At 65.7% G+C, this 56,094-nt stretch carries 56 protein-coding genes and 1 pseudogene (2 of these 57 running past the window's edge); 22 read left to right on the top strand and 35 right to left on the bottom strand.

The features are described from left to right. Window positions 1–543: the 5' portion of a 23S rRNA (uridine(2552)-2'-O)-methyltransferase RlmE gene (gene rlmE, locus ACCQ00_RS08905; protein ID WP_005915021.1), read on the bottom strand. It extends 90 nt beyond the left edge of the window; the window shows 543 of its 633 coding nt (coding positions 1–543); the start codon lies at window positions 541–543; its stop codon lies beyond the left edge, outside the window. Between the two features lie 65 nt (window positions 544–608). Between rlmE and yhbY the strand changes: the two genes are divergently transcribed. Together yhbY and ACCQ00_RS08895 are read left to right on the top strand one after the other, a co-directional pair. Continuing rightward, on the top strand, window positions 609–914 hold the full coding sequence (gene yhbY / locus ACCQ00_RS08900; protein ID WP_005915020.1) for a ribosome assembly RNA-binding protein YhbY: 306 nt from the start codon (window positions 609–611) through the stop codon (window positions 912–914). A gap of 15 nt (window positions 915–929) precedes the next feature. Then, the gene (locus tag ACCQ00_RS08895) at window positions 930–1,304 is read left to right on the top strand and encodes an Mth938-like domain-containing protein (RefSeq protein ID WP_017155106.1); all 375 of its coding nucleotides are present in this window, start codon (window positions 930–932) and stop codon (window positions 1,302–1,304) included. 198 nt (window positions 1,305–1,502) lie between these two features. On the opposite strand, the gene ACCQ00_RS08890 is transcribed toward ACCQ00_RS08895, so the two are convergent. From ACCQ00_RS08890 to surE, 4 genes are read right to left on the bottom strand one after another with little or no spacing between them, the layout of a single operon-like run. Beyond that, window positions 1,503–2,282 (bottom strand): peptidoglycan DD-metalloendopeptidase family protein, encoded by a 780-nt coding sequence (locus ACCQ00_RS08890; RefSeq protein WP_039570097.1) that lies wholly within the window; start codon window positions 2,280–2,282, stop codon window positions 1,503–1,505. After that, complete coding sequence (locus ACCQ00_RS08885; RefSeq protein WP_039437768.1) at window positions 2,279–2,893, bottom strand: YqaA family protein; 615 nt, start codon at window positions 2,891–2,893, stop codon at window positions 2,279–2,281. Before ACCQ00_RS08885 ends, ACCQ00_RS08890 begins: the two co-directional genes overlap by 4 nt. Before the next feature lie 18 nt (window positions 2,894–2,911). Beyond that, on the bottom strand, window positions 2,912–3,589 hold the full coding sequence (locus tag ACCQ00_RS08880; protein WP_017155103.1) for a protein-L-isoaspartate(D-aspartate) O-methyltransferase: 678 nt from the start codon (window positions 3,587–3,589) through the stop codon (window positions 2,912–2,914). After that, complete coding sequence (surE, locus tag ACCQ00_RS08875) at window positions 3,586–4,365, bottom strand: 5'/3'-nucleotidase SurE (RefSeq protein WP_017155102.1); 780 nt, start codon at window positions 4,363–4,365, stop codon at window positions 3,586–3,588. The genes ACCQ00_RS08880 and surE overlap by 4 nt, the downstream gene beginning before the upstream one ends. Before the next feature lie 99 nt (window positions 4,366–4,464). Between surE and ACCQ00_RS08870 the strand changes: the two genes are divergently transcribed. Continuing rightward, window positions 4,465–5,004 (top strand): Smr/MutS family protein, encoded by a 540-nt coding sequence (locus ACCQ00_RS08870; RefSeq protein WP_017155101.1) that lies wholly within the window; start codon window positions 4,465–4,467, stop codon window positions 5,002–5,004. A gap of 231 nt (window positions 5,005–5,235) precedes the next feature. On the opposite strand, the gene truD is transcribed toward ACCQ00_RS08870, so the two are convergent. The 9 genes from truD to ACCQ00_RS08825 all read right to left on the bottom strand — a co-directional run bounded on the left by truD (window position 5,236) and on the right by ACCQ00_RS08825 (window position 13,410). Then, window positions 5,236–6,345, bottom strand: a complete 1,110-nt coding sequence (gene truD, locus ACCQ00_RS08865) for a tRNA pseudouridine(13) synthase TruD (protein ID WP_039570094.1) — start codon at window positions 6,343–6,345, stop codon at window positions 5,236–5,238. A 121-nt stretch (window positions 6,346–6,466) separates the two neighbouring features. Next, window positions 6,467–6,958: a 2-C-methyl-D-erythritol 2,4-cyclodiphosphate synthase gene (gene ispF, locus ACCQ00_RS08860; RefSeq protein WP_017155098.1), complete on the bottom strand. Its 492-nt coding sequence runs from the start codon at window positions 6,956–6,958 to the stop codon at window positions 6,467–6,469. 149 nt (window positions 6,959–7,107) lie between these two features. After that, window positions 7,108–7,920: a 2-C-methyl-D-erythritol 4-phosphate cytidylyltransferase gene (ispD, locus tag ACCQ00_RS08855; protein WP_039570092.1), complete on the bottom strand. Its 813-nt coding sequence runs from the start codon at window positions 7,918–7,920 to the stop codon at window positions 7,108–7,110. Then, on the bottom strand, window positions 7,917–8,282 hold the full coding sequence (gene ftsB, locus ACCQ00_RS08850) for a cell division protein FtsB (RefSeq protein WP_017155096.1): 366 nt from the start codon (window positions 8,280–8,282) through the stop codon (window positions 7,917–7,919). The genes ispD and ftsB overlap by 4 nt, the downstream gene beginning before the upstream one ends. A 3-nt stretch (window positions 8,283–8,285) precedes the next feature. Next, window positions 8,286–9,578, bottom strand: a complete 1,293-nt coding sequence (gene eno, locus ACCQ00_RS08845) for a phosphopyruvate hydratase (RefSeq protein ID WP_039570090.1) — start codon at window positions 9,576–9,578, stop codon at window positions 8,286–8,288. Window positions 9,579–9,702: 124 nt separating this feature from the next. Beyond that, complete coding sequence (locus tag ACCQ00_RS08840) at window positions 9,703–9,945, bottom strand: hypothetical protein (protein WP_039570146.1); 243 nt, start codon at window positions 9,943–9,945, stop codon at window positions 9,703–9,705. Between the two features lie 116 nt (window positions 9,946–10,061). Continuing rightward, entirely contained in the window at window positions 10,062–10,892 is an 831-nt protein-coding gene (kdsA, locus tag ACCQ00_RS08835; RefSeq protein ID WP_039570088.1) for a 3-deoxy-8-phosphooctulonate synthase, read from the bottom strand. Between the two features lie 304 nt (window positions 10,893–11,196). Next, entirely contained in the window at window positions 11,197–12,861 is a 1,665-nt protein-coding gene (gene pyrG, locus ACCQ00_RS08830; RefSeq protein WP_039570086.1) for a CTP synthase, read from the bottom strand. Window positions 12,862–13,167: 306 nt separating this feature from the next. After that, window positions 13,168–13,410, bottom strand: a complete 243-nt coding sequence (locus ACCQ00_RS08825; protein WP_008571226.1) for a hypothetical protein — start codon at window positions 13,408–13,410, stop codon at window positions 13,168–13,170. A 164-nt stretch (window positions 13,411–13,574) separates the two neighbouring features. Between ACCQ00_RS08825 and parE the strand changes: the two genes are divergently transcribed. Both parE and ACCQ00_RS08815 read left to right on the top strand, forming a co-directional pair. Then, window positions 13,575–15,464 (top strand): DNA topoisomerase IV subunit B, encoded by a 1,890-nt coding sequence (gene parE / locus ACCQ00_RS08820; RefSeq protein ID WP_039570084.1) that lies wholly within the window; start codon window positions 13,575–13,577, stop codon window positions 15,462–15,464. Between the two features lie 445 nt (window positions 15,465–15,909). Continuing rightward, window positions 15,910–17,432: pseudogene (locus ACCQ00_RS08815) on the top strand (S10 family peptidase). Between the two features lie 191 nt (window positions 17,433–17,623). On the opposite strand, the gene ACCQ00_RS08810 reads toward ACCQ00_RS08815, so the two are convergent. From ACCQ00_RS08810 to ACCQ00_RS08800, 3 genes are all read right to left on the bottom strand, one after another. Continuing rightward, entirely contained in the window at window positions 17,624–18,385 is a 762-nt protein-coding gene (locus ACCQ00_RS08810) for a YdcF family protein (protein WP_039570082.1), read from the bottom strand. Window positions 18,386–18,491: 106 nt separating this feature from the next. Further along, window positions 18,492–19,619 (bottom strand): inorganic phosphate transporter, encoded by a 1,128-nt coding sequence (locus ACCQ00_RS08805; RefSeq protein WP_039570081.1) that lies wholly within the window; start codon window positions 19,617–19,619, stop codon window positions 18,492–18,494. 9 nt (window positions 19,620–19,628) lie between these two features. After that, on the bottom strand, window positions 19,629–20,255 hold the full coding sequence (locus ACCQ00_RS08800; RefSeq protein WP_017155088.1) for a DUF47 domain-containing protein: 627 nt from the start codon (window positions 20,253–20,255) through the stop codon (window positions 19,629–19,631). A 272-nt stretch (window positions 20,256–20,527) separates the two neighbouring features. Between ACCQ00_RS08800 and ACCQ00_RS08795 the strand changes: the two genes are divergently transcribed. Further along, the gene (locus ACCQ00_RS08795; RefSeq protein WP_017155087.1) at window positions 20,528–21,868 is read left to right on the top strand and encodes a hemolysin family protein; all 1,341 of its coding nucleotides are present in this window, start codon (window positions 20,528–20,530) and stop codon (window positions 21,866–21,868) included. Beyond that, window positions 21,852–22,520, top strand: coding sequence for an exopolysaccharide biosynthesis protein (locus ACCQ00_RS08790; RefSeq protein ID WP_039569354.1), 669 nt, complete (start codon window positions 21,852–21,854; stop codon window positions 22,518–22,520). Before ACCQ00_RS08795 ends, ACCQ00_RS08790 begins: the two co-directional genes overlap by 17 nt. A 34-nt stretch (window positions 22,521–22,554) precedes the next feature. Here the strand turns inward: ACCQ00_RS08790 and ACCQ00_RS08785 are convergent, their stop codons facing one another. After that, a complete protein-coding gene (locus ACCQ00_RS08785) occupies window positions 22,555–23,055 on the bottom strand; it encodes a pyridoxamine 5'-phosphate oxidase family protein (RefSeq protein WP_017155085.1) in 501 nt (166 codons plus the stop codon). A gap of 60 nt (window positions 23,056–23,115) precedes the next feature. After that, window positions 23,116–24,117, bottom strand: a complete 1,002-nt coding sequence (locus ACCQ00_RS08780) for an LLM class flavin-dependent oxidoreductase (protein ID WP_039569353.1) — start codon at window positions 24,115–24,117, stop codon at window positions 23,116–23,118. Window positions 24,118–24,539: 422 nt separating this feature from the next. Between ACCQ00_RS08780 and ACCQ00_RS08775 the strand changes: the two genes are divergently transcribed. Next, a complete protein-coding gene (locus tag ACCQ00_RS08775) occupies window positions 24,540–25,886 on the top strand; it encodes an MFS transporter (protein ID WP_236493365.1) in 1,347 nt (448 codons plus the stop codon). A 222-nt stretch (window positions 25,887–26,108) separates the two neighbouring features. Here ACCQ00_RS08775 and ACCQ00_RS08770 read toward each other — a convergent pair whose 3' ends face one another. Together ACCQ00_RS08770 and ACCQ00_RS08765 are read right to left on the bottom strand one after the other, a co-directional pair. Then, complete coding sequence (locus ACCQ00_RS08770; RefSeq protein WP_039569350.1) at window positions 26,109–27,827, bottom strand: ATP-binding cassette domain-containing protein; 1,719 nt, start codon at window positions 27,825–27,827, stop codon at window positions 26,109–26,111. 93 nt (window positions 27,828–27,920) lie between these two features. Then, on the bottom strand, window positions 27,921–28,979 hold the full coding sequence (locus ACCQ00_RS08765; protein WP_039569349.1) for a phosphoenolpyruvate carboxykinase (ATP): 1,059 nt from the start codon (window positions 28,977–28,979) through the stop codon (window positions 27,921–27,923). A gap of 131 nt (window positions 28,980–29,110) precedes the next feature. On the opposite strand from ACCQ00_RS08765, the gene ACCQ00_RS08760 reads away from it, so the two are divergent. Further along, entirely contained in the window at window positions 29,111–30,664 is a 1,554-nt protein-coding gene (locus tag ACCQ00_RS08760) for a B12-binding domain-containing radical SAM protein (RefSeq protein ID WP_039569347.1), read from the top strand. A 55-nt stretch (window positions 30,665–30,719) separates the two neighbouring features. Next, window positions 30,720–31,934, top strand: a complete 1,215-nt coding sequence (locus ACCQ00_RS08755; protein WP_039569346.1) for a nucleotidyltransferase family protein — start codon at window positions 30,720–30,722, stop codon at window positions 31,932–31,934. Between the two features lie 94 nt (window positions 31,935–32,028). Here the strand turns inward: ACCQ00_RS08755 and ACCQ00_RS08750 are convergent, their stop codons facing one another. From ACCQ00_RS08750 to ACCQ00_RS08685, 14 genes are all read right to left on the bottom strand, one after another. Next, window positions 32,029–33,150: a glycosyltransferase family 4 protein gene (locus ACCQ00_RS08750; protein WP_017155078.1), complete on the bottom strand. Its 1,122-nt coding sequence runs from the start codon at window positions 33,148–33,150 to the stop codon at window positions 32,029–32,031. Beyond that, a complete protein-coding gene (locus ACCQ00_RS08745; protein WP_039583822.1) occupies window positions 33,147–34,277 on the bottom strand; it encodes a glycosyltransferase family 4 protein in 1,131 nt (376 codons plus the stop codon). Before ACCQ00_RS08745 ends, ACCQ00_RS08750 begins: the two co-directional genes overlap by 4 nt. Before the next feature lie 124 nt (window positions 34,278–34,401). Next, window positions 34,402–35,100 carry a class I SAM-dependent methyltransferase gene (locus tag ACCQ00_RS08740; RefSeq protein WP_017155076.1) on the bottom strand — a complete coding sequence of 233 codons (699 nt, stop codon included), beginning with the start codon at window positions 35,098–35,100 and terminating at the stop codon, window positions 34,402–34,404. Further along, window positions 35,097–36,332, bottom strand: coding sequence for an amidohydrolase family protein (locus tag ACCQ00_RS08735; RefSeq protein WP_039569338.1), 1,236 nt, complete (start codon window positions 36,330–36,332; stop codon window positions 35,097–35,099). Before ACCQ00_RS08735 ends, ACCQ00_RS08740 begins: the two co-directional genes overlap by 4 nt. A 12-nt stretch (window positions 36,333–36,344) precedes the next feature. After that, a complete protein-coding gene (locus tag ACCQ00_RS08730) occupies window positions 36,345–37,187 on the bottom strand; it encodes a class I SAM-dependent methyltransferase (protein ID WP_039569334.1) in 843 nt (280 codons plus the stop codon). A 279-nt stretch (window positions 37,188–37,466) separates the two neighbouring features. Continuing rightward, window positions 37,467–38,318: a Wzz/FepE/Etk N-terminal domain-containing protein gene (locus ACCQ00_RS08725; protein ID WP_017155073.1), complete on the bottom strand. Its 852-nt coding sequence runs from the start codon at window positions 38,316–38,318 to the stop codon at window positions 37,467–37,469. A gap of 43 nt (window positions 38,319–38,361) precedes the next feature. Then, window positions 38,362–39,495, bottom strand: coding sequence for a hypothetical protein (locus ACCQ00_RS08720; protein ID WP_039569332.1), 1,134 nt, complete (start codon window positions 39,493–39,495; stop codon window positions 38,362–38,364). Further along, the gene (locus tag ACCQ00_RS08715) at window positions 39,492–40,442 is read right to left on the bottom strand and encodes a glycosyltransferase (RefSeq protein ID WP_039569329.1); all 951 of its coding nucleotides are present in this window, start codon (window positions 40,440–40,442) and stop codon (window positions 39,492–39,494) included. Before ACCQ00_RS08715 ends, ACCQ00_RS08720 begins: the two co-directional genes overlap by 4 nt. After that, window positions 40,439–41,692 carry an O-antigen translocase gene (locus tag ACCQ00_RS08710; protein WP_039569328.1) on the bottom strand — a complete coding sequence of 418 codons (1,254 nt, stop codon included), beginning with the start codon at window positions 41,690–41,692 and terminating at the stop codon, window positions 40,439–40,441. Before ACCQ00_RS08710 ends, ACCQ00_RS08715 begins: the two co-directional genes overlap by 4 nt. Beyond that, a complete protein-coding gene (locus ACCQ00_RS08705; RefSeq protein WP_080948791.1) occupies window positions 41,689–42,813 on the bottom strand; it encodes a DegT/DnrJ/EryC1/StrS family aminotransferase in 1,125 nt (374 codons plus the stop codon). The genes ACCQ00_RS08710 and ACCQ00_RS08705 overlap by 4 nt, the downstream gene beginning before the upstream one ends. Beyond that, entirely contained in the window at window positions 42,801–43,712 is a 912-nt protein-coding gene (locus ACCQ00_RS08700) for a GNAT family N-acetyltransferase (RefSeq protein WP_080948792.1), read from the bottom strand. The genes ACCQ00_RS08705 and ACCQ00_RS08700 overlap by 13 nt, the downstream gene beginning before the upstream one ends. Window positions 43,713–43,719: 7 nt before the next feature. Continuing rightward, the gene (locus ACCQ00_RS08695; RefSeq protein WP_039569319.1) at window positions 43,720–44,673 is read right to left on the bottom strand and encodes a glycoside hydrolase family protein; all 954 of its coding nucleotides are present in this window, start codon (window positions 44,671–44,673) and stop codon (window positions 43,720–43,722) included. Window positions 44,674–44,676: 3 nt separating this feature from the next. Beyond that, window positions 44,677–45,348: an acetyltransferase gene (locus ACCQ00_RS08690; protein WP_372354108.1), complete on the bottom strand. Its 672-nt coding sequence runs from the start codon at window positions 45,346–45,348 to the stop codon at window positions 44,677–44,679. After that, window positions 45,345–45,782 carry a sugar 3,4-ketoisomerase gene (locus ACCQ00_RS08685; RefSeq protein WP_039583821.1) on the bottom strand — a complete coding sequence of 146 codons (438 nt, stop codon included), beginning with the start codon at window positions 45,780–45,782 and terminating at the stop codon, window positions 45,345–45,347. Before ACCQ00_RS08685 ends, ACCQ00_RS08690 begins: the two co-directional genes overlap by 4 nt. Window positions 45,783–46,087: 305 nt before the next feature. Here ACCQ00_RS08685 and ACCQ00_RS08680 point away from each other — a divergent pair, with 305 nt between their 5' ends. The 12 genes from ACCQ00_RS08680 to ACCQ00_RS08625 all read left to right on the top strand — a co-directional run. Beyond that, entirely contained in the window at window positions 46,088–46,708 is a 621-nt protein-coding gene (locus ACCQ00_RS08680) for a cytochrome b (RefSeq protein ID WP_244668661.1), read from the top strand. A gap of 83 nt (window positions 46,709–46,791) precedes the next feature. Beyond that, a complete protein-coding gene (locus tag ACCQ00_RS08675; protein WP_017155064.1) occupies window positions 46,792–48,135 on the top strand; it encodes a hypothetical protein in 1,344 nt (447 codons plus the stop codon). A gap of 26 nt (window positions 48,136–48,161) precedes the next feature. Further along, window positions 48,162–48,554: a c-type cytochrome gene (locus tag ACCQ00_RS08670; protein ID WP_372354107.1), complete on the top strand. Its 393-nt coding sequence runs from the start codon at window positions 48,162–48,164 to the stop codon at window positions 48,552–48,554. A gap of 516 nt (window positions 48,555–49,070) precedes the next feature. Beyond that, the gene (locus ACCQ00_RS08665) at window positions 49,071–49,793 is read left to right on the top strand and encodes a TorF family putative porin (protein WP_039569309.1); all 723 of its coding nucleotides are present in this window, start codon (window positions 49,071–49,073) and stop codon (window positions 49,791–49,793) included. A 51-nt stretch (window positions 49,794–49,844) separates the two neighbouring features. After that, window positions 49,845–50,438, top strand: a complete 594-nt coding sequence (locus ACCQ00_RS08660) for a sigma-70 family RNA polymerase sigma factor (protein WP_007964109.1) — start codon at window positions 49,845–49,847, stop codon at window positions 50,436–50,438. After that, the gene (locus tag ACCQ00_RS08655; protein WP_007964107.1) at window positions 50,435–51,091 is read left to right on the top strand and encodes a zf-HC2 domain-containing protein; all 657 of its coding nucleotides are present in this window, start codon (window positions 50,435–50,437) and stop codon (window positions 51,089–51,091) included. The genes ACCQ00_RS08660 and ACCQ00_RS08655 overlap by 4 nt, the downstream gene beginning before the upstream one ends. After that, the gene (locus tag ACCQ00_RS08650; RefSeq protein WP_022559570.1) at window positions 51,088–52,413 is read left to right on the top strand and encodes a S8 family peptidase; all 1,326 of its coding nucleotides are present in this window, start codon (window positions 51,088–51,090) and stop codon (window positions 52,411–52,413) included. Before ACCQ00_RS08655 ends, ACCQ00_RS08650 begins: the two co-directional genes overlap by 4 nt. Window positions 52,414–52,423: 10 nt before the next feature. Then, window positions 52,424–53,182, top strand: a complete 759-nt coding sequence (locus ACCQ00_RS08645) for a heme ABC transporter permease (protein WP_039569303.1) — start codon at window positions 52,424–52,426, stop codon at window positions 53,180–53,182. After that, on the top strand, window positions 53,179–53,385 hold the full coding sequence (gene ccmD, locus ACCQ00_RS08640) for a heme exporter protein CcmD (RefSeq protein WP_039569300.1): 207 nt from the start codon (window positions 53,179–53,181) through the stop codon (window positions 53,383–53,385). Before ACCQ00_RS08645 ends, ccmD begins: the two co-directional genes overlap by 4 nt. Then, entirely contained in the window at window positions 53,382–53,852 is a 471-nt protein-coding gene (gene ccmE, locus ACCQ00_RS08635) for a cytochrome c maturation protein CcmE (RefSeq protein ID WP_039569290.1), read from the top strand. The genes ccmD and ccmE overlap by 4 nt, the downstream gene beginning before the upstream one ends. A gap of 63 nt (window positions 53,853–53,915) precedes the next feature. Next, on the top strand, window positions 53,916–55,904 hold the full coding sequence (locus ACCQ00_RS08630; RefSeq protein WP_039569288.1) for a heme lyase CcmF/NrfE family subunit: 1,989 nt from the start codon (window positions 53,916–53,918) through the stop codon (window positions 55,902–55,904). Beyond that, window positions 55,901–56,094: the start of a DsbE family thiol:disulfide interchange protein gene (locus ACCQ00_RS08625; protein ID WP_017155056.1), read on the top strand. 349 nt of this gene lie beyond the right edge of the window; 194 of the gene's 543 nt are visible here — the first part of the coding sequence; its start codon is at window positions 55,901–55,903; its stop codon lies beyond the right edge, outside the window. Before ACCQ00_RS08630 ends, ACCQ00_RS08625 begins: the two co-directional genes overlap by 4 nt.

The following is a 56,094-nucleotide window of genomic DNA, read 5'->3' as shown; positions in this document are numbered from 1 at the left end:
CTCATAGCGGCGGCGGAGCTCGCGAATGTAGTCGTCTGACCCGACACCCTGGAACAGCTTGATCAAAAATGCCCCGCCCGGCTTGAGATGGGTGTCGGCAAATTCCATGGCCAGCTCCGCCAGGTGCATCATCCGCGGTTGGTCGACCGCATCCATGCCACTCTTATTGGGGGCCATATCCGACAGCACAAGGTCCACCGGCACATCGCCCAGCATCGCTTCGAATTGGGATAGGACGGCCTGCTCCCTGAAGTCGCCGTGAAGGAATTCCACGCCCGCCAGGGCCGGCATGTCCAGGATATCCAGCGCCACCACCCGGCCGCTGTCGCCCATGGACTTGCGCACCTGTTGCGACCAGCCACCCGGCGCCGCGCCCAGATCGACCACCACCATGCCCGGCTTGAGCAGGCGGTCGCGCTGCAGCAATTCCTCCAGCTTGTAGGCCGCGCGCGAGCGCATGCCCTCGGCCTGGGCCTTCTTCACGTAAGGGTCGGCGAAGTGTTCCTTGAGCCAGCGCTGGCTGCTTTTACTGCGGGAAGGCATTGGCAAAGGGGTCCGAACGGGTCGCCATGATACCCTGAACACCCTTTGCTTCCCTTCGATCCTGCATGTCCATTGTTCTCACCTCCGCCCAGAACCGTTTCCTGCGCGGTCAGGCCCACGACCTCAAAGCCTTGCTGCAGACCGGCGGCAAAGGGGTTACGCCGGCATTTCTGGCAGAACTCGAGGAAGTGCTCGAGCGCCACGAATTGGTCAAGGTGAAGGTGGCATCGGAGGATCGCGAGACACGTGATGCGCTGATTGCCGAGCTGATCGAGCAGACCGGCAGTGCGCTGGTACAGCGCATCGGCCACGTCGCCATTCTGTACCGCCCCAGCAAGGAAAAGCGCCAGATCGTGCTGCCGCGCGGCTGAGCCAACGAGTTCGTCATGCCTTTAAGCCAGGAACATCCCGATTACACCTACGCGCTGCGTGCGGCCGATGGCCGCCATGCCAAGGTGAACGACCAGATCCTGCAGCAGAGCTTCATCCTGATGCCCGATGAGCTGGTGGCGCACTGGCCGGTCCAGACGCTGGAGCAGCTCCAGGCCAGCCACATGGAGGCGGTGCTGGCACTCAGCCCAGCCGTCATCCTGCTCGGCACCGGCGAACGCCAGTTATTTCCCAAGACCGACGTGCTGGCGGCCTGCCTGACCCGCGGCATCGGCCTGGAGGCGATGACCAATGCCGCCGCCGCACGCACCTACAACGTCCTGGCCAGCGAAGGCCGGCGAGTGGCGTTGGCGATGGTGCTGCCGGGCTGAATGGCTTGGGACGCGATTCGGGAATCGGGATTGGGGATTTGTAAGAGCGGGCTTCAGCAAGCTGCGCTTCAATCGCCAAACCAGACTAGAACGTCAATCGGTCACCAAGTGGTGAGTCCGAAGAACCCACTCTCTATCCGGATACGAACAGCCCAGGGCCGTTGCGAATCCCGAATACCGAATCCCGACTCCCCAATCTCACTTCTTCGGCAAATACAGCAGCGGATCGACCGGCTTGCCGTTGTAGCGGATCTCGAAGTGCAACATGTCGCGAGAGGCACCGCTGCGGCCCATTTCAGCAATTTGCTGCCCCGCCTTGACGCTCTGGCCTTCGTTGAGCAGGCGCTTGCGGTTGTGACCGTACGCGGACAGCCACTGGTCGTTGTGCTTGATGATGATCAGCTCGCCATAGCCGACCAGGCCGGCGCCGGAATACACCACCACGCCGTCGGCCGCGGCACGCACGGCCTGGCCGCTGGTGCCGGCGATGTCTACGCCCTGCTTGGTGGTTTCGCCAGTGACGAAGGTGCCCACCACGACGCCATCGGCCGGCCAACGCCAGGAAAATCCGCTGCTGACCGGTGCGGCGATCGGCGCAGCAGGGCGCGGCGGCGCCACGGTGCCGCCAGCCACCGGCGCGCTGCCACCCGGCTTGCTGGTACCGGACGGATACAACTTGAGCGTCTGGCCGGGATAGATGGTGTTCGGGGAAGACAGGCCATTCCAGGCGGCCAGATCCGCGGCGGTGATATTGGTCCGGCGCGAGATTGCGTACAGGGTATCGCCGCGCTGCACGGTGACCGTGGCACCCGGACGCGGCACCGAAGGGCGCGGCGCGGCGCTGGGGCGCGACGACGACCCGCCACCGCTTGCTCCGGGCGAACGCACCACGGTTGCGCTGCTACAGGCAGTCAGTCCGATGGCCACTGCGAGCATGACTGCTGTCTTGCGTGCCGAATTCATCTGCGTCTTGCTCATCCGTTCGTTGTCTTCCACACCAACCAGCCTGCGCCGACCGCCAAAACCGCCATTGCCACCCAGCCCAGCGGCTCGATCCAGCGGTGCAGCGCCGCTTCGGCCCGCGCCCCGCCCAGGCGGATCGCGCCGGCCACCAGATACACGCGCTTGCCGCGCCCGACCAACATGCTGGCGATGAATGGCAGGATCGGCACGCCGACCACGCCCGAGGCCCAGGTGAAGATCTTCAGCGGAATCGGGGTGAACCCGACCAGGACCAGCGCCCAGAACGCCTTCCACGGCGAATCGGCCACCAGTGTGCGCAGGGTTTCGATCTGCTGCTGGATCTTCGCGCTCCAGCCCAGCCATTCGATCAGCGGCTGCAGCGCGGCAAAAGCGAAATGGCCCAACAGATAACCGACCAGGGCGCCGCAGATCGAGCCGAGCAGGCTCAAGGTCGCAAACCAGAGCGAGCGCTTGGGCTCGGCCAGCGACATCGGTGCCAACATCACTTCCGGCGGCACCGGGAAGATGAAGCCCTCAACGAAGCTGAGACCGGTCAGCAGCGCAGGTGCGCGGCGATGGCGCGACCAACGGATGGCCACGTCGTACAACGGCCCGAAAATCTTCATCGAATAACTCTCATGGATTCAATCCAGCATGCCCGACAACAGCGGGACGAACGTGACCGGGGCCAGAACCTGTTGTTCGATCGCACCATCGGCCGCGCGGGTGAGTTGCACCAACGATTGCGAGGAAGCCCCCCCGACCGGCGCGACCAGGCGCCCGCCGACTGCCAGCTGATCGACCAGCGCATCGACCAACGCCGGTGCAGCAGCGGTCACCACGATGGCATCGTACGGGCCATGCTCGGGCCAGCCGATGCGGCCATCATCGTGCTTGCTGCGCACATTCATGCCCAGGTGCCGGAAGCGCTTGCGCGCCTGCCGCAGCAGGTCGCCGATGCGCTCGACCGTGTAGACCTCCAACCCCAGCGCCGCCAGGATCGCGCCCTGGTAGCCGGAGCCGGTGCCCACTTCGAGTACCTTGCTCGGGGTCACCTGCAGCACCGCTTCGGTCATGCGCGCCACTACCCAGGGCTGGGAAATGGTCTGGCCATGGCCGATCGGCAATGCAGTGTCTTCGTAGGCGCGCGAGGCCAGCGCTTCATCGATGAACAGATGCCGCGGCACGGTACGCATCGCGTTGAGCGTGGCTTCGTCCTGGATGCCGGCTTCGCGCAGGCGCTCGACCAGACGGTCACGCACGCGTTGCGAGGTCATGCCGATCCCCACCGATTCCGGTTGCAGGCGCAGCCTGGGCGTCATGCCGGGCCGTCCAGCGCGGCGGTCAGGCCGCCGACCCAGCCGGCCACGGTCTCCAGCGCCTGGTAACGGGTGAGATCGACATGGATCGGGGTGATCGAAATCCGCCCGGTGCGCACCGCGTGGAAGTCGGTACCGGCGCCGGCATCCTGCTCGGGACCGGCCGGGCCGATCCAGTACACGGTGCGGCCGCGCGGGTCGCGCTGCGGCACGCACGGCTCGGAGCGGTGGCGGTTGCCGAGCCGGGTGACCTCGAAACCGAGCACATCCGACCAGGGCAGATCCGGCACGTTGACGTTGAGGATGGTGTCGGCCGGCAACGGGTCGGCCTTCAACCGCGCAACGATTTCCACGGCTGCGCGTGCGGCGGTTTCGTAGTTGTGCGCTTGGTGATTCAGCGTGACCAGCGACACCGCCACTGCAGGCAAGCCCAGGAAGCGGCCCTCCATCGCGGCCGAAACGGTGCCGGAATAGATCACGTCATCGCCCAGATTGGCGGAGTTGTTGATGCCGGAGACCACGATATCCGGGTCGTAATCCAGCATGCCGGTCAGCGCCAGATGCACGCAGTCGGTGGGCGTGCCGGCCACCGCGCAGGTCTGCGCGTCGATGCGGCGGGTGCGGATCGGCACATCCAGCGTCAGCGAATTGCTGGCGCCGGAGCGGTCGCGGTCGGGCGCGACCACCATCACTTCATGACCGGCATGGCGTAGCGCCTCGGCCAAAATCTGGATGCCGGGGGCGTCGACACCGTCGTCGTTGCTAACCAGTACGCGCATGGGACTCCTCGGAAAACCGGGCCATGATACCGGATGCGTCCCGCGCCTTCGCGCTTGATCTTCGCGTGCGTCTGCGCTTGGACCAGGTACGCTGTGCAGATGTCGCATCCTGAAGACGAAGACGACGGCGCCTTGTTCCGCGCAGCGATCGGCGCGGTCAAGCCGATTCGTGAAGTCGCCCCACCGGCCAACGCCAAGCCGCGCCCCAAGCCGCGCGCGCGCATGGCCGAGCGCGACGACGCCGAAGCGCACACCGAATTTGCGCGCCTGCTGCGCGACAGCGCGCCGCTGGAAGCGGGCGATACCGCCAGCTATCGGCGCGAGAATCTTCCCACCCGCCTGTTTCAACGGCTCAAACGCGGGCAATTCTCGGTGCAGGACGAGTTGGATCTGCACGGCGCCACCGCAGCGCAGGCCGAATCGTTGCTGCGTCAGTTCCTGCTGGAAGCACACGCGCACGAACATGGTTGCGTGCGCATCATCCACGGCAAGGGCCTGCAATCGGACAACGGTGCGCCTGTGCTGAAGAACCTCATGGACCGGCTGCTGCGTCAACGCAACGATGTGCTGGCGTTCCATTCGGCGCCGCCGACGCAGGGCGGTACCGGGGCGCTGCTGGTATTGCTGGCGCGGCGATAGGCCGATGGTTGCGCGCGAGTGATGCCAAACGGCAGCGATTGCGCGTGGCGACGTGCTGCCTGGAAGGATTGTCGCGCATGGCTGGTCCGACGCGAGCTACTTCCTGTTGTGCGCCGTGTGCAGCTGGCTATCGTTTCGTGGGGCCGCGACCGGTCACTGTCGCCTCAGTGACCGCCGAGGCCGCTCCTGCGCACAGCTTGATTGGGGCGTCGTCCATGCTGCCGCGCGCGATCATGCGTCGGCGCGCACGCCGTCGTTGAAGCGACCGGCGTCGGTGATATCGCCCAATTCCCACAGCACTGCAGTGGCATAACAGCCAGGTGGCAGCGCGAACTCCAATTGCAGGGTCTGCAACTCCAGCCATCGATAATCCAGACCCTGCGGACGCAAGCGCAGCGCGCGGCGCTCCTGCTTCAATCCCGCAGCTTCCAGGCCCTGGCGCAGCGCCATGGAGAGCGGGTCGGACAACGCGCCCTGCTCCACCGCTGCGGCTTGATAGGCCGAGCGCAACTCGCCAGCGCCCCACAACGGCCCGCTGGGATGGATATCGAAACGCGCCAGTCGCTCTGCCAGGGCCTCGCTCCAAGGCTCCGGGCCGAACACGCTGCGCGAGCCGTCCAGCATCCACGCCTCGCCCTGCAGCGGGCTATCCCAACTGTCCTGCGCCACGCGTGCACCGAGCACGCGATTGAACAGGGCCGAACGCGCTGCCGACAGCAACATCGAGCGCTGATCGTTGCGCAGCCGCCGCCTGGATGCGGGCGCCGGCAGCAACGTTCCGTCGGCAGCCTGCACATGACCGAACATCGCCAGCGCGGCCGCCACATTTGCGCCATCGCGACCGAAGCGTTGTTCGCCGAACCAATTGGGGATGCCGCGCGCAGCAATCGCCTGCAGCCGTTGCTCGATCGCCTCGCGCTCGCCCTGCACCTGGCGCAGCGTCAGCACGAAGCGGTTCCCGTGCAGCGCACCGCGTTGCAGCTTGCGGTTGTGCCAGGTGCTGTGGACCACCTGCATCTGCGCGTCATCCAGCGCGGCGATATCCGGCGCGATGCGCTTGGGCAGATGCACGCTAAAGCGCTGGGTGGTCACTGCATGGCGATCCTTCAGGCCCGCATAGCTGACTCCCATCTCGGCGATGCCGGCCCAGTGCGCAAGCTTCTTGGCGATATAGGCCGTGTTCTGGCCACGCTTGCGCACGGTGAGCAGCAGATGCTCGCCTTCGCCGGAGGGCTCGAATGCCGGCAGCTCGTCGACCTGAAAATCGTCCGGGGTGCTGCGCATCGCTGCGCTGAGCACGGCGGCGCCATGCGCACGCGGCAGCAAAGAGGTCTCGCTCATGGTGGGGTTCGCCTTCGCGCCGGAGCTGGCGCGCTATGCGCCGAGTGGTTCGGCGCGGTGATTGCGTCTGGCAGCATCGGCGCCGGCTTCGGCGCCAAGCGCTGCATGTGCGGGACAAGAATTATGCAGCGATCCTGCCCAGCAACACCGTGGCCTGTGCGGCGATGCCTTCGCCGCGGCCGGTGAAACCCAATTGTTCGCTGGTGGTGGCCTTGACGCTGACCGCATCGAGTTCGATCGCCAACAGGCCGGCAATGCGCTCGCGCATGGCCAGCGCATGCGGGCCGACCTTGGGGCGCTCGCAGATCACGGTAATGTCGGCATTGCCCACTCGCCAGCCGCGTTCGCGCAGCAAGCCATCGCAATGCTGCAGGAACTGCGCGCTATCGGCGTCTTTCCAACGCGCATCGGAAGGCGGGAAATGCCGGCCGATATCGCCCAGCGCCAGCGCGCCCAGCATCGCATCGCACAGGGCGTGCAACACCACATCGCCATCGCTATGGGCAAGCACGCCATGGCTGTGCGCCACGCGCACGCCGCCCAGCATCACGTGGTCGCCAGGGCCGAACGCGTGCACGTCATAGCCTTGGCCGATTCGGAAATTGAAGGACATGCAGGGCCTGTGATGATTGAAGTGGAAAATAATACGTAGCGAGCGGTCGGCAGTCAGACACGGGCAGCGCGCATGGAGCGGCAGCGAACGCGTCGTAGATGCCGTGCCGCCACAGCTCTCGCGCCTTCCTGGCTGTGAACGCAGTGGCCTTATCCGCTCTCAGAGGCGTCGTTGCCGTTACCGACCGTAGCGGGCTGCGCTGCAGCTGCGCGCGGGTTGACCGATGCAGCGGCGACCTGCGCCGGCAGCGCATCGGCATCGACGGTCATGCCGCGGCGTGCCAATTCGAATTCGAAGCGCGCCAGATCCGCAGGGGTCGTCACCTTGAAGTTGTCTTCGGCGCCTTCCACCAGCAACGGGCGCAGCCCCATCCGCTCCATCGCCATCGCTTCATCGGTGACCTCGACACCGGCCGCCGCGGCTTCGGTGAGTCCACGGATCAGTTGATGGCGACGAAACAGCTGCGGGGTGAGTGCGCGCCATAGGCGTTCGCGCGGTTCGGTGCCGTCGATACCGCCATCGTCGCCAGCGCGCTTGAGCGTGTCGCGCACCGGTGCGGCCAGGATTGCGCCGACCGGATCGCCGCGACCGATTTCCAGCAGGCGGTCCAGATCGGCCAGGGCCAGGTTCGGCCGCGCGGCGTCATGCACCAGTACGAAATCGTCGGCACGCACGCTTTCGGGCAGGGCCAGCACGCCAGCCAGCACCGAGGCTGCGCGGGTTCCCCCGCCCAGGCAGGTCAGCACGGGCTTGGACTGTACCGCGGTCCAGCCGGGCCAATCGGCATCGCCAGGGGCAATTGCCACCATGATGCCGGCCAGCGCCGGATGCGCCGCCAGTGCCGCGAGCGTATACGCCATGAGCGGCTGACCGCCGGCCGGCAGATATTGCTTGGGAAGCGGCCCGCCAAAACGGGCGCCGCGCCCGGCGGCCGGCACGATGGCCCAGATGGACCCGGTCATGGGTGATCCACCGGATCGATCGGCTCAGGCGCTTGTTGTGCGGGGGGCGTCGCGTCGGGCGATGCAGGGGCCGGCAGCGGCGCATCCTCGACCACGCGATAGAACGTCTCGCCCGGCTTGATCATGCCCAGTTCGCTGCGCGCGCGTTCCTCGATTGCCGCCTCGCCGTCCTTCAAATCCTTCACCTCTGCTGCCAACGCCTGGTTGCGTTGGCGCAGACCTTCGTTGTCTTGTGTCTGATGCGCAACCTGGGCTTCCAGCATCATGACTTCACCGGAATTCCCAGGCCCGAACCAGAAGCGGTACTGCAGCCAAGCCAGCAGTACCGCCAGCACCAGCAGTAGCCAGCGCCAGTTGCGCACGGCTTATCGCTTGATCGAAACGAACGCGTCGCGGCCGGCGTAACGCGCGCCGGACCCCAGCGCCTGCTCGATGCGCAGCAGCTGGTTGTACTTGGCGACGCGGTCGCTGCGGCACAGCGAGCCGGTCTTGATCTGCGTGGCGGTGGTGGCCACGGCGATGTCGGCGATGGTGGTGTCTTCGGTCTCGCCCGAACGGTGCGACACGATCGAGGCGTAGTTGGCCGCGTGCGCCATCGCGATGGCTTCCAGCGTTTCGGTCAGCGTACCGATCTGGTTGACCTTGATCAGGATCGCGTTGGCGGTGCCCGAATCGATGCCCTGCTTGAAGATTTTCGGGTTGGTGACGAACAGGTCGTCACCCACCAGCTGCACCTTCTTGCCGACGCGCTCGGTCAGCAGCTTCCAGCCGGCCCAGTCGTCTTCGGCCAGGCCGTCTTCGATGCTGATGATCGGGTACTGCGCCACCCAGTCGGCCAGGAAATCGACGAACTGCTCGCTGGTCAGGCGCTTGTTCTCGCCGACCAGGTTGTACTTGCCGTTGTCGTAGAACTCGCTGGAGGCCACGTCCAGGCCCAGCATGATGTCTTCGCCGGCGGTGTAACCGGCCTTGCCAATCGCTTCGAGAATGGTGTCCAGCGCCTCGACGTTGCTGCGGAAGTCCGGCGCAAAGCCGCCTTCGTCGCCCACCGCCGTGCTCAGGCCATGGCCCTTGAGCACCGACTTGAGCGAATGGAAGATTTCGGTCCCTGCGCGCAGCGCTTCGGAGAACGAGCTGCAGCCGACCGGCAGCACCATGAACTCCTGGAAGTCGACGTTGTTGTCGGCATGCGCGCCGCCGTTGATGATGTTCATCATCGGCACCGGCAGCGCCACGTCGGATTCGGTAATGGTGGACAGGTACTGCCACAGCGGCTGCTTGCGCGAGGCGGCAACGGCATGCGCGGCAGCCAGCGACACACCCAGCAGCGCGTTGGCGCCCAGGCGGCCCTTGTTCTCGGTGCCATCCAGATCGATCAGGCGACGGTCCAGGCCCTGCTGGTCGGCCGCATCGAAGTTCTTCAGCGTCTCGGCGATGGTGCCGTTGACGTTGTCCACCGCGTGGCGCACGCCCTTGCCCAGGTAACGGGTCTTGTCGCCATCACGCAGCTCCACCGCTTCCTTGGTACCGGTCGAGGCACCCGACGGCACGGCCGCGCGGCCGAACGAACCGTCGTCCAGCGTGACTTCGGCCTCCAGCGTGGGATTGCCGCGAGAGTCGAGGATTTCGCGGGCGAGGATCTTGGCGATAGTGGTCATAGGTCCGTTCGGTTACCAGTAAGGGGGGAAGTACACCGGAAACAAGCTGCCGGATTATCGCTGCACACCGGTCCATTGCCAAATCGCATGTCGCCGCTACACGCAGCACGTCGCAGGCGGACCGCTACGCCATCAAGCCCAGCAGCGACACACCAGACAGCAGCAGCAAGATCAACAGCAAGATCAGCGCGGCGATCGCTGCGCCCGGCTGGCGACCCAACCGCAACGCAGCCGAGCCGGTGACCAGGCTCCCGACGGCGGCCGTCGTGGCCATGATCGCCGTGATGCGCAGCGGCAGCCGCGTGGCTTGCATGGCATGGTCGCCATCGCCCGGCATGCCGATGCTGGCGGTAAACAGAACGGCCACGACCGCCAGGCACGCCCACGCCGCGATCGACGTGGCCAGTGCCCACCAGCCCCACGGCCAGTGGCGCCACCGCCGATCCTGGCGGTGCGCTGCAACGGCTACGCGTCGATCAAAACTCACGCAAAGCGCGCAAACCCGTGCTTCTTGGTGACGGTGTCCAGCTCCATCAGGGTTTCGAGCAATTCTTCCATGCGATCCAGCGGCCACGCATTGGGACCATCGGACAGCGCCTTGGACGGATCCGGGTGGGTTTCGGCGAACAGGCCGGAAATCCCGACCGCCACCGCCGCGCGCGCCAACACCGGCACGAACTCGCGCTGACCACCGGAACTGCTGCCCTGCCCGCCCGGCAATTGCACCGAGTGGGTGGCGTCGAACACCACCGGACAGCCGGCGTCGCGCATCACGCTCAGCGAGCGCATGTCGCTGACTAGATTGTTGTAGCCGAAGGACGCGCCACGCTCGCAGACCATAATCTGCTCGTTGCCGGTGGACTTGGCCTTGTCCACCACCGGCTTCATGTCCCACGGCGCCAGGAACTGGCCCTTCTTGATGTTCACCGGCTTGCCGGCGGCGCAGACGTTCTTGATGAAGTCGGTCTGGCGCACCAGAAACGCCGGGGTCTGCAGCACGTCGACAACGGCCGCGACCTCGTTCATCGGGGTGTATTCGTGCACGTCGGTGAGTACCGGCACGCCGATCTGCTTTTTCACCGCGTCCAGCACCTTCAAGCCTTCTTCCAGGCCCGGGCCACGGAAGCTGGTGCCGGAGGTGCGATTGGCCTTGTCGAAACTCGACTTGAAGATGAAGTTGACGCCGAGCTTGCCGGTGATCTCCTTGAGCTTGCCGGCCACGTCGAGCTGCAACTGCATCGACTCGATCACGCAGGGGCCGGCAATCAGGAACAACGGCTGATCCAGGCCGACTTCAAAGTCACACAATTTCATCAGGTCACCTAATTGAGTAGGCCCCTCTCCCGCCGGGCGAGGGGTTGTGGTGAGGGTACGGTTGCGAAGTGCTGGTGAAGCAAAATGGTTTGCCCTGGCTGGCGCGTAGCGACGCGCGCGTCATGGCTGCCATCTTCCAGTGCGTTGCGGCGCCCCCTCATCCGGCGCTTCGTGCCACCTTCTCCCGATGGGAAAAGGGAGCTGCCTCGCGCTTTTTGATTTGAGCCCCTCTCCCACCGGGAGAGGGGTTGGGGTGAGGTACGGTTGCGAAGTACTGCCTTCTCCCAACGGGAGAAGGAACAACTCACGCACGCGCTTCCTTCAACAACTTCCCGCCCGCCTTTTTCTCGCGCGCCGCACGCACGAAGCCAATGAACAGCGGATGGCCGTCGCGCGGGGTGGACAGGAATTCCGGATGCGCCTGGCAGGCCAAAAACCACGGGTGCGCATCGCGCGGCAGTTCCACCACTTCCACCAGGGTGTCGTCCATCGACTTGCCGGAAATCACCAGGCCGGCATCTTCCAACTGGGTGCGGTAGCGGTTGTTGAACTCGTAGCGGTGACGATGCCGCTCGGCCACCACGTCCTTGCCGTAGACCTCGCGCGCCAGCGTGCCCGGCTTCAGGCGCTGCTCCTGCAGGCCCAGGCGCATGGTGCCGCCCAGGTCGGATTTCTCGTCGCGCTTTTCGACTTCGCCGGTGGCGGTGCGCCATTCGGTGATCAAGCCGATCACCGGATGCGGCGATTGGCGATCGTTCTCGGTGCTGTTGGCTGCATCCAGGTCGGCGACGTGGCGGGCATAGTCCACCACTGCCGCCTGCATGCCGTAGCAGATGCCGAAATACGGCACCTTGTGCTCGCGCGCGAACTTGGAGGTCTGCACCTTGCCTTCGAAACCGCGGTCGCCGAAACCGCCCGGCACCAGGATACCGTCGATATCCTGCAGGGCAGACATGTCGCTGCCCTCCAGATCCTGCGCTTCCAGCCACTTCAGGTTGACCTTGGTGCGCTGACGCAGGCCGCCGTGACGCAGCGCCTCGGCCACCGACTTGTAGGCGTCCTGGTGATCGACGTACTTGCCGACCACGGCGATGTTGACCTCGTCCAGCGGATGCTTGACCGCGTCCACCACGGCCGCCCACTCCGACAGATCCGCAGCGGCCACCTTGTCGCGCAACTTGAACTGGTCGATGACCAGTTCGTCCAGTCCCTGACGCAGCAACTCCAGCGGCATGCCATACAGCACGTCGATATCCGGGCAGCTGATCACCGCGCGCTCGGAGACGTTGGTGAACAGCGCAATCTTGCGGCGCTCCGAATCCGGCACCGCCTGCTCGGACCGGCACAGCAGCACATCCGGCTGGATGCCGATCGAGCGCAGTTCCTTGACCGAATGCTGGGTCGGCTTGGTCTTCAACTCACCGGCCGCCGCGATGTACGGCACAAGCGTGAGATGCATGAACATGGCCTTTTCGGCGCCGCGCTCGGTGCGCACCTGGCGAATCGCCTCCAGGAACGGCAGCGATTCGATGTCGCCGACGGTGCCGCCGATTTCGATCAACGCGACATCGTACCCGGCCGTGGCCTCGTCGATGCAACGACGGATTTCGTCGGTGATATGCGGAATCACCTGCACGGTGGCGCCAAGATAATCGCCACGACGCTCCTTGCGGATGACGTTCTCGTAGATGCGGCCGGTGGTCACCGAATTCTTGCGCGACAGGCGCGTGCGCACATAACGCTCGTAGTGACCCAGATCCAGGTCGGTTTCGGCACCGTCGTCGGTGACGTAGACCTCGCCATGCTGGAACGGGCTCATCGTGCCCGGGTCTACATTGATGTACGGGTCCAGCTTCATCATCGTGACCTTCAGGCCACGCGCTTCAAGAATGGACGCAAGCGAAGCGGCGGCAATGCCCTTGCCTAGCGAGGACACTACGCCGCCGGTAACGAAAATCAGGGGGGTCATGGGGCTTGAAGCCTCCCGGAAAGCCATAGTTTAGCGGGTGACGGGCGAATGCCCAAGGGTTGCGTGACGACAAGGTCATCCCAGGTTGAAACAGCGCATGCCGCGCACGCCCTGAGCGGCTGACAGCCACGACGGGCAGTTGCTAGCTTCATGCAGGAACCGGAATGCACGCGCACCACATGCCAATTCCCGGTACCGGCTACGACCAGCAGGGCCGCTGCTGAGTCGCCCTACTTGGCCTATCCAAAAAGCAAACGCCCCGGCAATGCCGGGGCGTCGATGGCACCTGGCCGCTAGACCGCGCGATCAGCGTGCAGGCTTTTCTTCTTCCTCTTCCTCGCGCGGCGCACTATCGGCCTTGGGCTTCTGCGCGGCAGCGGCGGCACGGCGTTCGGCCTTGCGCTCGGCTTCGGTCTTGGCCTTGGCGTCGTCGGCCTTTTGGGCAGCCGCGCCCTGTCCGGTCTGCTGCGGAGCGGCCTGGGCCATGGCGGGAAGCGCTGCGACTGCGGCCGCACCGAGGGTGAGCATCAGGATGTGCTTGAACTTCATGGCGTCCTCTTTGGCTTCGGTGACATCCTCAGGTGGGGACGTTTGATTCCGAAACCAACGCCAGGGTAGCCAATGCTGCCCGGCCCTCCACTGAACGCCGGTCGCGTGCAAAAAATCGGCTCAGCCCCCACACTTGCGCGTCGTTTCACGTGCCAACGAGATGCATGAACACCCGTTATAACGCCGCCGATATTGAAGTGCTGTCGGGCCTGGACCCGGTCAAACGCCGCCCCGGCATGTATACCGACACTGCGCGCCCGAACCATTTGGCGCAGGAAGTGATCGACAACTCGGTCGACGAGGCGCTGGCCGGCCACGCCAAGCAGGTCGAAGTCACACTGTACAAGGACGGTAGCTGCGAAGTGTCCGACGACGGCCGCGGCATGCCGGTGGACATCCATCCGGAAGAGAAGATTCCGGGTGTTGAACTGATCCTGACCCGGCTGCATGCCGGCGGCAAGTTCAGCAATCGCAACTACACCTTCTCCGGTGGCTTGCACGGCGTGGGCGTGAGCGTGGTCAATGCGCTGTCGACCAAGGTCGAGCTGTTCATCAAGCGCGAGGGCAGCGAGCATCGCATGGAGTTCCGCGATGGCAATGCCGCGTCCAAGCTGGAAGTGGTGGGCACCGTCGGCAAGAAAAACACCGGCACGCGGCTGCGGTTCTGGGCCGACCCCAAGTATTTCGACACGCCCAAGTTCAATGTGCGTGCGCTGCGCCATCTGCTGCGCGCCAAGGCGGTGCTGTGCCCCGGGCTGACCGTCAAATTGCATGACGAGGCCACCGGCGAGCAGGACAGCTGGTACTTCGAAAACGGCCTGCGCGATTACCTGAAAGGCGAGATGGCCGAGCACGAACTGCTGCCGGCCGAGCTGTTCGTGGGCAATCTGAAGAAAGACACCGAGATCGTCGACTGGGCCGCGGCCTGGGTGCCGGAAGGCGAGCTGGTGCAGGAAAGCTACGTCAACCTGATCCCCACGGCGCAGCATGGCACCCACGTCAACGGCCTGCGTTCGGGCCTGACCGATGCGCTGCGCGAGTTCTGCGATTTCCGCAACCTGCTGCCGCGCGGCGTCAAGCTGGCACCGGAAGATGTCTGGGACCGGGTGACCTTCGTGCTCAGCCTGAAGATGACCGATCCGCAGTTTTCCGGCCAGACCAAGGAGCGGTTGTCCTCGCGCCAAGCCGCCGGTTTCATCGAAGGCGCCGCGCACGACGCCTTCAGCCTGTATCTGAATCAGAACGTGGAGATCGGCGAGAAGATCGCGCAGATCGCCATCGACCGCGCCAGCGCACGGTTGAAGACCGAAAAGCAGATCGTCCGCAAGAAGGTCACCCAGGGCCCCGCCCTGCCCGGCAAGCTGGCCGATTGCATCAGCCAGGACCTGTCGCGTACCGAACTGTTCCTGGTCGAAGGCGATTCTGCGGGCGGCTCGGCCAAGCAGGCGCGCGACAAGGATTTCCAGGCGATCCTGCCGCTGCGCGGCAAGATCCTCAACACCTGGGAAGTCGCGTCGGGCAGCGTGCTGGCCTCCGAGGAAGTGCATAACCTGGCGATCGCGATCGGTTGCGACCCGGGCAAGGACGACATCACCGGGCTGCGCTACGGCAAGGTGGTGATCCTGGCCGACGCCGACTCCGATGGCCTGCATATCGCCACGCTGTTGACGGCGCTGTTCCTGCAGCATTTCCCCGCACTGGTCGCTGCCGGCCACGTGTTCGTGGCGATGCCGCCTTTGTTCCGTGTCGATGTAGGCAAGCAGGTGTTCTACGCGCTGGACGAAGAAGAAAAGACCACGCTGCTGGACAAGATCGCGCGCGAGAAGATGAAGGGCCAGATCAGCGTGACCCGCTTCAAGGGCCTGGGCGAAATGAATCCGCAGCAGCTGCGCGAATCCACCATCCACCCGGACACGCGCCGGCTGGTGCAGCTGACCATCGACGACGGCGAGCAGACGCGTTCGTTGATGGACATGCTGCTGGCCAAAAAGCGCGCAAGCGACCGCAAGCAGTGGCTGGAAACCAAGGGCGATCTGGCCTCGCTGGAAGTTTGAGGACACCGGGAGTTTCAGAAGCCCCGAGAAGCGAAAGCCCCTCTGCCGTCGGCAAGGGGTTGGGGTGAGGGTTGGCATGCGGGTGCGTGCAAGCGCGGGCGATCGGTTGCCGGCTTCGGCAAGGGGCATAAGTGGGCCCCGGAACCGGCTGCTTGGCTCGGCAAACATCCTGTCCGATTCACCGTCGCGGAATATCAGCGCCCCTTGCCGTTAACTCCCGGCAGCGATGCCGCCTCCGCGCGTCGTTGCTGCAATGTCGAGCTGTATCGAGCGCGGCAACGAGTACACGGCCTCAAGCCCCTCTCCCGCCGGGAGAGGGGTTGGGGTAAGGGGCGGGCGAGGCCCCCTGAGGCGGCAGTCCGCACGACATCCATGCCTTCCTGCACATTCACCGGGCTCTGCAGCAGCCTAGCATCGGCGCTTCCCTGCTCCCACATCGATGCCCATGCCCTTCTTTCTCCGTGCCGGCCTGCTGGCCTGCGTGCTATTCAGCGGGCCAGCGCTGGCCGATGCGCCAGACAAGGCCGATAAAAGCGCTGCCAAACCCGATGCCGCTGCCGCCAAACAGGCGCCCTTGCCGGCCGACGCCAGCGTGCGCCAGAGCACACGGGTGGCCGGCCATAGCCTGGGCTACACCGCCACGGTCGGCACGTTGCCGGTACGCGATGCGCAGGGCAAGACCACGGGCGAGGTGGTGTTCACCGCCTACACCGTCGACGGCAAGGACCGCCCGGTGACCTTCGCATTGAATGGTGGGCCGGGCGCCGCATCGGTGTATCTCAACATGGGCGCGATCGGGCCGAAGATCGTCGGTTTCGGCGCCGAAGGCGACAGCGCGTCGGCGCCGAAGGCGACAGCGCGTCGGCGCCGGCCACGCTGCGCGACAACCCAGGCACGTGGCTGGACTTCACCGACCTGGTCTTCATCGACCCGGTCGGCACCGGCTTCAGCCGCGCATTGATCGGCGACGACGATGCCAAGAAGCAGTTCTACAACCCGCAGGCGGATGTGGAATACCTCTCGCGGGTGATCTACGACTGGCTGCTAAAGAACCGCCGCCTGCAGGCGCGCAAATACCTGGTCGGCGAAAGCTACGGCGGCTTCCGCGGTCCGCGCATCACCCACTACCTGCAGACACAGCTGGGTGTGGCGATGAACGGCGTGGTGCTGGTGTCGCCGTATCTCAACCCGACCCTGGACGACAACGGCGATGTGTCGCCCCTGGCATGGATGCTGACGCTGCCCTCGATCGCTGCCGCGCACCTGGAGCGCCAGGGCCAGCTCAGCGACAGCGCGATGCGCCAGGTGATCGACTATACCCGCGGCGATTACGCGGTGGCGCTGATGAAAGGACGCACCGACCCGCAGGCTACCGAGGCGATGCTGCAGCAGGTCACCCGCATGACCGGGCTGGACCCAGCGTACGTGCGGCGCTCCGGCGGACGCCTGGAAACCCAGGCCTATTTGCGCGAGGTGTTTCGTGACAAGGGCGAATTGGGCAGCCGTTACGATTCCAACGTCACCGCCTTCGATCCGTTTCCCAACGATGCCGAACAACGCGCCAACGACCCGCTGCTGGACAGCATCATTGCGCCCACCACCACCGCAATGGTGGACTTCGTGACCCGCGTGGTCGGCTGGAAGATCGATGCGCAATATCGCGCGCTCAACTACGACGTGAACAAGCTCTGGGACTGGAACGACGAGCTTCGCAAGGGCGCAGTGACCCAGCTGCGTCAGTCGGTGGCGATCGATCCGAAGCTGCGCGTGTTGATCGCGCACGGCTGGAACGACCTCTCCTGCCCGTTCATGGGTTCGGTGCTGACGGTGGACCAGATGCCGGCCATGGGCAGCGACAGCAAGCGCGTGCAGGTGCGCGAATATCCCGGCGGCCACATGTTCTATAACCGCGCCGACAGCCAGGCCGCGTTCCGCAGCGACGTCAAGGCGATGTACCAAACGCGCTGAGCGCAGCCAGCGCCGGCCGCACACGCGGCCGGCGACCAGGCCATTGGCAGTCCCGCCATTTCTGAATGCCGCGCATCTGCGTGGCCATCGTCAATCTGGAACTGGCAAGCACCGTCGCAAGTACATCAGCCAAGCAGATCCAGCAGCGCACCAGCTGTTACGAATCCCCAATCCCAAATCCAGGCTCCCAATCACAACGCACCAGGCTCGCTAGCCTGCACATTCCACCCCAACCACTGGTAGACCTGATAGCGCGCAATGCCCAGGTATTCGTGCAGGGCCACATCGGCCAGGGTGAAGTTGTAGCTCTGCGGCAGGATCGACCACGTGGCGGTCAGCCAGTCGGCGCGCACCGGTGTGGCCTCGATGCCGAAATGGCGGAAATACAAGTCTGCGCGACGCAGGTGGGTGGCCGAGGACACCAGCGCAATGCGATCGGGCCGGTAGGCGCGCAGCAAGGGCTGGCTGAACTGCGCGTTCTGCCAGGTGTTCATGCTCGAGGGCTCCATGATCAGATCTGCACGCGGAATGCCCAGGCCCAACAAGACACGCTGGTAGACCACCGCTTCGGACAGGCCCAGGCCGCGTGCATCGCCGCCGCTGATCTCGATCTTGCAATCGCCCCCGCTGTGCCGGCATTGCCAGTACAGCCGTGCCGATTCGACGATGCGGCCGTAGGCGAACAGATTGGCTTCGGCCACCGCGTCGCGACCTTCCGGGCGCACGGTGCCGGCACCCAGCAACACGATGACGTTGCGCGCGCCCCACGCGTTGAAGTCGTTGACCCCGGTGCGCTGCAGGTGCTGCAACATCCAGGAGGGCAACGGACCGCACCCCACCGCGAACACCAGCAGCAAGCTGGCCAAGCCCAATCCGCGGGAAAACCGCCGCAGTCCGCGGCGGTCGATCAACCAGGCAAACCCGAACAACACGCACACCAGGGCCAGCATCATCGGGAAAGGGTCTCACTCATGGCATGCGGGCAACCTGCCGGAAGCAGGCCGATACGGCAACGGCAGTGCAGTGTGCCGACGGTGCGTGACCGCAGCGCGGCACCGCTCAGGTCCAGCCGAACAGCTCGAACAGCATCAGGATCAGATACGCCACGCCGCCAGCAGCCGGGATGGTGAGAATCCAGGCCCAGACGATGCGCTCGATCACGCCCAGCCGCAGCGAACGCGGGTTCTTGGCAAAACCCACACCCATGATGGCGGTGGAAATGCTGTGCGTGGTGGACACCGGCATGCCGAAATGCGCCGCCACGGTGAGCACCGTCGCCGAGCTGGTTTCTGCGGCAAAGCCGTGGATGGGGTGCAGCTTGACCATCTTGTGGCCGAGCGTCTTGATGATCTTCCAGCCGCCCGACGCCGTCCCTGCGGCCATCACCACCGCGCAGGTCAGCACGATCCACATCGGGATACCGGCGCCGGCGGCCAGGCCGGTGCCCGGATGCAGGAACGACAACCAGCCCGGCAGGTCGTCCAGCGCGCCGGCCGACTGCGCGCCGATCAGGGTCATGGCGATGATGCCCATGGTCTTCTGCGCGTCGTTGTGGCCGTGCGCATAGCCCATGTACGCGGCCGAGGCGATCTGCGCCTTGCCGAAGAACGCATTGACCCAGCGCGGGCGCGCCAGCCGCCCGATCGGGCCGCCGAGCCTGGACATGCCGGCGATGATCGCCCACAGCAGCACCATCACCGCGATGCCGAGCACGAAACCGGCGATCGGCGAGGTGATCATCGGCACGAACACCTTCCACAACAGGCCCTTGTTCTTGGCCCAGTTGCCGATGTTTTCCGACCAGATCAGCGCGTCCCAGTTGTTGTGCGCCGCGGCCAGGCCGGCGCCGCACAGCCCACCGATCAAGGCATGCGAGGCCGAAGACGGCAGGCCCTTCCACCAGGTGATCAGGTTCCAGATGATGCCGCCCAGCAGCGCGCACAGGATCACCTGCGGGGTGACCTCGACCACGTTGGTATTGAGCAGGCCCGAGGCGATCGTCAGCGCCACAGCGGTGCCGGTCAGCGCGCCGATCAGGTTCATGCCGGCGGCCAGCATCACCGCCCAGCCGGGCGAGAGCACCTTGGTGGCGACCACGGTGGCGATGGAGTTGGCGGTGTCGTGGAAGCCGTTGATGAACTCGAACACCAACGCGGCCAGGATCACCACCAGAACTAAGGTAAGCACGCGGCGACCTCAGCTGTTCTTCAGCACGATCTGGTAGACCACCACACCGGCCTCGCGGCAGCGGTCGATGGCCTTTTCCAGAATCTCGAAGAACTCCTTGAGCAGGAACATCTGCAACGTGTCCAGGCGGCCGGAATAGATGTCGCGATACAGCTCCAGCATCAGCCGGTCGGCTTCGTTCTCGAGCATGCGCAGCTTGTCGTTGAGCGCGGTCATGCGGTCGATGTTCATGTGCGGCAGGTCGGCCACCATCTCCACCACCACCGCGGCGGCCTGCTCCAGCATCGCCGCGCGCGGGGCGAAGTCGATGTGTTCAAGGTGCTTGGTCGCCAGCGAGTAGCGGTCGGCGAACTTCTCCACCTGCTTGGGAATCTTGTACAGCGCCGAGCCCAACGCCTCGATGTCTTCGCGTTCGATCGGGGTCATGAAGCTGTCCACCAGCGCCTGGCCGATCTTGTCGGAGGCGGCGCGTTCGCGCAGGCGGGCCAGCTTGAAGGCGTCCAGCGCCGGTTGGCGGTCGGACTCGCGCATCATGGCGTGCAACGCCTTGGTGCTGTCGTAGGCGGCCTGCGCCGCTTCGTTCAGAAGCGCATAGAACTGCTTGCCGGAACCGAAGATGGTCTGCAACGAGAACATGGGTGGACAACTTCCTGCCGTCGAGGGAGAGACGGCGCCAGGCGCGAATTATGACCGTTCCATGACCTCTCTGGGTATCTCGCGCCGGGAGCGGCCTTCACATCGACATTTCCCGGCTCGAACCACCCTGGGGTTTGCTAACATGCCTGCGCGCCTTCGGGTGCACCCTATGGAAGACGACCCTATCCCCCCGTGTTGCCGCCCGGCCTGTGCGCCCGCCGGTAGCCCCAATGCTCTCCCGCCCTCCCCTTCACTGACCGGGGAAGACGCCCGTGGTTGAGTTTTTGATCGTCATCGCCCTGATCGTGCTGAACGGCTTCTTCGCCATGTCGGAGATGTCGTTGATGACCTCGCGCAAGAGCCGCCTGAAGCAGATGGCCGGTTCCAGCAAGCGCGCCGCGCGGGCCCTGGCACTGGCCGAAAGCCCGGAAAACTTTCTGTCCACGGTTCAGATCGGCATCACCCTGATCGGCATCCTGACCGGCGTGTTCGGCGGCGAGGCGATCGGCGAAGCCATTGCCAGCTGGCTGCAGGGGGTGTTCCCGGCCTTGGCGGGCACGTTCGAACTGGTCGGCAAGCCGCGCCCGTATTCGGTGGTGATCGGCAGCACCCTGGCGGTGGCGCTGATCACGTTCCTGACGCTGATCTTCGGCGAGCTGGTGCCCAAGCGGCTGGCGCTGCGCAATTCCGAAGACATCGCAGGCGTTGTCGCGGTGCCGATGGCCTGGCTGGCCAAGATCGCCGCGCCCGGTGTGTGGGTGCTGGCGCGCTCCACCCGGCTGGTGCTGCGCATGTTGGGCATGGGCAAGGACGAGTCGGCCTCGGTCACCGAAGAAGAGATCCGCATGCTGGTGGCAGAAAGTCACGAGGCCGGCGTGATCGACGCGCACGAGCGCGACATGATGAATCGGGTGATGCGGTTGGGCGATCGCACCGCCGACAGCCTGATGACCCCGCGCAATCGCATCGCCTGGCTGGACGCCAACGCCGAGCCGGAACGCAATCTGCAGGTCATGCGCGAACACGAATTTTCGCGCTACCCGGTATACCGCGGCAGCGACCAGGACATTGCCGGCGTGCTGGAAGTCAAATCGCTGGTCACGCGCATGGATGGCCACGGCGCGCACCTGTTCCAGGCGCTGCGCGACACCTTGTTCGTGTCCGAATCCACGCACGCGATGAAGCTGCTGGAGATTTTCCGCGAAGAACAGCAGTCGATGGCGCTGGTGGTGGACGAGTACGGCGAGATCCGCGGCCTGGTGACCATCAGCGACCTGATGGGCGCGGTGGTCGGCCGTCTGCAGGCGGTGGAAAATACCGACGAAGACGCGCTGGTGGTCACGCGCGCGGACGGCTCGCTGTTGATCGACGGTTCGCTGCCGGTGGAAGAATTGCGCGAAGTGCTCGGTGCCGAACTGCCCGACGCCGACGAAGGCGATTACCACACGCTTGCGGGCCTGTGCATTTACTATTTCGGGCGCATTCCGCAGGCCGGCGAATTCTTCGATTGGGCCGGCTGGCGCATCGAGATCGTCGACCTGGACGGTGCGCGCGTGGACAAGTTGCTGCTGCGCCGGGTGGGCGACGAGGACAGCGATGACATCGTCGGGTGACGGCAGTGCGCCGCGCGATGATGCCAGCGAGCAGATGCGCTACCGCAACGAAGGCATCCGCAGCTTGCTGGCAGCCTTCAGCGAAGGCGATCCGGACCAGGTGTTGCGCGTTCGCGAAATCTTGGCCGACCTGCAGCAAAGCGCCTTCGGCGTGTTCCTGTTTCTTGCGATCCTGCCCTCGTTCATTCCGATCCCTGGCGTCGCCGGTGGCATCAGCGGACCACTGACCATCCTGATCGGGTTGCAGATGATGTGCTGCCTGCGCAAGCCGTGGGTACCGCGCTTCATCGGTGAACGTGGGCCGCGCCGTCGGACCAGCCAACGCTTCGTGGCCAAACTGGGACCGACGCTGCAGCGCCTGGATCGCCTGCTCAAACCGCGGTTGCACGGCATGCTGGACCGGATGCCGGCGCAGCTCCTCACCGGCTTGCTACTGGTGTTGGTCGGCATCCTGCTGACGCTGCCGATTCCCTTCACCAACTATATTTTCGGCCTGATCCTGCTGCTGTTCGCGTTGGCCCTGCTCGAGCGCGACGGTGCGCTGATGCTGGTGGGCTGGGCAGCTGCGCTGATCTCGGTGGCGGTGTTCGGCGTCACCTCCGATCAGCTGGTGGACCTGGTTCGCGATTGGTGGCCGGACGCCTGGCGCTGAGCGCAGCGCGTCCGGCGCGTCGTCTTCGACGCAGTTACTTCAGGTCGACCACGCGGTTGTCCGACAGGCTCCCGGTATCGTCGGTGACCGCCGTCATCACGAAATACAGCGCCTTGCCGAGCAGGCCGCTGGGGCCGTCCCAGTATTCGGCCGATTCGGCACGCACGTGGATCAAGCGCAGGTTCGGGTCGTCCTTGCCGCCCGGGAAGAACACCTTCATCGCCGGCGACCACAGCTCATCGATCTTGGTGCGGTCGTGGACCACGCGCGCGGTGCCGGCCACCGAGACATACGTGTTCTTCGAGGCCGACGCATAGGCCACGTTGACACGCGGATCGGCGGCGATTTCCGCGACTTTCGGGCTGTCGGCGGCGGTGGCAAACCACAGGTCGCCGTCGAACTCGACTTCCTGCGTGCCCAGCGGGCGGCTCACCAGTTTGCCATCGGCCGAGACGGTAGTGAACATCGCGATGTCCACTCCCCGAATCAATTCGGCCAACTGCCTGATGCTCTCGCTGCGTTCCTGAAATTGCATGCTGGTCTTCCCAATGGATGTGCATGCATCACAGCGGATCGCCGCGCAAAGCGGCGTGAATCACGCCAAGGTCACGTCCAGCTCGCGGCACGCGGCCGCGGCGATTTCGAAAGAGCGCAGACGCGCGGTGTGGTCGTAGATGTTGGCGGTGAACAACAGCTCGTCGGGCGTGTGGCGCTCGATGAACTCGGCCACGCCGCGCGCAATCTGCTCGGCATCGCCCAGTACCGTGCAGGCCAGTGCACGCTCCACCCCGGCACGCTCATGCGGCTGCCAGAAGCTGTCGATATCGTCGATGGGCGGCGGAATCTTGCCTGGCTTGCCGCGACGCAGATTGACGAAGCTCTGCTGCTGGGTGGTGAACAGACGCCGTGCCTGCGCGTGCGTGTCGGCCGCCACCACATTCAGGGCCAGCATCACGTGCGGCCTAGCGAGCTGTGCGGACGGGCGGAATTCGCGGCGATAGATCGCCACCGCTTCGTCCATGGCATCGGGCGCGAAATGCGAAGCGAACGCGAACGACAGACCCATCGCGGCGGCAAGGCGTGCACTGAACAGGCTCGACCCCAGCAGCCACACCGGCACTTCCAGCCCGGCGCCGGGCACCGCCTGTACCAGTTGCCCCGGCACCGCCGGCGCGAAATAGCGCATCAATTCGGCCACGTCCTGCGGAAAGTGATCGGCGCTGTCGAAATAGCGCCGCAAGGCGCGTGCGGTGGGCTGATCGGTACCCGGGGCACGGCCCAGGCCAAGGTCGATGCGCTGCGGATACAACGAGGCCAGCGTGCCGAACTGTTCGGCCACCTGCAGCGGTGCGTGGTTGGGCAACATGATGCCGCCGGCACCCACGCGAATGGTCTTGGTGCCGCCGGCGACGTGACCGATCAGCACGGCGGTGGCGGCGCTGGCGATGCCTGGCATGTTGTGGTGTTCGGCCAGCCAGTAGCGCTGATAGCCCCAACGCTCGGCGTGCTGGGCCAGATCGAGCATGTTGGCGAAGGCGTGGGTGGTGTCGCTGCCTTCGCAGACCGGCGCCAGATCGAGCACGGAAATGGGGGTCATCGAATGACTCCGGGAAGAGTGATATGCCAGAGATGGGGCTGGCCCGGCGGCATTGCCAGCGGCTTGTTGGGTGCCGTGAGGGATTACAGCATTCCAGCAGTCGGACAACGCATCGGGCGTACGGCCCTGCCCGACTCGCGACAGCAGCGTTGTTGAGCTTGCTGCCGGCAGGGGCGCTGCGGTTGCGGCTGCGGTGCAGCGCGCTGTTCCTTGGTCGGCGGGGCGCACCTTGAATACCCAATGCCCTCCCGCGACAGACGAACGCATCGACTGCGCGACGAAGCGCGCCCGCTGTGGCATCCGGACGCTGGCTATGATGACGCCGCCCTGTTCGCGCCTATGCCTGCCCATGTCTTCGAGTCCTTTAGCGCCCCCCCGAACAGCCCTCGGCTTCGGCGCAGATCGCCGCCCGGATCGAGCGGCTGCCGGCCAGCGCCACGCTGTGGCGGTTGGTGGGGCTGCTGGCGCTGGGCGGGTTCTTCGAGTTGTACGACCTGTTCCAGACCGCCTACATCAGCCCCGGGCTGATTGGCGACGGCATTTTTGCCAGTGGCGCGGACGGGGCGTTCGGCATGTCCGATCAGGCCGCATTCGCGGCGGCCACCTTCCTTGGGCTGTTTGTCGGTGCCGCGCTATTGAGCCCGTTTGCCGACCGGTTCGGGCGTCGCCCGGTGTTTACCTTCGCCTTGATCTGGTACACCGCGGCGACCGTGGCGATGGGTCTGCAGAGCACTGCCAGCGGTGTGATCGTGCTGCGCTTTGTGGTCGGTATCGGGTTGGGAATCGAACTGGTCACCATCGATACGTATCTGTCCGAACTGGTACCGCGGCACATGCGCAGTGCGGCGTTTGCATTTGCATTTTTCGTGCAATTTCTGGCGGTCCCCACGGTCGCGCTGACCGCATGGATGTTGGTGCCGTCCGCGCCGCTGGGGGTGAGCGGCTGGCGCTGGGTGGTATTGCTCAGCGGCGCGTTCGCGCTGGCGATCTGGTGGCTGCGCAGCCGCTTGCCGGAATCGGCGCGCTGGCTGGCCGCACACGGCCGCCATGCGGAAGCCGATGCAGTGGTGACCGAACTGGAAGCGCGCTGCACGCGCGATGTGGGTGCGCCACTGCCCGCACCGCAGGCGGCCACACCCGCGCCGGCCGGTGTGATGCCCAGCACGCCACTGTGGCGTGCGCCGTATCGCGGGCGCATCGGCATGTTGATCGTCTTCCATGTCTTTCAGGCGATCGGCTTCTTCGGTTTCGGCAACTGGTTGCCTGCGCTGATCTCGGCGCAAGGCACCGGGGCCGGGGTAACCAAAAGCCTGGCCTACGCGTTTGCGATCTCGTTGGCCTACCCGCTGGCGCCGTTGCTGCTGCTGCGTTTTGCGCAGCGCTGGGAAAACAAATGGCAGATCACCGCATCGGCGCTGGGCGCTGTTCTGTTTGGCGGGCTGTTTGCGTTGCAGCATCAGGCCGTCGGCATGGTGCTGTGCGGGGCGATGGTCGCGTTCTGCAACGCGTGGATGAGCTTTGCCTATCACGGCTATCAGGCCGAGCTGTTCCCGACCGGCCTGCGTGCCCGTGCCGTGGGCTTTTGCTACTCCTTCAGTCGCCTGTCCACGGCGGTGAGCAGCGTGCTGATCGGCTGGTTGCTGACGCAGGTTGGCAGCCATGGGGTGCTGGCCTTCATCGCGCTCAGCATGTCGATCGTGGCAAGCGTGATTGCCGCATTCGGGCCGCGCACGCGCAATCGGACACTGGAAGACATTGCAGGTGAGTGAGGATGATGAAACGCCCGCGCAAACGCCAGGCGTGTAAGCCACTGTGTTAGGTGGGAATTGGCGCACCTCGGTGCGTGCCTGGCAACGGCCGCGGCTCTGTCAGCAATAGCGGATCAGGCAGCAGCCGGCGGATCTGATCCGCCACCGCTCCATCGCCACAAGCCGTTGCGTCACCCTCTACCCCGGGGTGATTGCCCCGACTGGTTGCCAGCCGATGACGCGTCATCGTGCGCTGTGCGTTGCCAGTTCCCCCGTGCCGGCGTGTCCCGTTTCGAGAGGTGCGCTGCCCAGTGTCACCGTACGGTCTGCCACCGCGGCCAGGCTGGTGCGATGCGACACCACCACCAGCGCGCTTTGCGGCAGGCGTGCGCGCAGGGTGCTCAGCACCTGATGTTCGGCATCGGCATCCAGGGCGCTGGTTGCTTCATCCAGGACGGCCAGCGTCGGTCGACGCAGCAACACCTGCGCCAGCAGCAGGCGTTGCAACTCGCCGCCGGACAGGCGCCCGCCCTGCGCATGAATCGGCGTGTCCAGACCGTGCGCATCGCGCTGCAGCCGTGCACACAGGCCGACATCCGCAAGCGTCTCCCACATGCGTGCATCAGAGGCATCGGGCAGCGCCCACTGCAGGCACTCGCGCACTGTGTGCTGCCAAGGCCGCACGCCCTGGCCGATGTAGGCGCTGTGCCGCACCAGATGCCGATACGCGGAGAACGTCAGCCGACGTCCGCCCATGTGCGCCACGAACTGCGCCGGCGGCGTCTGGCCGGAGAGCACATCCATCAGACTGCTCTTGCCCACGCCGGAAGCACCGACCACCAGGGTCATCCGGCCTGGAACCAGCAATATCGATTCGATCGCGCGTTGGGGCAGCGGCAACGCCAGCCCGATGTGTTCGATATGCAGCGCAGCCGGCAGTGGTTCGGCCATTGTTTCCGGGACATGTACCCGCGCAGCCCCCAGGTCGACATAGCGGCGCCACAGCTGCAGCGCCGGCCACGCAGAACGCAACTGCTGAAGACTCTGCCGCGTGGTGACCAGGTACGGCAACAGACGGCCGAGCAACAGACTGACGGTGATCAGCGCAGCACGATCGCCCTCCTGCCATCGATTGGCCAGCACCAAAATGCCGGCGATGACGATTACCGCAGTAAGTTCCAGCAGCAGGCGGCTGCCGGCGACAAGTGCTTGCTGTTGCGCATACCCGTGCCCCAGTCGCGCGGAAATGCGCTCGTAATGGCGGGTTTCGAGGTCTTCGCGCTGAAACGAGCGCACGTGGCGCAGGCGACGCGGAAAATCTTCGCTCAGCCAGAACAGCTGGGTCATGTCCGCCACGTACGCGCGGCTGATGCGTGCCTGTGCGCGACTGCTGGAGAAGCGCAGACCCAACCAGGCCAGCACCGCCAGCAATGGGGCGCTGATCAACAGCGCAGGTGCGATCAGCACCGCGATGCACAGGCTCACCAGTGCAGTGATGGCCGCGACCAGCAGCTGCAGCACGGCGCTGAAGCCTTGCGTGGCGATCTCGATGTTGTACGTGAGCACGTTGGCGATTTCTGCCGAGCTTGCCCCGGACAAGGCCGGCAATGGCGCATCGATCAATGCCGCATGCACGCGTGCGCGCAGGCCGATGGCATAGCGGCTGGTCAACTGCGCGGCCAGCCGTGCGCTCTGCCAACGCAGCACGGCAAACAGCAGGCTCACCGCAATGAACACGCACGCCTGCATCGCCAGCCCGCCCGGCAAGGCCAGGCGATAGCCCGCCAGTTGCACGCTGTGACCTGGCTGCACCAGCGGCAGTAGACACACCGCCACCACGCTGCCGGCCAACGCGGCAACCAGCGACAAGGCGACGTAAAGTGCAATCGCCGGCATGTCTGCCGGCACCAGAGTGCTCGCGAACTGGTGCAATACCGCGCACATGCGCCGGCCGTCGGTCATCGCCAGCCGCTCATGCGTGCGCAACCTGCAGGCGCTGGCGCGCGATGAGGATCTGCCGGCCGATGGCGTTCCAGCACGCTTGCAGACAACCACTCATTGCAACAGCTGCAGCAGCGCATCCACCGATGCCTGCGGATGCGTGCCGCGGTGCAAGGTGAACATGCCGATGCGCTGCACCTGTTCGACAAAGCGCTGCCAGCCGGGCTGACAGGCGGCGTAGGGTTGATCGTGGGCCAGGCAGGCGGCGACGTGCTCGCCAGGCACCGCGATCAGGCGCTGTGCCGATGCGATGGCAGGCTTCCTGGACACCATCACGACCGCATGCAACTGCATGGGCTTGGGCGCGAGATGCGCGTGGCGATGGCGGAGATCGACCTCGAATTTTTCTACGCCGCTGCGGCGCCGGATCACTGGCGATGCGCTGATCCACGCACGCGTGGGCGCATCGACCAGGCCCAGCGCTTCGGCACGCAGGTGCAGGAAATTGGCCACACCGGTGGTGAGCAGGCTATCGGGTGCCACAAAGACACCGTCTTCGGCGACAACGTCCAGCCCATGCAACAGGCTGTGCAAGACCAAGGTCGATTTGCCCGCACCGCTGGCGCCAAGCAGTAACACGCTGCGTCCGCGGTGCCCCACACAAGCACCATGCAGTGGCACCAGCCCAATGCCGCGCGCAGCCAGCAGGAACACGGCGAATTCGATCAATTCGTAACGTACGTGATACGCGTGGGCAAGCATGTCCTCGGACACCACCAGCATCGCGCGGCGCTGTGGCACCGAGAGCATCAGGTAATTGCAGGCGTCCATGACACCACACAGCAGGCCGCCGCTGGCGTGCGTGCGCACCGGTGGCGGCTCGGCATCGGTGCGGCCCGGCGCACGCGGCAGCAGGTCCAGCGTGACATGAAATTCCGGAGCGCCCGGCAGCCGATGCGCAGGCAAACCCGCGTAGGCGGCATCGACAAGCGCCAACAATGCTTGGCTATCGCTCTGGAAATGGAACAGCGCCCCGAGAATCTGCCGGCGCACGCCCAACCGCCGCGGACGATGTTCGCCGAACGGATCTGCCGCTACGGCTGCCTGTGTGGCGATGGCAGCGGAGCCATCGCTCAACGACGTGTGTTGCGCCCGTGCAGCCGACTGCGGCATGCCTTCATCCGATGCATTGAATCAGCCGATGGGTGCCGCGTTTTAGCAGAAAGGTTGCCTCGCCCAAGCCGTGCCCGCATGCAACGCGACGCAACCAAAGCCCCATGCATGCGCACCTACTGCCGAGCCGAATGCCGGTACCTGCGCACGCCGCTGCTGCGCCCGCCTGGCGAGAGAACGAGAGCCTTGTGCAGATGGTAAAGATCCAGGTCAGTCATTCGTATTTCCTGCGTTACGACCCCAAGCAATGGGAGCGCGGCAAGCCGTATCCGCCATTGGCAACGCTGCAGATCGCAGCGCTGCTGCGCGAACGTGGGCATGCAGTGAGCTTGTTCGATGCCATGCTGGCCGACGATGTAGAGGACTACACCGCTGCGCTGCACGCTGCGCGGCCGGAGCTGGTGGTGTTCTACGAAGACAACTTCAACTTCCTCACCAAGATGTGCCTGAGCCGGATGCGCGAGGCTGCCTGCCGCATGATCGCGCAGGCCCGTGCCGCCGGCTGCCGCGTGCTGGTGGCCGGCTCGGATGCGTCCGACAACCCGGACGCGTTCCTGGCCGCAGGCGCGCATGCGGTGTTGATCGGCGAAGGCATCGCCCCGTTGATCTCGTTGCTGGAACGCATCGAAGCGACGCCGGATATCGACACTGAGCATTGGCTGGCAGGGGTTGCGCAAATTGCCGCCAGCCAGCCGGCGGCAACGCGCGTGCACCCCGGCGCGCAACCACCGGACGCACGCCTGAGCGGCCTGCCGGCATGGGACCTGGTCGACATGCCGCGCTACCGGCACTTCTGGCAACAACGGCATGGCCATTTCAGCTTGAACATGGCCGCCTCGCGCGGTTGCCCATTCCGTTGCAACTGGTGCGCCAAGCCGATCTGGGGCAATCACTACAAGCGGCGTGGCGCCGAAGAGGTGGCCGCCGAAATGATTCACCTCAAACGCAGTTTTCGCCCCGACCATATCTGGATGGCCGACGACATCTTCGGCTTCCATATCGATTGGGTGGAGACCTTTGCGCAGCACTTGTGCGATGCCGATGGCACGGTTCCCTTCACCATCCAGACCCGCGCCGACCTTGCCAGCGAACGCATGGCCGCAGCCTTGGCGCGCGCCGGTTGCGTGGAGGCCTGGATCGGCGCGGAAAGCGGCAGCCAGCGCATTCTCGACAAGATGACCAAGGGCACCCAGGTCGGCGAGGTCATTGCCGCGCGCGAGCACCTGGGAACGCACGGCATCCGCGTGGGCTTCTTCATCCAGCTGGGCTATCTGGGCGAGGAGCTCGACGACATCCTGGCCACGCGCGCACTGGTGACGCAGGCCAATCCGGACATCATCGGAGTCAGCGTGTCGTATCCCCTGCCCGGCACCAAGTTCTACGAGGAAGTGAAGAATCAGCTGGGCAGCAAGACGCATTGGCAGGATAGCGACGACCTGGCGATGATGTTCCGTGGGGCGTACGACTCCGAGTTCTATCGCAGCGTCCGCGATCTGCTGCACACACAGGTCGATCTGCAACAGGCGCGTGCTGCGATGACGGCGGATGCGTTCGCGCAGGCGTCGGAGCAACTGGAAGCACGCTGGTCTGCCTTGATCGCCGGTGAAAGCCGGCACCGCAGCGAGCCGATGCCCCCCAGTGCTGCGCATCAGCCACGGCAACTGCGCACCGTCCTGGTGGGCTAGCGCTCGATCGTTCCCACACGCTTCCTTCGACACTTTGTCTGACCGGACCACGCGCATGCCCCCTTCCCTTCGCACCATCAAGCACCGCCTGCACACGGCGACCGAACGGCTGGCTGTGGAGCTCGCCCAGCCGGGCGATGCAGTGCCGCAATGGGACCGGCTGCAGTGGCAGCTGGCGGCAGCGGCGGCGGCCGCGCACGGCATTTCGCCACTGTTGCAGCGCCGCTCGTTGTGGCAGAACGCCGAATGGAATGCCTTCCTGGGCGAACAGCGCAGCCATGTCGAGGACCGCCATCGGCGTATTGCGCTGCTGCTGACGCGTATCGATGCCGCTGCCCGCAACGTGGGCATCGCGCTGGTGGGTCTGAAGGGCACCGCCTTGCATCGACTGGGGGTGTATCTGCCTGGCGACCGCCCAATGGCCGATCTCGATTTGCTGGTGGAACCCGACGACGCGCCGGCAGCGGCGGCGTTGTTGTGCGAACTCGGCTATGTCGCTTCCTTCCAGCAGTGGAAGCACCAGGTCTTCAAGCCGCAGCACGGCGAGGCAGTGGCCGGGCTGGGCGAACACCGCGATGCGCCGATCAATATCGAGCTGCACACGCGCATCCAGGAGCGCTTGCCGGTGCGGACTGTGGAAATCACCGCAAGAATCCAGCCGGAGCGGCCGCAACCGGGCTTGAACCCCTATCCATCGATCGGCGCATTGATGTGTCATCTGCTGCTGCATGCGGCCGGCGGCATCTGCCACCGCACCATTCGCCTGATGCATCTGCATGACCTTGCATTGCTGGCAACGCGCATGGGCCCGCGCGATTGGGAGCACTTGTGGGAAGACAGCGCCATGCCGCCATGGTGGGCGTTGCCGCCACTGTTGTTGCTGCAGCGTTATTACCGCGCTGTGGTGCCGGCCGCGGTGATGGCGCGCCTGCATGCCGACTGTCCTGCGCTGCTGCGCATGCGAGCAGCCCGGCAAACGCTCACTGCCGCATCGTGCTCGAATCTTTGGTTATCGGCGCTGCCGGGTATCGAATGGTCGCGTTCGTTGGCCGAAGCCCGGCAGTATCTGCACAGCCGTGTGGTGCCTTCGGCAGAAAGCCGCAGGGAGCGCGCCGACATGCTGCAGACCCAACTATGGCTGCAGGACCAGCCGTGGGTGCGCCACACCCAGGCGCGGCGCTTGGTGACGCGCCTGACCAGACCGGTGCCGCGCACAGACATGTTGTACGTGGTGCGTGCGGCACTGGATGGCTATCTGCAGCCGGCGTAAGCCTGCACCAAGGACTGTTGTCGCCAGCATGCTCCTCACTCGAAGCACGGGCGCACGAGATCACCGACGATAGCGCCCTGCCTTGCCGCGCACATCAGCGCAGGTGAGGCAGCGGCCGCTGCTCGCACAGCTGGCGATACACCTGCTCGAACAGGCGCGTGGTCAATGCAGCATCTTCGCGCACGGCGCGGCACTGCGCCGCCCAGGCAAGGCGCAAGCGCAGTTCGTCGTCGCCGAGGACCTGGCGGATGGCCTCTGCCATTCCGGCCCAGTCGCCCAGCGGCACCGCCAATGCGCAGGCAGGAGCCCATTCGACCAGATGCCCCACCGCAGTTCCTACCGTAGGAATCCCCGCAACGGCAGCCTCCAGCAGCACCAGCGGCCCGGCTTCGTGCAGCGAGGACAGCACCAGCAGATCGGCCGACAGCATGATCGGACGCAACGCGCGCTGGGTCTTGAAGCCGAGGAAACGCACCTGTTGCTGCAGGCCGAGCTGCTGCACCAGGCGCTGCATGGCACCGTCCAAGGTGTCGACGCCCACCATGTCCAGGGTGAAGGCAACGCCGGCGCGCTTGAGCGCGGCCATTGCCTGCAACAAGGTGGCCTGATCCTTGACCGGATTGAGGCTTGCCACATGCAGCAGGCGCGCGGTCGGCCCGGTGCGGGCGCGCGGCGCTGCCGGTGGCCAGGCGCGCAGATCCACGCCCAGCGGCACGCGTTGCGCAGCGATGCCCAGTGCCTGCAGCGAATCGATGATGGGCGCGCTGGCCGCCGTGACCTGGTCGGCAAGCCGCAGGATCACCGCCTCGCGCAGACGCCCGCGCCATTTGCGGCGGCCGCCATAACCGATGCGATGCAGGGCGATCAGCTCGCCGCCGGCGATATGCACCACGCTCGGACGGCGCAACAGCTTGGCGGCGGTCACCGCGATCAAGCTGCAGTAGCCGGAAAAAATCGCCTGAATCACGGCGAACGGTGCGCGCCGGTGCTCATCGCAGATGGCGGCAATCGCGCGCAGCCGCGTGCGGCGCGCGCCGATGTTATGCACCGTGGCACCGCGCAGGTGCCAGGTGCCCGGTTGCGGCTCTTGATGCAGCACGAACACGTGTACGTCATGGCTGCGTGCCAGCCACTCGATCAAGGTCAGGAACACCGGGATCACGCGGACTTCCCCGCTCCGATCCACCCCACCTGGCACCACCAATGCCAGCTTCATGCAGTGCGCTCCGGCGGGGTCGTGCGTAATTGCGCATAAGCCTGCGCCCAGCGCCGGCCCACCGCGGCAAACGACAGGCGCGCGTCGAAATGGGCGCGTACCTGTGCACGCGAGGGGCATTGCCGACTGACGCGCAGCAACAGTTCCGACAATGCCGATGCATCGCCGACCGGCCACAACTCGCCCACTGCGCCGTCATCGCTGAGCGCACGAAACGATGGAATGGCCGTCAGCAGCGGCAGGCACCCGCAGGCGTAGGCTTCCAGTGCAGCATAACCGCAACTTTCTGCATGGCTGGCAGACACGAATACATCCGCCGCACGCAGCAGTTCCTGCACGCGTGCGTGCTCGACCTTGCCGAGCAAGTGGACGCATCGGGCAAGCTGTGGGTCGGCACGCAGGCGCTGCTGCACCTGCGCCAGCAGTGGCGCCTGGTCGAACACGCACCATAACCGCAGACCGGGCAACAGACGCGCCGCCATGGCCACCGCGTCGAGTACACAGAGCGGGTCCTTGGCTGGACTGAAATGGCCGATCCACACCACACATGGGTCGCCGTGCACGCGCGTCTGCTCGCGTGCCTGCAATCGGTCGCCAGCGGTAAAGCGGCTGCTGGATTCTGGGATGGCAAACAGCTGCGTGCTGCGGCGAAACAGGCGCGCACGCACGAACGGCTGCGCCAGCTCCAGCGAAGTAAACGCGATGCCGGCTGCGGCCGCGTAGCGTGCGCGCCACAGGCGTCTGGCCCACCAGCGTGGTGGCCGGTTGGCATGATCCTGCAGCAGGATCGGCAACTGCGGCAGCAGGCACGCCAGGCGCTGCGCGTCGCCGGCAAATTCCAGACCGTGCACATGCAGCACATCGGCAGCGATCTCGTGCAGCAATGCAGCAAGCGTACGCGCGCGGACTGCGCTGCCACGCTGGTGCAGATCGGCGAAGCGGTAGTCCACGCCCGCGCGGCGCATCCGGGTGTCCAAGGCAGAGGCCTGGATCACCGACACCTGCACGCCAGCACTGGCGACAGCTTCGGCGATGTCTGCCAACGATGGCCATTGGGCGAATACCTGCTCCGCGCTCAGGCCATCGGGCGTGGGAACCAGGTTCAGGTGTGCGACGTGCAGGCTCATTGGGCCGGCAGTGTTTGAACGCAGATCGACGCAACGTCGCTGCCGTGTACCGCTGCGGCCGCAGCGTGCCGCTGATGGGCACTCCCCAACGCACAGGACGCCACTGCGGCGTTCAAGATCCTGCTCACGCGACCCGTCTCAGCCGTAGCACCAGCGCAACCGGCACCTGCAACGCCATCTGGTCGAAACGCGCATCGGCCGGGATGTCCGCGGGGTCCAGCATCGGCTCGGAGACGGCTTCGATCGCGAACCCGAGTGCGGTGCATGCCCAATGCCAGTGGCTGTAGAGATGCTGGGTATGGCGGACCGCATAGCGCTGCCCATCGGCCTTGAAGTCGCGCCGCCAGCCCAGTGCGTGGCCGATCGGATGGACGTCGCTGCACAGCACGATGCCGCCGACACGGGTGACGCGATGCAGTTCTTCCAGCGCCGGCCACAACTGTTGCAGGTGTCCCACCACCAGACCGCACACGCTCAGGTCGGCCACCGTATCGGCCAGCGGCAGATGATCCAGGCTGCCTTGTTGCAAGGCGATGCGTGCGGCCGGCCAGTCCTGTGCGAGCTCGGCACCGGCACGGTGCAGCATCTGCGGCGACAGATCGACCCCGGTCACTCGCCGGGCGCCACGGCGCAATGCATGCAGCATGTAGCGGCCGCTGCCGCAGCCGGCGTCCAGCACGTGCTGGCCCTGCAGGCTGGCCGGCATCAATGCGAGCATGGCGCGCTCTTCGGCCAGCATCACCGGGTTGTGCGCGTGCGGTGGATACGCCTGCGCCCACAGCGCGTAAGCGGCAGCTGGCTCGAGCACCGGCACTGCGCTCATGCAAGCGCCCCGTTGGCAGCCAGCGCGTGAGTCACCTGCGCGGCGGCCTGCGCCGGCTGTTCCTGCGTTACAAGCTGAAGACCGGGTTCGAGCGCCAGCACCGCCGGATCGGCCAGCGCGGCATCGAGCAATTTTGGCCGTCCATCCAGCAACACCGGCACCGTCTGGATGCCGGCCGCGTCGAACCACGCTGCAAAATCCGGATCGGCGATGCGCGGCTTGCCATCGCGAATCACCGCACGCAGGTCGCTGCGCGTGCAACCGATGATGCTGCTGGCAGGCTCGCCACCGCGGTCGCGCACGATCAACACATCTGCAATGGCTTCAGGCGCAAGGCGCCCACGCGTCGGCATGCGCAGGATGCGCGCGGCGTCACCGGTGACCATGCCAAGCAGTTGGTCCGGTGCCAGCCCGCTCGCGCTGGCGATCCGCAGCTCTTCCAGCAGGTCGCGCGCGCCGCTGACGCGCGAATCGTTGCCCAGCGCCAGCCGGCCGGCCATGCACAAGCGCCAGGGATCGAGCGTGCGGCCGAGCAGCGCCTGGTTGCTGGAAGGACACCACACCACGGCTGCGCCACGCGCGATCACCCGCTCGATATCTTGTTCACCCATGCCCACGCCGTGGATCAACACCGTGTTGGCGGCCAAGCAGCCGAGCCGGTCGAGTTCGTCGAGCTCGGCACGCGCCACCGCATCGGTGCCTTCGGCCAGATGGATCATCCAGGGGTGCGCTGGCAGCGTCGCGGCAAAGCTGTGTTGTACGGGCGGGCCGTAGCCTGTCCAGCCCAACGCGTAGCTCCAGCCGAAGTCGCGCAGCAGGCTCACCGGGAAGTTGCCTTCATCCAGCGCGGCTTGCCATGGATCGTGCTGGGCCACGCAGGTGGCGCCGGCCAACAGGTTTTTCAGACCACCATGGCGCAGCCGTACCGCCTTGGGCACGCGCAGTGCGGCGGCCACGTCCGGATGCTGAAAATGCGCTTGAAATGCCTCGATCCACGCATAGCTGTTGCGGAACGGTGCGGCCTGCGGCAGCGGCGGTACGCAGTTGACCTGCAGATGTTCGTGCGCATTGATCAGGCCTGGCGCCAAAACATGCCCTTGCAGATCCATGCGCACGGTACCGGCGCCGAGCGTGCCGCCGAAGCGCCCCGCACGGATGGTCACTGCGGCACGCGAGAGACCCGCCTGGGTGATCGCGCGTGCGCCGTGCAGGCAGACATCGGCCATGGCCATCGACCGCTCCCCTCAGCGCTTGCGCATCACGATCAGGAAGTGATCGCCCGTGTCGCGCAGCAATGGCAGCCCGCCCCACCGGTCGTCGCAGCGTCCCAGGCGCTCGGACAGGCGTGGATTGCGCTCGCAAAACTCCACCAGATACGGTGGCGGCAGGAACAGGCTCAAGGCGCGATAGCTTTCCAGCACGAAATGCTTTTCGAATGCGCGGTAGAACTCCCGCGGCAGGTGGTACCAGGTCCAGATGGTGTGGCCGTTCATGCCCACCGCAATTGCCCCCTTGGCGGCACGCACCGCCGCGCGCCTGAAGCGCCCGCGCAAGGCGTAATGGCCGATTTCCCACGGGCAGATCCGTCCGATCACCGAAAACACCAGGCAGCCGTCCGGGCGCAGCAGGCGCGCGCATTGCGCGGCGACGGCCGGCAGATCCGGCGCGCAATTGAGCGGGCCGAAGTTGGAGTACATGCCATCGAAGCTGCCCTCCAGCCGATCGAGTTGCTGGATGCCGACATGTGCGGCGGTGAGGCGTTCTTGCAGCCCGTGCGTGGCAGCGCGCTGGCGGGTGCGCTCGACCATTGCCGGCGACCAGTCGGTGGCCAGCACGGAATATCCGCGGCGTGCGAATTCGCCAGCATCCAGGCCGGTACCGCAGCCCAGATCGACCAGCCGCGACCCCACCGGCAACTCGCTCGCGACCGTGTCCCACAGCGTGGTGCGCATGCGCTGGATCAGCGCGTTGTTGCCGCGGGGGCCATCGTAGTCTGGAGCAACGCTGTCGAACGCACGTTGCGTTTCCAGCAGTTGCTCCGGCGCGACCGTGCCGCCCCGCGCCGCATGCTCACTGAGTGACGACATGCGCAGCCTCCCAGACCCGTCCTGATGTTTTCACCACGCTCTCCGGTCGCAACGCCCAACGCGGCATCGTTTGATAGACCCGTGAGTGCGCGATGGTGCCGGTTTGGTTGCAGCGCGGTGGATGGTGGCCGAGCTGGCTCAGGCAATCACACCCGACATGCCGGCATTGGCTACCGCGACACATGCGATGCACGGCTTCACCTTCGTTCTCATATCGCCCGGGGCCTGCTGCTTGCGCAAACCCATTCGCCCGGGTTGCGCCAAGGTCCCACTGCAGCGTCACGCACCAACCGGTGCACGAGTCCGCGCACGACGACGCACCGCATTGCGCAGCACCGCGGCCAGCACGCTCAGTCCCGCCCCGGCAAGCAGGCCCGCTGCCCAAGCCGTGATCGCGTTCGGAAATGCCTGGCGGTCGGGCACGTACAGTGGCCACGCCAGCGAGGTCTGGTAGGTGTAACGCGTGGTGAGCCGGGCAACCAGGTCGTCGCGCTCGCTCTTCAAGGCGCGAATCGTGGTGTTGCTGTCGGTCAGCAATACGCCCGCCAGTACCTGCGTGGGTGTGGCCGAAGCCGCTCCCTGCCCGGCCTGCAACTGCCGCTGCAGCTGCTCGCGATTGCTGGTGGCTGCGCGTAGATCCTCGCTCAAGCCTTGCAGGCGTGCGCGCGCAAGCTCCAGCGCAGCTGCGTTGGTGTCGCCGTGCAGCATCCGCAGCTGGGTGACGGTGGCCATGGCCAGCGTGCGTGCCTGCTGCGCCGACTCGGCGCGGATGGTCACGCCGATCAGGTTGGCGTACGGGTCGGGGTCCGGCTTCAGGCTGCCGCGATACAGCTGCGCGGCGCGGCCATCGAGCGGCACCTGCGCCTGACGCAGCACCGCATCCTGAAACAGCCGCGTTTTCATGCGATCGATCACGCGCTGAAACGGTTCGACCTTGGGGTCGCGGCCAGCAGGGGTCGGGCCGATTTCGCCCACCTGGATCCACGCGGTGGCCTCCCATTGCGGTTTGGCCAGGCGGGTGAAGGCGAAGGTCAGGCCCAGCACCACGAGCAGCGCTGCCGCTGCCCAGCGCCATTCCCGGCGCAGGATGCGCCACAGGTCGATCAGGTAGATTTCGTCGTGTTGATGCATGGGCGCGGCTCTGCAACGGGGCGATGAATGGCGTGCTGCACGCTTACGCGGCAGACGGATGTGGGGACAGGCGGCTGGGCAACAGCACCGTGCAGACATGCAGCACCAGGCACAGCGCGATGAAGCCGAAGTTGGTCCAGGTGAACGCCTGTGGCGCAAAGGGCGACATCAGGCAGGCATAGGCGATACGCAGGAAGATCAGCACGTGAAAGATCGACAGCGAGCCATGGAGCCGGCGCACACTCCAGACCAGCCCGGCGTACAAGGCCAATAGCGCAAGCAAGGCACCGGCGGCGCCCCACGCCATCAGGAACGGGAAGAACTCGGTGCCGACATTGATATTGGGCGCGTCCAGCGGAATGCTGGTGCCGGCAGTGGCGATCGAACCACTGAACGGCACCAGTTGATTGACCAGAAAGCTGGCGTTGACGTAGCCCTTGGCCAACATCGCACCGAAGTTATAAGGCCCTGCGCTGATGTAGAGCAGCAGCCATTGCACGCCCTGCGGCATGGCACGGTAGAACGCACTGAACGGCAACGCCACGGTGGCCATAGAACCGGAGCGCAACGCGCCGAGCATCGAAAACACGCCACCACCGGCCAGCACCAGCAGGCCGATGGTCTTCCACGGCAGCCGACGCGCCGGGTCGCGCCGCAACAGCATCACCAGCACGAAGGAGAACAGGCCAGCGAAGATGCGGTTGCGATCGATCACCACGATGGGAAATACAAACCCCAACGTCACCATCGCCGCACGCAAGCCGCGATGGCGCACGCACAGCAGGGCGATCGGTAGCAGGATCCAGCACATATTGGAGATGTGCCGCACATGCGCACGCGCAGGGCTCAAGGTGGCGTACGACGCTGGATCGCTGAACAACGGAATGGGAAACAACAGCACGTCGGCGATACAGAACACCGTCACCGCCACGGCCAGCCCCATCGCCAGAAATGCATCGCGGGTACCGGCGTAACGGTAGTGGCGAAAGCGCTCGACCGACGGCAGCTGTGTGCGCAGCAGCGCGTCGAGCGCGAAGGTGGCCGCTGCCGCAAGCGCCAGCAGCACGATGCCTGCCAGGTAGCCGTCGGGTAGCGCATAGGTCAGCCACGTCAACGCGCAGCTGAGCAACATGGGTAATGCCAGATAGGTTGCCGGGCGGCGCAACAGTGCGCTCATGCAAGCTCCACCGCACGCGCGGCACGTTTCGGACGCCATCTGGCAGACAGCGACAACCATGCATAGGCCACTAGATGCGCGGCTACACGGTGCGGCCGGCGCCGCAGGAATTCCACCTTGGCTGCGATGTAGCGCGCCTGCGCATGCAGCAGTGTGCGATCGGGCGCATCGAACAACGCTGCGCAGCGCAACGCCACTTGCCGCGATTCGCTCAGGTTGGCGATGCGTGCCGGCACGTTTGCGGTCTTGCTGAGGTTGCCGCCATGCAGGCGGTAGGCGCATACCGGCAGATCGATGAAGCCCAGCGCATCGCCTGCAGCCAGGCGCAGGAAGAAATCCCAGTCTTCGATTCGTAGCGACTCGTTCCAGCCGCTGCGCGCGTCGAACGCACTGCGCCGTAGCAGCGTCACCGCGCCACCGACTGCCCACTGGCGTATCACCGCATGCCGGATGCCGGACTCGGAGCAGTACAGGTTCTTGTCAACCCGATGCAGATCGCGCATGGCGCTGCCATGCAGCAATTGGCCATGCGCATCGACCACGCGGGCATCGCCGATCACCGCAAGCTTTTGCGGATGTCCGCGCAGATAGCGTACCTGCGCGTCCAGCCCGCCGGGCAACAAGTAATCGTCGCTTGCACCAAGCCGCAGATACTCTCCCCGCGCACGCAATGCCAGTTCGTTGAGGGTGGCGGCAACTCCCCGATTCTCGCGTTGCACGAAGTGCACCGGTAGCCGATGCCCATACTCGCTGATCCACTGGCTGATCTTTTCGCCAGTGGCATCGCTGGAGCCATCATCGATGATCACGATCTCCTTGCATGGGTACGGGTCTTCCAGGACGCTGTCCAGGCAACGCTGCACGAAACGCGCATGATTGAACGCCGGAATCAGCACCGACACCAACGGCCAGCGTGCACGTGCCGATACCGGCGCCTGATCGTTCATGCTGCCCGCTCCAGATAGCGTCGCACCACCACGATGTTGAACGACAGATACAGCACGTAGTTGGCGGCGAAGGCGTACATCGCACCGATCAGCCCGAACCACGCGGTGAACACGTACACCAGCGCCAGATAGCTCGCTGCGAACACGCATTCGGAGATCACGAACAGCCGCGTCATCGCCTTGGCCAGCATCACGTACGACAGCACGAACGCCGCGATCTTGATGACATCGCCCAGCAGCTGCGGGCCGTACAAGGGCGCCGCAGCGGCAAATTGCGTATCGAACAGTAGCCAAGTCACCCAATCGCGGCCTACATACACGCCCAGCGCCACCACGATCACCGCCGGCATGACGTAGCGATACGCGCTGCGCAGCTCGCTGCCCAGACCCGCAGCGTCTTGCAGCGATGCCAGCTTGGGCAGGTAGTACACGTTGATGGCGGTGGTGAAGAACAGCAGATAGGCATCGGAGACCCGGCTGACCGCCTGCCAGTAGCCCACCTGCTCCCAACCGAACCGCAGCGCCAGATGATGGCGCACCGCGATGGTCACCAGCTGCGACACCAGTGTCGAGGTGAGCGTCATCAGCGAAAATGCCGCCAGCCGACGGATCATCTGCGCGTCAAAGCGCATCCGCCACATTGCAGGCTGAAAATAGGGGCTGCGCCGCAGCGCAGGGACCGCCGCCAGCAGCCACAGCACCTGCCCCAGGACCAGCGCCAATAGCGCCCCATGCAATTGCGCCCGGCTGGAGAGCCACGCCACCAAGGCAACGCTCAGCACGGCGCCTGTCACCTGCACGAAGGCGAGCCGCCGTACATCCATGAAGCCGTTGATCAGTGCCAGTGTGTAATTGAGCAGTGCGATTCCCAGTTGCGCGACTGCCAACACGCAGATCAGCGGGCGGTAGCTCGCATCGCCCAGCAGGCGCTCGGCAATCGCTCCACTGAACACCATCGCCAGCAGTGCGATCACGCAGGCCGCGCAGAATGCGTATGAGAGCGCCGCACTCAGCAAGCGCGCCAACGCGGGCGCATCGTCGCGGTACTGCGCCACAGACGTGACGATGCCGGCACTGATGCCGCCACCGGCCAGGACCGTCAGCACCGACATCAGGTTGAGGAATTGGCCAAGCCGGCCCACGCCCTGCGGACCGGCGTAGACGGCGACCAGCTTGACCACCACCAATGCCGCCAGCAGCTTGGCCAGCGTCGCAACGCCGGTGTAGGCGCTGCTGCGCACCAGATTCATGTGTTGCTGCCGAACGATTGACAGGCCGCGATCACCTGCACAACTGCTGCATCGTCCAACGCCGGCCCCATCGGCAGGCTCAGTACTTCCCGGTGCAGCTGTTCGCTCAGCGGCAGGCAGGCCTCGCCCAGCGAGGCATATGCAGGCTGCCGGTGCGGCGGCACCGGGTAATGGATCTGCGTGTGGATGCCCTGCCGCAACAGATGTGCCTGCAAGGCATCGCGCTGCGGGCTGCGTACCACGAACAGATGCCAGACGTGCTGCTGCTCGGCTACCGGCGCGGGCAGCATGATCAGCGGGTTGCAGATACCGTGCAGATACCGCTGCGCCACTGCGCGCCGCAGCGCGATTTCGTCCTCCAGATAGCCCAGCTTGACGCGCAGGAACGCAGCCTGCATTTCATCCAGACGCGAGTTCACCCCCTGGCAGAGATGGTGATACTTCACTTCCGAGCCGTAGTTGCGCAGCGCGCGAATGCACTCGGCCAGACGTGCATCCGAGGTCGTGACTGCGCCGCCATCGCCCAGTGCACCCAGGTTCTTGGTCGGGAAGAAACTGAAGGCCGCCGCATCGCCGAAGGCACCGGCGCGCCGCCCCTGGACGCTTGCCCCGTGCGCTTGCGCGGCATCCTCGATCAGCAGCAGGCCGTAGCGATGGGCCAGGATCTGCAGGGCCTGCATCTCAGCCAACTGCCCATACAGGTGCACTGCCATGATGGCGCGCGTGCGGGGCCCGATCGCCTTCTCCACCCTTGCCGGGTCGATGTTGAACGTGGCCGGGTCCGGCTCGACCGGCACCAGCACCAGATGGTTCTGGCTGATCGCCAGGAATGTCGCGATGAAGGTGTTGGCGGGCACGATGATTTCGTCGCCTTCTCGCAAGACCCCCAGCTCACGGTAGCCCCGCAGGATCAACGCCAACGCATCCAGCCCATTGCCAACGCCCACTGCCTGCGTGGTGCCGCAATAACTGGCGAATTCGTCCTCGAACGCGACCAGCTCTTGGCCGAGCACATACCAGCCGGCATCGATGACACGCGCCGCTGCGGTCTTGAGCGCATCGGCATAGCGTGCATTGACTGCACGCAAATCCAGGAAAGGCACATCCATTACATCAACCATCGATAGACATCCTGCACCACGGCACGCGCGCCGAAGCGTTCCTTTTGTTCCACCAAACCTTCGTTGAGCACCTGCCCACCCTGTTCGGTGGAGATACCGAAACTGAAGTAGTCGCGCTGCGCGTAGACATCGGTGATGAGGTCGGCCAGCAGCAGGCTCAACGCATCCAGCCGGCGGCCCTGTTCGGAGACCGCCAGGTATTGGGTATGCACACAGCGGCCGAAGTCGAAGACCAATGCGGCTGCGACCAATTGCCCATCAGCGCGCGCTTCATGCAACACGATCTGCTGCGCGAACCGGCGTTGCAGCAGTTGAAGCTCGTCCAGCCGATGCGTCGGTGCCACGCCATGCCGCTGCAGGACCTGGGTCAGCAGCGCATGGAATTCGACGAGCTGGGTCCCGCGCTGGACCTGCACCCCAGCCTTGCGCGCCTTGGCAATGGAACGCCGCCGCTCGGCACTGAATGCAGGCCGCTCGCGTAGCGCAATCACCGACGACACATCGCGCCGGCACAGCTGTGCGCCCAGCCGATGCAGCGCGTACAGCTGTTCTTCGGCCGGGTAGGCATGAAAGATATGCGGCACCGGCTTGTAGATGACCTCGCGCACGCCGAGCGCGCGGTAGTGCGCGGCAATCTGCTCGAACACCTGCAAGGTGGCGCCGGCACGCAGCGCCATCGACGACAGCAGCCCGGCATAGGTGAGCCCGGCGTGGCTGCTGACGCAACTGCCCTGCACATTGGCCGGGAGCACCGCCACCACCGCGTCCCCACGTTCAACCAACACGGACGCATCCACGAAGCGCTCGGCGTGATAGTCCATATAGTCCCGCCGATGCAGCAGATTGCCATTGCGCGATGACGCCACCAGGGCGTCCCACGCCGGCGCATCGCCCGGCACGTAAGACCTAACCGAAAACATCGCAGCCCTGTAACGCAACCGGCAACGCCGCCTCTGCCAGGCCGAAGCCCGCCTGCCCCATCGCGTTGCCGTTGTAGAACATCAACACGCGCTCGCCGTGCCGAATCAAGGCGGGGTAGCACAGCGTCTGCGCATCCCAGCCTTCATCGGACAATGCAAGCCCCAATCGGCGATCGTTGCGGTCCCAGTGCACCCCGTCGCCACTGAAGGCGATACCGGGAAAGTAGCCGCCCTTCAGGTCGCCACGGGTGAAATACATCAGGTAGCGCGCGCCGAACCGGTACACGCGCGGACGCCCGATGCGGTATTCGTCGCCGCGTGGGCGCAGGCACACAACATCGTCGGTGGGAATGCAACGCAGGTCGTCGGTCTGTGCGTAGCGGATGTGGTAACGCGGATACGGTTGGCCGCCAATCGTTTCCCAGTCATCGCCCACCGCGTACCACAACCGCCAGCGGCCATCGTCGTAGCGTGCCGAATGCACCGCGGCAATCGTGCTGCGCCCCGGGGCGCGATCGAGCAGCGGCGTTTCCTGCCGGCGCTGGAAGCTCTCGCCACCATCGCAGGACACCGCCAGCCCGGTGAAGGCGAGGAACTTGGCCTTGGCCACGCGCTGGAAGCCGACATAGAACAGGTACAGCCCGTCCGGCCCGGCCACCACATCGCCCAGGATCATGCCGTTGTCGTCGAAACACCCATCACGGCCAATGTCGAGCACCGGCTGCTTGCTGACGCCGACGATCTGCGTTGGCGCATCGGCGCGCACATCCACGTAGCCGATCCGGCTCACGCCCTGCGCATCGCGAAAGCCGGCGTACACACGCAGCACCTGAGCAGACAGGCGATGCGGTGTTGGCGTCAGTGCGGCATGGTGCATCCAGCCGCCCACCCCATGGCGGGCGACATCGAACACCAGCCCGCGTTTTTTCCAGGCAAACACCGCTCAGAGCTCCACATCGAAGCTGGATCTGCCCGCCACCGCGCGTGCCGGCGAGCCCACGTACACGCGCTCGGCTTCGGTATGTCGCGTCACCAGCGCGCAGGCACCGATGACGTTGTCTGCGGCAATGCGCACCTTGTCGCTGAGCGTGGCGTTGACCCCGATAAAGCTGCCCTGCCCGATCTCGCAATAGCCGGAAATCACCGCATGCGAGGCAATGAAGACATGATCCTGCACCACCGTGCGGTGGCCGATATGGTTACCGCTCCACAATACGCAGTTGTCGCCGATGCGGGTGAACGGCTGCACGACATTGCCCTCGAAGATGAAGCAGTTGGCGCCGATCTGCGCGTTTTGCCAGACGAATGCGCGCGAGCTCACATACGTCGCGCAGTGATAGCCGCGCCGCACCACATCCTGGAAGAAACGGGTGCGCAGGCGATTGAGTTGCGTTGCAGGAATCGCCACGAACACCGCGTAGTCTTGCGGCGGGTAGCGTTGCTCCAGTTCTTCGTACGCCACTACGGGCAACCCGGCCACTGCGGGCTGCAGCAGAAAGGCGCGCTCCACGCTGAAGGCCGCTACCGTGTAGTGGCTGTCGTGCTGGAAGTACTCGCAGGCGATCTGCGCGAACTCGCCCGCGCCGACAATCACCAGTTGCTTCGGTGCGCTCATGCTTCCAGCCTGCGGGCTTGCAGCGCGGTGCCATTGCGCACTTCGCTCACGAACTGGTCGTAATCCAGGATGTAATCGCCAGGATCGTAAAGCTGGTCGGCCAGTACCATCAGCACGCAGTCGGCACTGAAGCGGTACAGGTCGCGCCACACCATGCGGCCGAGCAGCAGGCCTTGCGATGGGTCGTCCAGCACCACTTCGCTGGGGCCATTGCCGTGGCCTTCGTCGAGCAGGATCGTCACCGAGCCGTGCAAGGCCACGGCGAATTGATTGAGCTGGCGATGCGCGTGCTGGCCGCGGTGCACGTCGTGGCGCGTGCCGAACAGGTAATACACGCGGCGGATCTCGAACGGAACATTGCGCTGCTGCTCCAATGAAATGAGCAGGCCGCGATCGTCACCGTGGGTATGCAACTGGATGCGTTCGATAGCCATGATCGGAGAGGCGTAACCGCTGACTGCACGTAGTGCGACATGCCTGAGTGCGTCGGGTGACGCGAAAGGTTGCGCGCGGCCGCGGCCCTGCGAAGCGCTGTGCGCGCAAGCGCAGCCGACCCTGGCGCAGCGCTTCGGTGTGCGGCACGTGCGAACCATTCGCCATCACGACGCAACCTTTTTCCGACATCGCCGCACCCATCGGTGCACGTTCACCTGGCCGCCGTTCGGCCGGCGTGGGGAGCCAGGCCTGGCCGCGCGATGCGCAGCCGGAAACCAACCACCACCACCGGAAGACAGATCAGATGCGCTCCTCCCCCCCGGCGCCCGCCAGCGCTCCCGTCAACGGCACAGACACCGTGCCCCTGGCAGAACAGGCGCCCGCAGCTGCGCGCGTGCTGCCCTTGCCCAAAGCGATGCGCGTGCTGCACTGGCTCACCGTGCTGTGCCTGGCCATGGCCGCCACGCTGATCCTGCTGCGCGCCGAGCTGGATGGCCGTGCACTGCGTCAGTGGCTGCTGGAAGGCCATCGCCACTTTGGCTTGCTGGTGCTGGTGCTGTTTGCATTACGCGTCGGGTTGCGCCTGCGTTTGCGCAGATTGCCGCCCGGCCCGCCCGCGTCGCTGCCGATGCGCCTGGCCGCTGGCGCCACGCATCTGGCGATGTACGGCCTGATGCTCGCACTGCCCTTGCTGGGCTGGTCGCTGAGCAGCGCCTACGGCAAGCAAGTGTCTTTCTTCGGCGTTCCCTTGCCCGCGTTGGTCGCGCCGGATGGCGACCTTGGCGACACCCTGGGCACCTGGCACTTGAATGCGGCCTGGGCGCTGCTGGCGCTGGTGCTGCTGCATATCGGCGCCGCGCTCTGGCATCACCTGGTCCTACGCGACGGCCTGCTGCGTCGCGTCTTGCCGGGCAAGCACGCATGAACCGCCATTCCCGGCCGCCTGTCATTCGTTTCTTCGCCCATTCCCGCACTGCTGCATCCCGCACCGTCGAACAAGGACTTTCCATGCCCGCTTTCCAGCCCGCCCCGCGTTGCACCGCGACGCGTACCGCCCGCCTGACGTCCTTGTTGTGCGTGTCCGGCCCCTTGTTGCTACTGGCCAGTACGCAGGCGCAGGCGATTCCCTCGTTCGCGCGCCAGACCGGCTCGTCCTGCGCCGATTGCCATGTCGGTTCGTATGGTCCCTCGCTCACGCCCTACGGCATGCGCTTCAAGCTCGGCGGTTTTACCGATACCGATGGCGAAGGCACCAAGATCCCGGTGTCCGGCCAGCTCACCTGGTCGCGCAATAACCCCAGCCGCGGCGACAGCACCTCGCGCCTGCGCGAGGCCGATCTGTATCTGGGCGGCCGCCTCAACGACAATATCGGTGGCTATTCGAAGATCCGCTCCAACAACAGCGGCAATGCGACCTTCGACACGCGCCTGGACGACGTCGATCTGCGCTTTGTCAGCAAACCGTTCCAGATGGCGGGCAAGGACACCATGATCGGTGTCAGCGTCAACAACAACCCGGGCATTTCCGATCCGGTGCACGTGTTGCCGAATGCCTCCACGCTCACCCCCGCCTCCAATGGCGGCGCCTCCACCATGCTCAGCTCCTCGGCGTTGTCCAACCGCGTCATCGGCGCCAGCGTCTACGGCCTGTATGACCGCAATTGGTACGGCGAAGTGGGCAGCTACAGCGCGCTGTCGCCGTCTGCGCAGGATCGCCTCGGCTGGCCGGTCAATGGCGACCCGGGCAAGCTCAGCGGCACCAGCTACGCGCGTCTTGCCTACATGAAGGACATGAAGCGCCAGTTCTTCTCGGTGGGCCTGACCGCGCTCAATACGCGCCGCCAGCCCTTGCGAACCGGGCCCAGCGACGACCTCACCGATTTCGGCTACGACCTGACCTACCAGTTCCTCGGCACCCGCGAGCACGTGTTGTCGCTGGCCTACGTCAACATCTACGAGCGTCGCAAATACGGCAGCCCGCTGATGTCGACCGACCCGACCATGCCGGCGCTGGACCGGGGCAGCGTGCGCGATCAGACCCTCAGCATGAACTACGCCTTCAAGCAGAGCTACGGCGTGCTGGCCGCGCACATGATCAACAGCGGCTCGTTCGATGCGGCGCGCTATTCGCCGGTGGGTATCCCGGACACCACCAGCAATTTGATCCTGCTGTACTGGACCCCGTTCGGCAAGGACGGCACCTACACCTCGATGGCCAACCTGCGCGTGTCCGCCGGCTGGTTCCGTTTCGACAAGTTCAACGGCAGTACCTCCAACGTCTTCCGCGGCCCGCCGATCACCAATCCGCGCGATCTCGACAGCTTCACCCTGTCGGTCAACCTGGCCTTCTGATCCCTCCCGCACCTGTACGGATCCACATGAACCCACCCCGCAAACTCTCCGTGTTGTGCGTCCCGTTGGCCGGCCTGATGCTGGCGGGCGCACTGACCGTGCCCTCGGCATACGCCGCCGACGGCGCTGGCGTCTTCCTCACCGAATGCGGTGAGTGCCACAGCGTCAAACCGGGCAAGAACAAGAAAGGCCCATCGCTGTTCGGCGTGGCAGGACGCCCAGCCGGGACCGTCGCCGACTTTGCCGGCTATTCCGACGTGCTCAAGAACAGCAAGTGGACCTGGACCCCGGCCCAGCTCAAGACCTATCTGCCGCAGTCCTCGTCCAAGGCGCTGCCGGGCACCAAGATGAAGTACGACGGCCTGGACGACCCGAAGGAGCTTGACGCACTGATCGCCTACCTCAACACCTTGAAATAGGCGCGGGCTACGCGGCATGGCGCGTCGTCGCCCGAGGGGGCGGACGGATGGCGCGCCAATCGCACCGCGCGTGTGCCCGCGGTCCCGGCCGTCTGTCCTGCGGGCACCACCTGCATCGCGTGCTCCGCCGGTGGCGTGGCTGCGTCGATTACCAACGCGCCCAGCCGTGGCACCCTACCGGTGGCGGCCGCCGCACAGCCAGGTATTGCAGGCGGCCGCCACCGGCCGACCAGGATGGATTCGCGTTGCCCGACGCGGTGCCTTCGCGTATCCGGACGCAATCGCCGCCGCTGCGGTGGTCTCGTCCGCCGACCTGAGGCACCATAGCGTCCCTGTTTGACACACCGCCCCACGCCATTGCCCACCGTTCCAGCTTCCAAGCCGCTCCCCTCCCGACCGCGACGCGACTGCGCCCGCGCGGGTTTCTGCGTGGGCGCACTGCTGGACAGTGCCGCACGCCACCCATGGTGCGAAGCGCGGCCGGCCGCGTCCGCCCAGCAACCATGCCGACCGCGGGTGCGTCGCCAACCGCACCGGCACCGCACGCTGGTGCAGTGGCTGTTGCTCACCCTGGCAGCTGGCGCCTGCGGAAGCGCCCTGGCCAAGGACTTCGGCGGTGCAGTCGCCCTGACCTCCAGCCTGATCGACCGAGGCATCTCGATCGCGCCCAACAAGGTCACCGTGCAGGCCGCCGGCTACTGGCTGCCCGCCCCCGGCTGGTCGGTGTCCACCTCGGTGGCGCTGCAGTCCCCGGCCTGGAGCGATCCGGTCGCGGTCACCGCACAGCTCGGGCGCGCCTGGATGCTGGACGACCGCTGGCAGATGCAGGCCAGCCTGCTCTACTACGGCTACCCGACCGACCGCGCCACGCGCACCTTCGACCGCCAGGAAGCCAGCCTGGCCTGGTCCTACCGCGACCTGCTGACGTTTTCGCTGTCCACCTTCAATTTCCCGCGGGCCGACCGGTCGCCGTGGAACGTGGCGTTCGACATCACCGCCAACGTCCCGCTGCGCCACGATGTCAGCCTGTCGCTCGGTGCCGGCTCGTCGCGCTTTCCGGCCATGGCCTACGGTGCAGCGCGCTCCGGCCGCTATCAGTACGGCCAGGTGGGCCTGAAGTGGAACCGCGCCGGATGGACACTGAAAGCCGAGCGCATCCTCACCAGCGGCAATACCCCGCGCATGCAGGGCGGCCCCGGCGACATGCCGTGGCTGGGCACGGTCGCCAGAACCTTCTGATCCACACGCAACCTTTTGCCTGCCTGCGCGCACTGACGTGGGTTACCCGCCATGCCTGCACCGATGAATGACACCGACACCCTGGGCGATGCCACCGACCGCATGCTGTTGCGCCGCATGGCCGGGGGCGATCGCGACGCGCTGGCCAGCATGTACCACAGCTATCACGGCCGGCTGTGCCGCTTCCTGTCGCGGCTGACCCGCCGCCCGGACATTATCGAAGAGGCCATCAACGATTGCTTCTGGATCGCCTGGCAAAAGGCCGGCGACTTCCGCGGCGACTCGCAGGTCTCCACCTGGATCATGGGCATCGCCTACCGCTGCGGACTCAAATGCCTGCGCCAGCATGACGGCGAAGCCATCGACGACACCGCCCTGGTGGAAGACCACGCCCCCAGCGCCGACGACAACGACGACCGCGAACTGCGCGACTGGCTGGACAAGGGCATGGAACGGTTGTCGCCGGACCAGCGCCTGGTGGTCGAACTGGTCTACGGCGTCGGCCACAAGCTCGAAGAAGTGGCCGACATCATGCAGTGCCCGGTGGGCACCATCAAAGCCCGGCTGTTCCACGCCCGGGTCAAATTACGCAATGTGCTGCCCGGCCTGGCCGGCGGCGCCCCTTACACGGAGACCATGCAATGAAGACGTTTTTCATCGCGCCTGGCAAGGAATGCTCGCACGCCTGGGAATTGATGCCGGCGGTGCTGCTGGACAGTGCCACCGAGGAAGAAAACACCTGGCTGATCGCGCACGTGGCCAAGTGCGCCTCATGTAGCGCCGAATTCGCCCAGCAGAACCGCCTGCGCCAGGCCTTGGCGCTGCCCTCGACAGTGAAGCTGGACCCGAGCGCCGGTCTGCAACGCCTGCTCGGCCGCCTGGATGCACCGGAGCAGCACAGCGCGCCTGCGCGCATGCCTGCTGCACGCCGCTCCGGCAGTTGGACGGTACGCGCCCTGGCCGCCGCCGCGCTGGTCCAGGCCATCGGGCTGGGCGTGATGGGCGTCAAGCTGGCCTCGCCCGCGCCATCGCACGACTACCGCACGCTCAGCAGCGTCGCGGCCCTGCCGGTGCCGCAGGGCGCCATCCGCGTGGTGCCGGACGCAAGGATGACCGTGGCCGACTGGGACCGGCTGCTGCATGCGCAGCAGTTGCAGGTGGTCGGCGGCCCTAACGAAATGGGCGCCTACACCGTGGTGCCTGCCGCACCGCAGCCCCCAGCGCAACCGCAGCAGACCCTGCAGCAACTACGCGCCACCCCGGGCATCCGGCTGGCGGAGATCGTCTCGGCCCCATGAATCGCCTGTTCGCCATTGGCCTGATCGCCGCGTTCACCGGTCTGGGCGCGCCCTCCAACGCGCACGCTGCCGCAGCCCTGCAGGAGCCGGCGACGGATGTTGCCGGCAACGCCCCGTCACTGGCCGATGCGCAAACGCCCGACAGCAGCCGCGACATCCTGCTGGCGGTGGCCAACCCGCTCGCCGCGCCACCGGCCCGCGCCGGCTCCAGCCTGATCGGCTACGCATCCAGCTATTACGGCGCCGGCCAGAAGGCTGCCGCGCGCATGGACAGCATCAAGCAGCGCTACAAACTGCGCGAAGTCTCGGCCTGGCCAATCACCTCGCTGGGCCTGTATTGCGCCGTGCTGCAACCGCCGCCGGGCGTGTCGCGCGATGAACTGGTCAGTGCACTGGCCGACGACGAAGGCGTGGAGCTGGTGCAGCCAGTGCAGGATTTTTCGGTGTTCTCCGCCGATGCGTCGGAAAAGACGACCTCGCTGTCCAGCTACAACGACCCGTACGTGGACATGCAGCGCGGCTTCATCGACACCGATGCCGCCAGCGCGCAGACCGTGACCGAGGGCCGCGGCGTGGTGATCGCGGTCGTCGATACCGGCGTGGACACCGACCACCCCGATCTGAAGGCGCGCATCCGCGACGTGCACGATCTGGTCGACGACAAACCGGTGAAGACCAGCACCGATTCGCACGGTACCGAAGTGGCCGGCATCATTGCCGCCGGCAGCAACAATCACCAGGGCATCGTCGGCATGGCACCCAAGGCCATGCTGAGTATCTACAAGGCGTGCTGGTACGCGCCCACGGTCGGCGCCACCGCACGCTGCAATACCTTCACCCTGGCCAAGGCGCTGGCGGCGATCGACAACAGCTCCGCGCGCGTGATCAACCTGAGCCTGGGCGGCCCCGCCGATCCACTGCTCAGCAAGATGCTGCAGCAGCTGGTGCAACAGGGCCGCATCGTGGTGGCGGCAATGCCACCGAACGGGCGTCTGGATGGCTTTCCCAATGACGTACCCGGCGTGCTGGTCGTGCGCAGCAGCAGCGCGACACCGGCCATGCCCGGCGTGCTCAGCGCGCCGGGCAAGGACATCCTGACCACGCAACCGAACGGACGCTACGACTTCACCTCCGGCTCGTCGATGGCCACCGCACATGTCAGCGGCATGGCCGCGCTGCTGTTGTCGCTGCAACCATCGATGGATGCCAAGGCGTTGCGCGAACTCATGCAGCGCACCAGCAAGGTCTCCGACGGGCAGTTGCAGGTCAACGCCGGCGCCGCAGTGCAGGCGCTGGCATCTCACGCCAAACACTCCAACTGACGGCACCGGCATGGCCAAGTGGATTCCCTTGTGGCTGCATCGACTCAGCTCGCCGCCGACCTTCTATCGTGTCGCCGGCAGCGTGCGCCCGTGGTCGCTGGGGCTGGCCGCGCTGCTCGGCGCGGTCGCAGCCTACGGCGGCCTGGTACTGGCACCGCCGGATTACCAGCAGCACGATGCCTACCGCATCATCTTCATCCACGTGCCCAGTGCCTGGATGAGTCTTTTCATCTACGCGGCAATGGGCGTGTCGGCGTTCATTGCGCTGGTGTGGCGAATCAAGCTGGCCGAGGTGGTCGCCATGGCCTCGGCGCCGATCGGCGCAGCCTTCACCTTCATCACCCTGTGCACCGGGGCAGTCTGGGGCAAGCCGATGTGGGGCACCTGGTGGACCTGGGATGCGCGGCTCACCTCCGAGTTGCTGCTGCTGCTCTTGTACCTCGGTGTGTTGGGCCTGTACCACGCGGTGGAAGACCGCCGCCAGGCCACGCGCGCCGCCGGCCTGCTCGCACTGGTGGGTCTGGTCAATCTGCCCATCGTGCATTACTCGGTGGTGTGGTGGAACACGCTGCACCAGGGGTCCACCGTGCGCCTGCTCGGCCCCTCCAAGATGAGCGCAGACATGCTGTGGCCGCTGCTGACCATGATGCTGGCCACCAAGTGCTATTACGTTGCGAGCCTGTTCGGCCGCGTGCGAGTGGAATTGCTGGCACTGGAAAGCGGAAAGGACTGGGTCCGCCGCATCGTGTTGACGGAGCGCACCGCATGAGCACCTTTCTGGCGATGGGCGGCTACGGCCAGTACGTGTGGACCGCCTACGCATTGTTCGTGCTGGTACTGCTGGCCGATCTTGCAGCGCCCTGGCTGCGCCGCCGCCGGCTGCCGCGCGAACTGCGCGGCCAGTTGCAGCGGCAGGCACCGCGGCGTGTACGCGATCAACCGGCACCGGCACTGGAGCGCGACGCGCCATGAACGCCACGCGCAAGCGACGTCTGTGGCTGGTGATCGGCGTACTGGCCGCCGCCGCGCTGTCCGTCACGCTCATCGTGTTCGCTTTGCAGCGGAACATGAGCTACCTGTTCACCCCAAGCCAGGTACGCGCGGGGGAAGCGGCCGGTTACCGGCAATTCCGCCTCGGTGGCATGGTCAAGGCCGGCTCGATCCAGCGCTCCAGCGATTCGCTGAAAGTCAGCTTCACCGTCATCGATAAACACGCGGCGACCCAGGTGGAGTACACCGGCATTCTTCCGGACCTGTTTCGCGACAACCAGTCGGTCATCGCCAACGGGCGCATGCAGGCCGGGCGCTTTGTGGCCAACGAAGTATTGGCCAAGCACGACGAGACCTACATGCCGAAAGAGCTGAAGGATGCGATGGCCGAGGGCCACCTTGGCAAGCCGATTCCCGCCACCGCCGCACCGCTGGCCGCGCCGCATTGAAGCGCGGCCAGCGGGCACCACGCACGTCGATGATTCCCTTCCGTTTCTCTTTGCGGTCCGCCCATGACGCCTGAGCTCGGCCAGATCGCACTGATCCTGGCATTGCTGTTATCGCTCGCCCAGGGCGTACTGCCCTTGATCGGTGTCTGGCGCGGCAACACCGCGTTGATGGGCATCGCGCGGCCTGCGGCTGTGGGCCAGGCGGTGTTCGTCTGGATGGCGTTCGGCCTGCTCGCCTGGTCGTTGTTGTCGCTGGATTTTTCGGTGGGCTATGTCGCTGCCAACGCCAACATCGCCCTGCCCTGGTATTACCGTTTCGCTGCGGTGTGGGGCGCCCACGAGGGCTCGCTGCTGTTGTGGATCGCCATCCTGGCCACCTGGACGGTGCTGCTGGCCGCCTTCAGCCGGCACCTGCCGCAGCCTTTTGCCGCCCGCGTGCTGGCGGTGCTGGGGCTGATCTCGGTGGGCTTTCTGGCCTTCATCCTGCTGACCTCCAATCCGTTCGGGCGGCTGTCGCCGATTCCGCTGGATGGCAACGAGCTCAATCCGGTGTTGCAGGACCCGGGCATGAGCTTCCACCCGCCAGTGCTGTACACCGGCTATGTCGGGTTTTCGGTGGCGTTCGCATTCGCCGTGGCGGCATTGCTCGGCGGCGAGCTGGAACAGGCCTGGGTGCGCTGGGCGCGGCCGTGGACCAATGTGGCCTGGGCTTGTCTCACCGCCGGCATCGTCGCCGGCAGCTGGTGGGCCTATGCGGAACTGGGCTGGGGCGGCTGGTGGTTCTGGGACCCGGTGGAAAACGCCAGCTTCATGCCCTGGCTGGTAGGCACTGCGTTGATCCATTCCCAGGCGGTCACCGAAAAACGCGGCAGCCTGCGCGCGTGGACCATCCTGCTGTCGATCCTGGCGTTTTCGCTGTCGTTGCTGGGCACCTTCCTGGTGCGCTCGGGCGTGCTGACCTCGGTGCACGCGTTTGCGGCCGATCCGCGCCGCGGCCTGTACATCCTCATCTTTCTGGTTGCGGTGGTCGGCGGCTCGTTGCTGTTGTATGCACTGCGCGCGCCCAAGATCGCCAGCGGCAAACCGTTCGCCGCTGCCTCGCGCGAGACCGGCATTCTCGTGGGCAACCTGCTGCTCACCGTGGCTGCGGCCATGGTGTTGCTGGGCACCTTGTTCCCGCTGATCGCCGACGCGTTTGCGCTGGGCAAGGTCTCGGTTGGGCCGCCCTACTTCGGCCTGCTGTTTCCGTTGTTGATGTTGCCGGTGGCGCTGTTACTGCCGTTCGGCCCGTACCTGCGCTGGGGCAAGGCCGAAGCAGCACCATTGAAAGCACTTGGCACGCGCGCCGGCATCGCCGCAATTGCGTGTGCCCTGGTCGGCAGTGTGTTTGCCGATGGCCAGGCCAAGGCGATCGCCGGCATGGGCGTGGCCGCATGGGTGGCTGCGGGCACTGCGCTGTACATGGTCAAACGATGGCGCGACATGCCGCGCGGGCGGCGCTTTCCGGCGGAAATGGCCGGCATGCTGATCGCACATGCGGGCGTGGCGGTGTTCATTGCCGGCGTGCTGGTCTCCGAAAGCCTGTCGATAGAACGCGATGTGCGGCTGTCGCCCGGCGAGTCGGCGCAGATCGCCGGCTACAGCTTCCGTTTCGATGGGGTGCAGTTGGTGGATGGGCCAAACTGGAAAGCCGAACAAGGCAGCGTGCAGGTCAGCCGCAGCGGCCAGCTCGTCGCGCAACTGCATCCGCAAAAACGCCTGTACAGCAGCGAGCGGATCCAGACCGAATCGGCGATCGATCCCGGCATCGCCCGCGACCTGTATGTGGCCCTGGGCGAGCCACTGGACGATGAGCACATCGAAGACGACTGGACGCTGCGGCTGTATTACAAACCCTTCATTCGCTGGATCTGGGCCGGCGGCCTGCTGATGATGCTCGGCGGTTTTGTCAGCGCCTGCGCACGCCGCTTTCGTGCGCCGGTGACTGCACACACCGCGGCCGCCTCTTCGGCGCAACCAGCGCTCGTCATCGCACAGGAATCGCACCCGTGAATCGTCTGCTGCCCCTGCTGGGCTTTGTGTTGCTGGCGGCGCTGTTCGGCGTCGGCATCCTGCGGACCATGCAGCACAATCCGCGCGAGGTGCCATCGCCATTGCTCGGCAAACCGGCACCGGCGTTTTCGTTGCCGCGGCTGGATCTGCCCGCGCAACGCGTCAGCCGTGAGCAGTTGCTGGGCAAACC

It is taken from the genome of Xanthomonas sp. NCPPB 3761, from assembly GCF_041475705.2.
GTDB lineage: Bacteria > Pseudomonadota > Gammaproteobacteria > Xanthomonadales > Xanthomonadaceae > Xanthomonas > Xanthomonas phaseoli.
The sequence above is the reverse complement of the archived record's forward strand: the minus strand, read 5'-3'. Positions and strand labels throughout refer to the sequence as shown.

Bases quoted from the DNA above. Each gene is read 5' to 3' on its own strand.
- ACCQ00_RS08660 (WP_007964109.1), top strand. From the start codon at position 49,845: ATGCCTGCACCGATGAATGACACCGACACCCTGGGCGATGCCACCGAC.
- ACCQ00_RS08800 (WP_017155088.1), bottom strand. From the start codon at position 20,255: ATGTTCTCGTTGCAGACCATCTTCGGTTCCGGCAAGCAGTTCTATGCG.
- pyrG (WP_039570086.1), bottom strand. From the start codon at position 12,861: ATGACCCCCCTGATTTTCGTTACCGGCGGCGTAGTGTCCTCGCTAGGC.
- ACCQ00_RS08645 (WP_039569303.1), top strand. From the start codon at position 52,424: ATGGCCAAGTGGATTCCCTTGTGGCTGCATCGACTCAGCTCGCCGCCG.
- ACCQ00_RS08735 (WP_039569338.1), bottom strand. From the start codon at position 36,332: ATGGCCATGGCCGATGTCTGCCTGCACGGCGCACGCGCGATCACCCAG.
- ACCQ00_RS08715 (WP_039569329.1), bottom strand. From the start codon at position 40,442: ATGAACGATCAGGCGCCGGTATCGGCACGTGCACGCTGGCCGTTGGTG.
- ACCQ00_RS08705 (WP_080948791.1), bottom strand. From the start codon at position 42,813: ATGGTTGATGTAATGGATGTGCCTTTCCTGGATTTGCGTGCAGTCAAT.
- ACCQ00_RS08885 (WP_039437768.1), bottom strand. From the start codon at position 2,893: ATGAAGATTTTCGGGCCGTTGTACGACGTGGCCATCCGTTGGTCGCGC.
- ACCQ00_RS08755 (WP_039569346.1), top strand. From the start codon at position 30,720: ATGCCCCCTTCCCTTCGCACCATCAAGCACCGCCTGCACACGGCGACC.
- ACCQ00_RS08670 (WP_372354107.1), top strand. From the start codon at position 48,162: ATGAACCCACCCCGCAAACTCTCCGTGTTGTGCGTCCCGTTGGCCGGC.
- parE (WP_039570084.1), top strand. From the start codon at position 13,575: ATGAACACCCGTTATAACGCCGCCGATATTGAAGTGCTGTCGGGCCTG.
- ACCQ00_RS08870 (WP_017155101.1), top strand. From the start codon at position 4,465: ATGTCGCATCCTGAAGACGAAGACGACGGCGCCTTGTTCCGCGCAGCG.
- ccmE (WP_039569290.1), top strand. From the start codon at position 53,382: ATGAACGCCACGCGCAAGCGACGTCTGTGGCTGGTGATCGGCGTACTG.
- ACCQ00_RS08780 (WP_039569353.1), bottom strand. From the start codon at position 24,117: ATGACCCCCATTTCCGTGCTCGATCTGGCGCCGGTCTGCGAAGGCAGC.
- ACCQ00_RS08725 (WP_017155073.1), bottom strand. From the start codon at position 38,318: ATGCATCAACACGACGAAATCTACCTGATCGACCTGTGGCGCATCCTG.
- ACCQ00_RS08650 (WP_022559570.1), top strand. From the start codon at position 51,088: ATGAATCGCCTGTTCGCCATTGGCCTGATCGCCGCGTTCACCGGTCTG.
- ACCQ00_RS08675 (WP_017155064.1), top strand. From the start codon at position 46,792: ATGCCCGCTTTCCAGCCCGCCCCGCGTTGCACCGCGACGCGTACCGCC.
- ccmD (WP_039569300.1), top strand. From the start codon at position 53,179: ATGAGCACCTTTCTGGCGATGGGCGGCTACGGCCAGTACGTGTGGACC.
- truD (WP_039570094.1), bottom strand. From the start codon at position 6,345: ATGAGCGAGACCTCTTTGCTGCCGCGTGCGCATGGCGCCGCCGTGCTC.
- ACCQ00_RS08685 (WP_039583821.1), bottom strand. From the start codon at position 45,782: ATGGCTATCGAACGCATCCAGTTGCATACCCACGGTGACGATCGCGGC.
- ACCQ00_RS08730 (WP_039569334.1), bottom strand. From the start codon at position 37,187: ATGTCGTCACTCAGTGAGCATGCGGCGCGGGGCGGCACGGTCGCGCCG.
- ACCQ00_RS08880 (WP_017155103.1), bottom strand. From the start codon at position 3,589: ATGACGCCCAGGCTGCGCCTGCAACCGGAATCGGTGGGGATCGGCATG.
- ispD (WP_039570092.1), bottom strand. From the start codon at position 7,920: ATGACCGGGTCCATCTGGGCCATCGTGCCGGCCGCCGGGCGCGGCGCC.
- ACCQ00_RS08810 (WP_039570082.1), bottom strand. From the start codon at position 18,385: ATGATGCTGGCCCTGGTGTGCGTGTTGTTCGGGTTTGCCTGGTTGATC.
- ACCQ00_RS08745 (WP_039583822.1), bottom strand. From the start codon at position 34,277: ATGAGCCTGCACGTCGCACACCTGAACCTGGTTCCCACGCCCGATGGC.
- ACCQ00_RS08630 (WP_039569288.1), top strand. From the start codon at position 53,916: ATGACGCCTGAGCTCGGCCAGATCGCACTGATCCTGGCATTGCTGTTA.
- ACCQ00_RS08680 (WP_244668661.1), top strand. From the start codon at position 46,088: ATGCGCTCCTCCCCCCCGGCGCCCGCCAGCGCTCCCGTCAACGGCACA.
- ispF (WP_017155098.1), bottom strand. From the start codon at position 6,958: ATGTCCTTCAATTTCCGAATCGGCCAAGGCTATGACGTGCACGCGTTC.
- ACCQ00_RS08890 (WP_039570097.1), bottom strand. From the start codon at position 2,282: ATGAGCAAGACGCAGATGAATTCGGCACGCAAGACAGCAGTCATGCTC.
- ACCQ00_RS08760 (WP_039569347.1), top strand. From the start codon at position 29,111: ATGCCGGTACCTGCGCACGCCGCTGCTGCGCCCGCCTGGCGAGAGAAC.
- ACCQ00_RS08655 (WP_007964107.1), top strand. From the start codon at position 50,435: ATGAAGACGTTTTTCATCGCGCCTGGCAAGGAATGCTCGCACGCCTGG.
- kdsA (WP_039570088.1), bottom strand. From the start codon at position 10,892: ATGAAATTGTGTGACTTTGAAGTCGGCCTGGATCAGCCGTTGTTCCTG.
- ACCQ00_RS08765 (WP_039569349.1), bottom strand. From the start codon at position 28,979: ATGCCGCAGTCGGCTGCACGGGCGCAACACACGTCGTTGAGCGATGGC.
- ACCQ00_RS08690 (WP_372354108.1), bottom strand. From the start codon at position 45,348: ATGAGCGCACCGAAGCAACTGGTGATTGTCGGCGCGGGCGAGTTCGCG.
- ACCQ00_RS08750 (WP_017155078.1), bottom strand. From the start codon at position 33,150: ATGAAGCTGGCATTGGTGGTGCCAGGTGGGGTGGATCGGAGCGGGGAA.
- ACCQ00_RS08825 (WP_008571226.1), bottom strand. From the start codon at position 13,410: ATGAAGTTCAAGCACATCCTGATGCTCACCCTCGGTGCGGCCGCAGTC.
- ACCQ00_RS08895 (WP_017155106.1), top strand. From the start codon at position 930: ATGCCTTTAAGCCAGGAACATCCCGATTACACCTACGCGCTGCGTGCG.
- ACCQ00_RS08740 (WP_017155076.1), bottom strand. From the start codon at position 35,100: ATGAGCGCAGTGCCGGTGCTCGAGCCAGCTGCCGCTTACGCGCTGTGG.
- eno (WP_039570090.1), bottom strand. From the start codon at position 9,578: ATGACCACTATCGCCAAGATCCTCGCCCGCGAAATCCTCGACTCTCGC.
- surE (WP_017155102.1), bottom strand. From the start codon at position 4,365: ATGCGCGTACTGGTTAGCAACGACGACGGTGTCGACGCCCCCGGCATC.
- ACCQ00_RS08790 (WP_039569354.1), top strand. From the start codon at position 21,852: ATGACATCGTCGGGTGACGGCAGTGCGCCGCGCGATGATGCCAGCGAG.
- ACCQ00_RS08770 (WP_039569350.1), bottom strand. From the start codon at position 27,827: ATGACCGACGGCCGGCGCATGTGCGCGGTATTGCACCAGTTCGCGAGC.
- ACCQ00_RS08720 (WP_039569332.1), bottom strand. From the start codon at position 39,495: ATGAGCGCACTGTTGCGCCGCCCGGCAACCTATCTGGCATTACCCATG.
- ACCQ00_RS08710 (WP_039569328.1), bottom strand. From the start codon at position 41,692: ATGAATCTGGTGCGCAGCAGCGCCTACACCGGCGTTGCGACGCTGGCC.
- yhbY (WP_005915020.1), top strand. From the start codon at position 609: ATGTCCATTGTTCTCACCTCCGCCCAGAACCGTTTCCTGCGCGGTCAG.
- ACCQ00_RS08785 (WP_017155085.1), bottom strand. From the start codon at position 23,055: ATGCAATTTCAGGAACGCAGCGAGAGCATCAGGCAGTTGGCCGAATTG.